A 57,671-nucleotide genomic window follows, 5' to 3' on the forward strand; every position below is an offset into this window, starting at 1 on the left:
GTCCTTAGCTCAGCTGGATAGAGTACCTGGCTACGAACCAGGCGGTCGGAGGTTCGAATCCTCCAGGACGCGCCACTCATTGAAACAGCCTCGCAATTGCGAGGCTTTTTTGTATCTAGACATCTGAAATATGGCGTAGGATCACTAGAGCCTATGTTCCTCTTTTTTAAAAGCGAATATGTGCGTATCTAAGCAATTTGCTATCAAGCTTCTGTCGCATCGTGTGAAATCATCCTGATTATCCCTCCTATACACTGACTTCCATTTTTCATTTCAATCACTCTCATGTAGTCACTTTGTTTGTTATTTGTTTATTTATTGTTAATCTTGTTCATCTTTTTGTTTTTGTTGGTTTTTACTGCGTGAGTCCCGATTTGATTTTGAAATCTAAATCGCAGTTTTTATTTATGTCCTCCTTTACTCTGTTCGTAAGGTGATAGCGATTTGAAGTGATTATTTTGTCATGAACTGTGATCTGGGTAGTGAATAAATAATCATTTATCAGGATTACTACAAACCTTCCTTAAACAAAATTGACAAAATTTAACCAATCGAGATAATCCATGGGTCGGGATTTGACACTATTAAAGTCCTGCACGTTGTCAGGATGACAAAGAAAGGAAGCAACATGACTAATATAGGAAGCCTGCTAGTAGATGCGGCCACCCTGATGCTAACGGGGATGGCGGTCGTATTTATTTTCCTCACTATTCTTGTTTATCTCGTTCGGTTAATGTCGAAATTGGTACCAGAAGAAGTACCAGAGCCGATCGCAGCACCAAAAACAAACACTAATATTCAATCAACCTCTTCAGCTGTTAGTCCACAAGTAGTGGCGGCGATCTCGGCTGCGATTCATAAACATCGCGCCTCATTCGCGAAGTAGCCGAACTAGGATTAAAAAGGAGTTTAAGAGCATGTCTAAACCACTAGCTATTACTGATGTGGTCCTTCGTGATGCCCATCAATCACTATTTGCTACGCGTATGCGTATTGAGGATATGCTGCCTATCGCAGCTGAGTTGGATAAGGTTGGTTACTGGTCTCTAGAGACTTGGGGGGGTGCAACATTTGATTCTTGTATTCGATTCTTAGGGGAAGACCCTTGGGAGCGTTTACGTGAACTAAAAAAAGCGATGCCTAATACACCAATGCAAATGCTACTGCGTGGTCAAAACCTTTTAGGATACCGCCATTATGCCGACGACGTAGTAGAGAAGTTTGTTGAACGCGCGCATGCTAACGGCATGGATGTATTCCGTATTTTTGATGCAATGAATGACGTGCGAAACTTCCAGAAAGCCGTTAAAGCAACGGTTGATGTTGGTGCGCATGCTCAAGGTACGTTGTCTTACACAACGAGCCCAGTGCATAACGCAGACACTTGGGTTGACTTGGCAAAACGCCTAGAGGATTTAGGTTGTCACTCGCTGTGTATTAAAGATATGTCTGGCTTACTTAAGCCTTATGAAGCGGAAGAGCTTATCACGCGTATCAAAGCGTCTTGTGATGTGCCATTGGCACTTCATTGTCATGCCACAACGGGGCTGTCTACAGCAACAGCGGTAAAAGCAGTAGAAGCCGGTATTGATATTCTCGATACTGCGATTTCTTCAATGAGTTGTACTTACGGTCATACACCGACTGAAACGGTAGTCGCTATGCTAGAAGGCACCGAGCGAGATACCAATTTGAAACTCGAGCAACTGGAACCTATCGCCGCATATTTCCGTGAGGTACGTAAGAAGTATGCGAAGTGGGAAGGCCAGTTAAAAGGAGTCGATTCACGCATCCTGATTGCTCAAGTGCCTGGTGGTATGCTGACCAATATGGAAGGCCAGTTGAAAGAGCAGGGCGCTGCGGATCGCATTGATGAAGTATTAGAAGAGATCCCTCGTGTACGTGAAGATCTTGGTTTCATTCCATTGGTGACTCCAACTTCACAGATCGTCGGTACGCAAGCGGTGATTAACGTTCTTACTGGCGAGCGCTATAAGAGTATTACCAAGGAAACCGCTGGTCTATTGAAAGGTGAGTACGGTCAAGCGCCAGCCGAGTTAAATGCAGAACTGCAAGCGAAAGTGCTTGATGGTAAAGAGCCAATTACCTGTCGTCCTGCCGATTTACTTGAGCCTGAAATGGAGACGCTTACGGTTGATCTGATGGAGAAAGCGAAATCAGAAGGCATTAAGCTAGCAAGTGAGCGTGTTGATGACGTACTCACTTATGCACTTTTCCCTCAAGTTGGGCTTAAGTTCCTTAAGAATCGTGAAAACCCAGAAGCATTTGAGCCTGCACCAACGCTAGAAGCTGCAAAGCCTGCTGTACCTGCGGCTCAACCAGCAACTGGCGGTGTAGAAACTTATAGTGTACGTGTTGACGGGCAGGTGTATGAGGTGGAAGTTGGTCCTAAAGGTGAACTGACATCTGTTGCTCCTTCTAATGCACCGGCAAAATCGGCTACACCTAGCACACCTTCTAATGCTTCAGCTGAAGCGGTGCCTGCTCCTCTTGCAGGTAACATCTTCAAAGTGAATGTTCAGCCTGGTGCTGAGGTAGCTGAAGGCGATGTATTGCTCATCCTTGAAGCGATGAAAATGGAAACTGAAGTACGAGCGGCGCGTGGTGGTGTGGTTCAAGAGCTGAACGTTAAAGAAGGCGATGCTGTCACAGTAGGTGCGCCTCTGTTGAGCCTGGCGTAAGGGAGTATCATGGACGGATTGTTAACCCTTTGGGCAGAAACAGGGATCGCTAACTTCGAGTTCGGCCAAATCTGTATGATGCTGGTTGGTTGTACCTTGCTGTTTTTGGCAATTAAAAAAGGATTTGAACCTTTACTGTTATTGCCGATTGGTTTCGGTGCTATTTTGGCGAATATTCCAAATGCTGGCTTTACTGAGCCTGGTGGCTTGCTCTACTACGTTTACTACATTGGGATTGAATCGGGTGTGTTCCCGCTATTGATCTTCATGGGTGTGGGCGCGATGACTGACTTTGGTGCTTTGATCGCAAACCCAAAAACGTTGTGGTTAGGTGCGGCTGCGCAGTTTGGTATTTTTGCAACACTGTTTGGCGCTATTTTGCTCAACTATGTACCTGGCATGGAGTTCTCCATGGCAGATGCTTCGTCTATCGCGATCATCGGTGGTGCTGATGGGCCAACAGCGATTTTCTTAGCGAGTAAGCTCTCTCCAGATCTGCTAGGTGCGATTGCAGTCGCGGCATACAGCTATATGGCATTGGTGCCGATCATCCAGCCACCAATCATGAAAGCACTGACAACCAAGGAAGAGCGTCAAATCAAGATGGCTCAGCTTCGTCATGTTGGTAAATGGGAGAAAGTCATCTTCCCGCTTGCTGTATTACTGATGACGATTCTGTTCTTACCTTCAGCTACGCCATTGGTTGGTATGTTCTGTTTGGGTAACTTGATGCGTGAAGCTGGTGTGGTCGATCGTTTATCGAAAACTGCTCAAAATGAATTGATCAACATAGTGACTATCTTTTTAGGTCTTGGTGTTGGTTCTAAGCTGCAAGCTGAGCAGTTCTTGAACCTAGAAACGTTAGGTATCTTGGGGTTAGGCGCAGTTGCATTTAGTATCGGTACTGGTGCGGGCGTCCTGATGGCGAAACTGCTTAACAAGTTCTCGAAAGAAGACATCAACCCACTTATTGGTGCGGCTGGTGTTTCTGCGGTACCAATGGCCGCGCGAGTCGTAAACAAAGTTGGTTTACAAGCTAACCCGCAAAACTTTTTGTTAATGCATGCGATGGGACCAAACGTTGCTGGTGTGCTGGGTTCAGCCGTTGCGGCTGGTATATTGTTAGCACTTGTTGGTTAGACATTATTGAAAATGGAATGATCAACCAATTTACAAAATCACGATTAACTTAGGTTAACAAAATGGTTTATAGTCAAAGGGATGCTTTCGCATCCCTTTTTGTTTTCTTGCAGGGAATGGTTTATGGAACACAAACAGATCGTTATCACTGAGTTTGGTGATGCCAACGTACTCGCGATTCAACATGCTTCTACACCATCACCACAGCCTGGTGAAGTCTTAGTAAAAGTCGCTTTTTCAGGCGTAAATCCTATTGATGTCAAAACTCGAGCTGGGCTCAGTTGGGCAGCAGCGCAGAATAAGGATAATTTACCTTGGGTGCCAGGTTACGACATCTCAGGAAAAGTGATGTCTTGTGGAGAGGGGGCATCACGTTTTAATGAAGGTGATGAGGTGGCTGGATTTATTGGTTTCCCAGTTCGAGGCGGTGGTTACAGTCAATACATATGTGTTCCAGAAACTGAGTTAAGTCATGTTCCTAGCTCTGTCACTTTAGAGGCAGCTGCTGCATTACCGTTGGCGGGACAAACTGCGGCACAAGCTCTCAGTAAGGCTAATGTGACGGAAAACGATCGCGTACTTATCCTCGCTGGAGCCGGTGGTGTTGGACACCTCGCGGTACAAATTGCGATCGCGACGAAAGCGGAAGTCTTTACAACCTGCAGTGAACGAAATTTAGATTACCTTGCGACGCTCGGTGCTCATGCAGTGAACTATCAATTTGCACCAGTGTCAGAACGTGTTGAAGATGTTGATGTTTTGATTGATTTAGTAGGCGGAGATGCTGCGTTAGATGCGCTTAAATGCCTGAAAGATAATGCGAGAGTCATCACCGTTCCAACCATAACTGCTGAGCTGATTTGTGAAAAAGCCAAACTCCTAGGCTTTGAGGCTAGTGGCATGTTGGTTGAACCAGACCCTGCGCAGTTAGATACCTTGTTGTACATGGTCGGCGTTGGCTTACTGAAGACTGAAATTCAACAGGTTTATCCTATGAGTGATGTCATTGGTGCTCACCAGCAGGTCGAATCAGGAAGAACCAGAGGCAAGGTGTTGCTTGATATGACATGCTAGAAGCATTTAACACGAGTTTTGAAAGTTTAGCGCTTTGGTTTTCAGATTCAGCATTATGGGTGCTTTTCATGACCGGTTTTCTCAGTGCCACGTTGTTGCCTGGTGGTTCTGAAGCGGGCTTAGTTGCCACTCTCTCATTAAATCAATACTCCGTTTCTTCAATTGTTATGGTCGCTACTATCGGTAATACGCTTGGTGGCTTAACAAATTATTGGCTTGGCTTGTGGATTCCCAACAAAGCACAAGAGGAAAAGCACGGTCATACCGCATTAAAGTGGCTCTCTAAGTATGGCTATTGGGGGTTATTTTTTAGCTGGTTACCTGTAATAGGAGACCCGCTGTGTTTAGCCGCAGGGTGGCTAAGAATGAAGTTTCTGCCTTGCGTGATTTTAATATTTTTAGGAAAGGCTGCTAGGTATAGCTTACTTGCGGCCATCTATCTCGGATTATTTTAAGGAAAGTACATGAAGATGTTTTGGGTTGGCGCGTGTTCACTGTTGGTGATCACGGGCTGTGCATCAAATACGCCAGTTTCATCACTGCCGAAAGGGGTAACTTTCGTTGAGTCATCGAAAGCTGAAGAAGGCAAAGTTAAGATTCCATACCAAAAGTATAAACTCGATAATGGTTTAACGGTGATCTTAGCTCCTGAAGATTCTGACCCATTGGTCCATGTGGATGTGACTTACCATGTTGGTTCGGCTCGTGAAGAAGTGGGTAAGTCTGGTTTTGCGCATTTCTTTGAGCACATGATGTTCCAAGGTTCAGAGAACGTTGGTGACCAAGAGCACTTCAAAATCATCACGGAGGCTGGCGGCACATTAAATGGTACTACAAACCGCGATCGTACTAACTACTTTGAAACTGTCCCTGCTAACCAGCTCGAGAAAATGCTGTGGTTAGAGTCTGACCGTATGGGCTTTTTGTTGGATGCGGTTTCTCAACGCAAATTTGAAATTCAGCGTTCGACTGTAAAAAATGAGCGAGCTCAGCGTTACGATAATCGTCCTTATGGCTTAATTTGGGAGCGCATGTCCGAAGCGCTATATCCTGAAGGTCATCCGTATTCGTGGCAAACCATTGGTTATGTTGAAGATCTTGATCGTGTTGATGTGAACGACCTCAAAGCGTTTTTCTTGCGTTGGTATGGCCCAAACAATGCGACTATCACGATCGGTGGTGACTTAGACGTTGAACAAACTCTAGAGTGGGTAAATAAGTACTTCGGTTCGATTCCTCGTGGTCCTGAGGTTGAAAATGCGCCGAAACAACCTGCAAAACTGCAAGAAGATAAATACATCACTCTAGAAGATCGTATTCAACAACCTATGGTGATGATCGCGTGGCCAACAACCTACAATGGCGAAGAAAGCCAAGCGTCTCTCGATACATTATCAGAAGTATTGGGTGGCGGTACCAACAGCGTGCTCTATCAAGACCTAGTGAAGACTCAAAAAGCGGTCGATGCTGGTTCATTCCATGATTGTGCTGAACTGGCGTGTAACTTTTACGTTTACGCAATGGGTGATTCTGGAGACAAAGGCGACCTATCAAAACTGTACGACGAGCTTTTACAATCACTGAATCAGTTTGCGGAAAAAGGCGTGACAAAAGATCGCCTTGAGCAGTTGAAGGGTAAAGCGGAAGCGGATGCTATTTTTGCGCTAGAAAGCGTTAAAGGTAAAGTGACTCAGTTGGCTTCCAACGAGACATTTTTCGGCGATCCTGATCGTCTTGAGCAACAGCTTGAACAAATCCGTGCAGTTACGCCGACTTCGGTAGAAAAAGCGTATACGGACTTTATCCAAGGTAAGAACAAAGTGACCCTAAGCGTGGTCCCAAAAGGAAAAACAGACCTTGTCGTAAAACCTGCGACCTTTGTGACACCAAAGCGTACGCTGCCAGAATATGAGAAGATTTCCGATGACCAATTGGCGTATCGTCGTGCGACCGATAACTTCGATCGCTCAGTGCAACCGCCAGTAGGAGAACCAGTGAAAGCGACGATGCCAGAGCTGTACGAGTTACATTTCAAGAATGGCTCAGAGCTGCTTGGTGCAGTTAGCGATGAAACGCCGACGGTGATGATGCAATTTAGTTTACCTGCAGGGACACGTTTTGTTGAAAAGGGTAAAGAAGGTCTTGCCCAATTGACCGCTGCGATGTTGCAAGAAGGTACAACGAAACGCAGTGTCGAAGAGATTCAAGCTGAGCTTGATAAACTAGGTAGTGTTATCTCTGTTAATGCCACAGGTTATACAACAAACATCAGTGTTTCTGCTCTAGAAAAGAACTTAGAGCCGACGTTAAAAATTGTCGAAGAGATGTTGCTGTCTCCTGCATTTAATCAAGATGATTTCGAGCGTGTAAAAATGCAAGCGCTAGAAGGCCTGGTATATGAGCACCAAAATCCAAGTTGGATGGCGTCACAAGCGAGTCGTCAGGTGCTCTATGGGGATTCGGTTTTTGCTCGACCAAAAGACGGCACGCAAGCAGGTGTCAGTGCATTAACGTTGGATGATGTCCGTGAATTCTATTCGAAGCATTACACGCCACAAAGTGCGCAAATCGTCGTTGTTGGTGACATCAATAAACAGGAAATTGAGCAGCAACTGACGTTCTGGAAAAACTGGCAAGATGAAGCTGCGCCATTGTATGCACCGCAAAGCATTGCTGCATTAGGTGAGCAAAAGATCCATCTTGTTGATAAACCAGGAGCGCCGCAAAGTGTGGTCATGATGGTTCGTCAAGGTATGCCTTACGACGCAACGGGCGATTTTTACCTAAGCCAACTGGCAAACTTCAACTTAGCTGGGAACTTCAATAGCCGCATTAACCAAAATCTACGTGAAGACAAGGGTTACACATACGGTGCTTACGGCTACTTCTCTGGTAATCCAGAAACAGGCTCGGTGGTTTTCACCGCGCAAGTACGAGCGGATGCAACGGTTGCTTCGATCATTGAGATGGAAAATGAGCTAAATGAATACTCGCAGTCAGGTATTACTGATGAAGAGATGAAATTTATGCGTCAAGCGGTCGGTCAAAAAGATGCACTGAAATATGAAACGCCAACACAAAAAGCGGAGCTCATCAGTGATATTCTTAAGTACAACCTCGATCATGATTACTTGCAGCAAAGAAACGCTATCGTAGAAAAAGTCGATAAGCAGACGTTGAATGCGCTGGCTCAGAAATGGTTTGATCCAAATGACTATCAAATTATCGTCGTTGGTGATGCTAAATCGTTGCGTCCTCAATTAGAAAAGTTGGGGAAAGACGTAGAAGAGCTTGAAATCATTCGATAGAGTACACATTTAATAGCGGAGAAACGTTTCTCCGCTATTCATCTAGATAAGCAACTTTTCGTGGGTTATTTATCTAGATGCATTAACTATCAATAACTTAGCTTACACTTGTGTTATGTAACAAGTGTCCTGCTCCCAATATAAGCGAACCTCATTTTGACTGATTTTGCTGCGCGACTAAAAAAAGTTGCATCAAACCCCGAAGTATTTAAGCAGTTTGGACGCGGTGTTGAGCGAGAAACTTTGCGCTATCGTCAGGATGGACATCTAGCTACAACTCCTCATCCTGAAGGGTTAGGCTCTGCGTTCACAAATCAATGGATCACAACGGATTTTTCGGAATCATTGTTAGAGTTCATTACGCCTGTGTCACATGAAATTCCAGAACTGATGGCACAGCTGAAAGATATCCATCATTTCACTCAAACCAAAATGGGTGAAGAGAAAATGTGGCCACTATCAATGCCTTGCTACGTGGGCTCAGAGGATGATATTCAGTTAGCCCAGTATGGCTCTTCGAATGCAGCGAAAATGAAAACGCTGTACCGAGAAGGCCTAAAGCGTCGCTATGGCAGCCTGATGCAAATTATTTCAGGTGTCCATTTTAACTTCTCGTTTCCTGAAACATTTTGGGATGCGCTCTATGGCGAGCAAGATGAACAAGCCCGCCAAGATGCTAAGTCTGATGCGTACTTTGCGTTGATCCGTAATTACTACCGCTTTGGCTGGATGATTCCCTACTTCTTTGGTGCATCACCAGCGTTATGTGGCTCTTTTATTCAAGGTCGTGAAACCGATCTGCCATTCGAGAAGATTGGCGGGACATTATATTTGCCGAAGTCGACGTCTTTGCGTTTGAGCGATCTTGGCTATACCAATAGTGCGCAAAGTGTGCTGAAAATTGGTTTTAACAGCATTGACCAATACCTCGATGGTTTGAGTGATGCGATTCGCCACCCATCAGAAGAGTTTGCGAAAATTGGGGTAAAAGTGGATGGTGAATACCGCCAGCTTAATTCCAATATCTTACAAATTGAGAATGAACTGTACGCTCCGATTCGTCCAAAACGTGTATCGAAAAGTGGTGAGAAGCCTTCAGATGCGTTACGACGCGGTGGTGTCGAATACATTGAAGTTCGTTCTCTAGATGTTAACCCATTCAGCGCAGTGGGCTTAAATGAAGAGCAAGTACGATTCTTGGATCTCTTCCTTACCTGGGCGGCCTTGTCAGACTCAGACCCTATGGATAACTGTGAATTAGAGTGTTGGCGCGATAACTGGAATAAAGTCATTGTTTCTGGCCGTGAACAAGGTCTAATGCTGCAAATTGGTTGTCAAGGTGAACGTCTATCTCTACAAGATTGGGCACACCGAGTTTTCGTCGAGTTACGTCAAATAGCACAGCAAATGGATATGACCGCTGGTGGCAGTGCATACCAAGATGTGTGTAATCAACTCGAGACATGGATTGATAACCCAGAACTAACGATCTCTGGTCAACTATTAGAGCTAACGAAAGAGCTGGGTGGGCTAGGTAAAGTTGGTTGTACTCTTGGTATGAAGTACCGTGATGAAAACCTAGCTCACGGTTATCAGTACTACTCACAAGATACGATGGAAACGGAAGTAGCGTCGTCCGTGGAAAAACAAAAGCAAGCAGAGCAGAGTGACACGCTTTCTTTTGATGATTTTTTGGAAGATTACTTTGCTTACCTGAAGCAGTAATGACTAACTAAGGATTGGTGCGGTTGAACATTAAGTCGTCAGTAGTAGCGGTACTTGGAAGCGTGCTACTTGCAGGTTGTGCTACGGCACCGCCAAAGCAGCAGAATAACTTATGCGAGATATTCCGAGAGAAATCCGGTTGGTACGATGATGCCAAAGATATGGAAGATGAATGGGGGACCCCTATTCATGTCGCTATGGCCATCATTAAACAAGAAAGCAGCTTTCGGCACGATGCAAAACCACCTAAAGATTATTTGCTAGGGTTTATTCCTTGGGGACGAGTTAGCAGTGCGTATGGTTACGCTCAAGCTCAAGACCCTGCTTGGGAAGACTTCCAAGATGCCACAGGTCAGGGTGGCTCTCGTACCAACTTCGATGATTCTATGATGTTTGTCGGTTGGTATACTCATGAAACACGGCGTCAGCTAGGGATTTCATTATGGGATCCCTATAACCAGTATCTGGCTTATCATGAAGGGCGAGGTGGGTATAAGCGAGGTACTTATAATCGAAAGCCTAGTTTAATCAAAGTCGCTCGACGTGTTGAACAAACAGCGAAAACTTATGGCTGGCAGCTGAAGCGATGTCGTCAGGAATTAGAAGACAACAGCAGCTGGTTCTTTTAGCCCACAGTCAGTTCATGTGCTGTAGGGATGAATGACATTTATCCATTACCGAAAGGTACTGGAGTTACAATCAGGAGAGATGTAATGCCTTTACTCGATAGTTTTACCGTGGACCACACTCGTATGAATGCACCCGCTGTACGAGTGGCGAAAACCATGCAGACCCCAAAAGGGGATACGATTACTGTTTTCGACTTACGCTTTACTGCGCCAAACAAAGACATTCTTTCTGAAAAAGGTATTCACACCCTAGAGCACCTTTATGCAGGCTTTATGCGTAATCACCTAAACGATGATTCTGTTGAGATCATCGATATTTCGCCTATGGGTTGCCGCACAGGTTTTTACATGAGCCTGATTGGCACACCATCAGAGCAGCAAGTCGCAGATGCTTGGATTGCAGCAATGGAAGATGTGCTGAAGGTAGAAAGTCAGAATAAGATCCCTGAACTTAACGAATACCAATGCGGCACGGCAGCAATGCACTCTTTAAAAGAAGCACAACAGATCGCAAAGAACATTTTGGATGCTGGTGTTTCGGTGAACAAAAATGATGAACTTGCTTTGCCTGAGTCGATGTTAAAAGAGTTGCGCATCGACTAGGTGCTCATTAAGAAGCATATTGCCCCAATAAGTAAAAAGCCTGACATGAGTCAGGCTTTTCTTTTGGTTATTTGGATGTCGATTTTTTCTTCTTCGGATAAACACGAACGAGCTTGATTCGGTTCTCTTCAATCTCAACAAGTTCCATTGGGTGACCCGCTACTCTCACGCTTAAATGGCTCTCTGGAATATCTTCCAGGTGCTCCAAAATAAGACCGTTTAACGTTCTTGGGCCATCCGTTGGTAAATCCCATTTCAGGCCTTTGTTAATATCTCGAATATTGGTGCTGCCTTCAATAAGAAAGCTTCCGTCACCTTGAGGACTGATTTCATCAGAGAGGCTTGGAGAAATTGACGTCGTGAACTCACCAATGATCTCTTCCAGAATATCTTCAAGAGTGATTAGACCGATGATATCACCGTACTCATCCACGATCAGACCGATACGTTGCTTGTTGCGTTGGAATTTCAACATTTGCACGTTCAGTGGTGTGCCTTCTGGGATGTAATAGACCTCATCAGCAGCACGTAATAGCGTTTCTTTGTTGAATTCGTTCTTTTCCAACATCAGACGATAAGCTTCACGCAAGCGCAGCATGCCAACCACTTCATCAATTTGGTCACGATAGAAAACTATGCGTCCATGTGGTGAGTGTGTTAGCTGGCGAACAATGGATTTCCAGTCGTCGTTAATATCAATACCGGTAATTTCATTGCGTGGGACCATAATGTCGTTCACGGTGACGTGCTCAAGATCTAAAATAGACACTAGCATGTCTTGGTGTCGGCGAGGGATCAAACCGCCAGCTTCATTTACCACCGTACGCAGCTCATCGGAGCTAAGATGATCTTCTGCTGAGTGATCCGCTCTTACACCAAGTAAGCGGATAAAGCCATTCGTAATAAAGTTAACAAGCATCACTAAAGGCGACAGTAACTTCATCAGTATGGTCAATAATATACTGCTCGCGTAGGACACACGTTCAGGGTAAAGCGCTGCAATTGTTTTAGGGGTAACCTCGGCAAAAACCAATACAACCATAGTTAGTGCACCGGTTGCGATAGCGACACCTAAATCACCATACAAACGCATACCAATAATGGTCGCGATCGCGGACGCGAGAATATTAACGAGGTTGTTGCCGATAAGAATAAGACCAATCAAACGATCTGGACGGTCTAATAGTCTTTCGACTCGCTTAGCACCCTTATGCCCGTTTTTGGCTAAGTGTTTTAAGCGATAACGATTCAGAGACATCATCCCTGTTTCTGAACCGGAAAAGTAACCTGATATGACGATAAGACACGCGAGTAGCGCAAACAAGATACCCGTAGAGATGTCGTCCAAAACGTTGCTGTTCCTTGTAAGTATTGGGTTATATAACGGTTGAGTAAGTCCGTTAAGTCAAAGAGTTAAGGCGTACTGTATTTTATCTAGCCTAAAATATAAAGGATAGGAGCCCTAGAGCTCCTTAATTCAAGATGATTTCTTTTACAAAGCGACTGCCAAAATATGCCAGAGTTAACAGTGTTGCTCCTGCAACAGCGAACCATGTGACTTTTCTACCACGCCAGCCTTTTTGATAGTGACCCCAAAGTAGTATTGAGTACACCACCCAAGCGATGAAAGAAAGAATGCCCTTATGCGCCTTACCTTGGGCAAACATATCCTGCACAAAGACAAAGCCAGTAATGAGCGTGGCAGTTAACAATAAGTTACCGATCAAAATAATTTTGAAGAGTTGACGCTCCACCATTAATAGAGGCGGCAGGTTTGGGTTAATCGCCAAAGATTTTTTTGCTTTCAGTTTGTGATCCAGCCAAGCCAACTGAAGCGCATAGAGTGCCCCGATAGTTAAAGTCGCGTATGAGAAGAGCGCAAATGAAATATGAATGAGTAGCTTAGGGTCATTCTCTAGGTGCTTTATAAACGTGCTTGGCAAAAATGTGGCAGCAGATAAATTGATGGCAGCAAAGCTATAAACGACTGGCAATAAAAACCACAGTCGGTTTTTCAACATAGCAAGGCTCATGACCAGAGAAATAATAAAACTGATCAAAGAAGCCACGTTGAGAATACTCAGGTTTTGACCTGAACCATCAAAGATCAGATCACTCAAAATCCACGCATGAAAAACAAGCGCACAGGCAGCACTAGCAAACACTGTTTTTGCTTTGATTCCTGACTGTTGTGAGAGTCCGGGTATGATGGTCGCAATCGCCAAGACATAAAGTATGGCGGCCGCGATGGCTATTAAGCTATCCATGAATCCTAAATATTATTGTGCACGATGGAGAAATTATACCTTGCATTACACTTTGGGGCTACGTTATATCCGACATCAATCGTGAGAGATGAGATATTGAAATTAATAAGTTACCGCACCATATATAAATAGAGACAAGAATAGGACAGCGGTACGGGTATGACTCAGACCTTGGCTAATGTATACTCACACTAATTAATCGCCATTTTAGCGAAGAGACAAAGATGTTTGAGAATTTAACGGATCGATTATCCAAAACGCTGAAAAATATCAGCGGTAAAGGTCGTCTGACCGAAGACAACATTAAAGAAACCCTACGTGAAGTCCGAATGGCTCTACTTGAAGCTGACGTTGCGCTTCCGGTCGTTCGTGAATTTGTGAACCGCGTTAAAGAAAAAGCGGTGGGCGTAGAAGTTTCTAAATCTCTGACTCCAGGTCAGGAATTTATCAAGATCGTTCAAACAGAACTTGAAGCCGTAATGGGTGAGTCGAATGAGGCGCTAAACCTTGCTGCTCAACCACCTGCTGTGCTTCTTATGGCAGGTCTACAAGGTGCGGGTAAAACCACATCGGTAGGTAAGTTATCTAAGCTTCTAAAAGAACGTGACAAGAAGAAAGTTTTGGTTGTGTCTGCCGACGTTTACCGTCCTGCGGCAATCAAGCAGCTTGAAACACTGGCATCAGACATCGGTGTTGACTTCTTCCCATCATCACCAGACCAAAAGCCTATTGATATCGCCAATGCAGCGATTGACCATGCGAAGAAAAAATTCTACGACGTACTTATTGTCGATACCGCAGGTCGTTTGGCAATTGATGAAGAGATGATGGGGGAGATCAAAGATCTTCACTCAGCTATCAACCCAGTAGAAACGCTATTTGTTGTTGACGCCATGACGGGTCAAGACGCAGCAAATACAGCAAAAGCCTTTGGCGATGCGCTACCTCTTACCGGTGTAGTTCTAACTAAGGTTGATGGTGATGCTCGTGGTGGTGCGGCACTTTCAGTACGCCATGTCACGGGCAAACCAATCAAATTCTTGGGTGTCGGTGAAAAAACTGACGCGCTAGAACCGTTCCACCCAGATCGTGTTGCTTCACGTATTCTTGGCATGGGTGACGTTCTGTCTTTGATTGAAGACCTACAACGCAACGTTGACCAAGAAAAGGCAGAAAAGTTAGCGAAGAAGTTCAAAGAGAAGAAAGGTTTCGACCTTGAAGATTTCCGTGAACAGCTAGGCCAGATGCAAAACATGGGCGGCATGATGGGGATGATGGATAAGCTTCCAGGAATGTCCCAGCTACCAGACAATGTGAAAGATAAAGTCGATGACAAGATGTTCAAACAGATGGAAGCGATCATCAGCTCCATGACAATGAAAGAACGTCAACGCCCAGAAATTATCAAGGGCTCGCGCAAGAAGCGTATCGCGGCTGGTTCTGGTGTGCAGGTTCAAGATGTAAACCGCTTACTAAAACAGTTCACCCAAATGCAGAAAATGATGAAAAAGATGCAAAAAGGTGGCATGAAAGGCATGATGCGCAACATGCAAGGCATGATGGGCGGCATGGGTGGTGGCGGTGGCTTCAACCCATTTGGTCGTTAATTAATCGATCACGCATAGATTCAGGGTGTTAGGTACGTCACAAACTTTAAATTCAATTTATGTTGGTGAAAAAGTAACTAAACTCCTTGCATTGCTCCGGGAGAAGAGTAAAATTCCGGAGCTTTATTTTGGCACGAGACCCCAAACTGTTTAATTTCTTGAATGGTTTTTGGGGTTAATTTTATTTTTGAGAAAGCAAAGAGGACGACATGGTAACCATTCGTTTGGCACGTCACGGCGCTAAAAAGCGTCCATTTTATCAAATCGTAGTAGCGGACAGCCGCAACGCTGCAACTGGCCGTTTCATCGAGAAAGTTGGTTTCTTCAACCCAACTGCTAAAGGTCAAGAAGAAGGTCTACGTCTAGACCTAGACCGCGTTAACCACTGGGTTGGTCAAGGCGCGTCAGTATCTGACCGTGTTGCTAAGCTAGTTAAAGACGCTCAAAAAGCGGCTTAATTTTTTACTTGAAAAGTAGAAACTAGTTTATGTCGATGAAAGGTAAAGAAACAATGAGCAACGAAAAGATTGTTGTAGGCAAGTTTGGTGCTACTTACGGCATTCGTGGTTGGCTTAAGGTTTTTTCCTACACAGACAATGCTGAAAGCATTTTCGATTACAGCCCTTGGTACATTAACCAAAAGGGCAAGTGGGTTGAGTACAAAGTAGAAAGCTGGAAGCGCCATAACAAAGGTATGGTGGCTAAGCTGGAAGGCATGGATGTTCGTGAAGACGCGCATCTAATGACGAACTTTGAAATTGCTATTGACCCTGCGGTACTTCCTGAATTGTCAGAAGATGAGTTCTACTGGCGCGAATTGTTTGGGATGCAAGTTGTAACCACTAAAGGTTACGATCTAGGTGTCGTTACTGACATGCTAGAAACTGGCTCAAACGATGTTCTGGTTGTTAAAGCAAATCTTAAAGATGCTTTCGGGCAGAAGGAACGATTAATCCCGTTCCTTGAAGAGCAAGTGATCATTAATGTTGATCGCGAAGCTCAACGGATCGAAGTTGACTGGGATCCTGGATTCTAATCTCCAAAATTACAGAGCGAGATAAACATGTGGGTTGGCGTTATTAGCCTTTTTCCAGAAATGTTCCGTTCTGTTACTGATTTTGGAGTAACAGGTCAAGCGGTTAAAAAAGGTCTTTTGTCGATTGAGACTTGGAATCCTAGAGATTTCACTCACGACAAACATCGCACAGTCGATGACCGACCTTACGGTGGTGGCCCTGGTATGTTAATGATGGTTCAGCCTTTGCGCGATGCCATTCATACCGCGAAAGCAGCCTCACCGGGCAAGACGAAAGTCATCTACCTTTCTCCTCAAGGTCGCAAGCTCGACCAGAAAGGAGTGGAAGAACTGGCAACGAATGAGAACTTGCTTCTGATTTGTGGTCGTTATGAAGGGGTAGATGAGCGCATCATTCAATCTGAAGTCGACGAAGAATGGTCGATTGGTGATTTTGTGATGACGGGTGGTGAGATACCAGCCATGACGTTAATCGACTCTGTTTCTCGGTTTGTTCCGGGTGTACTAGGGGATTTCGCGTCAGCAGAAGAAGACTCTTTTGCAAATGGCTTGTTAGATTGCCCTCACTATACGCGTCCAGAAGTATTGGATGACAAAGAGGTACCAGCTGTACTGATGTCAGGCAATCACAAGGACATTCGTCAATGGCGACTCAAGCAGTCGTTGGGCCGTACTTGGCTAAGAAGACCAGAGCTCCTGGAAAACCTAGCTCTGACTGACGAACAGGAACAATTACTTGCTGAGTTTGTTAATGAGCATAAAGCCATTAAAGAACATAACGCAAAGTAACCTAATTTATTTAGTATCAGTTTATTCTAGGAATTTAAAAAATGAGTAACATCATCAAAGCTCTTGAAGAAGAGCAAATGAAATCAGACCTACCTAAATTTGCACCAGGTGACACTGTTGTAGTTCAAGTTAAGGTAAAAGAAGGTGACCGTGAGCGTCTACAGGCTTTCGAAGGCGTTGTAATCGCAATCCGTAACCGTGGTCTACACTCTGCTTTCACTGTACGTAAGATCTCTAACGGTGAAGGTGTTGAGCGTACGTTCCAAACACACTCTCCAATCGTTGATAGCATCGAAGTTAAACGCCGTGGTGCAGTACGTCGTGCCAAGTTGTACTACCTACGTGAGCGTTCTGGTAAGTCTGCTCGTATCAAAGAGAAACTTGCTAAGAAGTAATGCTATAACTAGCGTTCTCATCTTAAACGGAGTCCTTTTAGGGCTCCGTTTTTTTATTTGTGTAATTAGCTTGCTCGTTTCTTTTCACCCGACCTGAACTGTCGATGCTCATGCACTGATGTACACTCCACGCCTCTGCCTTGCTGTGAATAGATTCCTGATGTCGCTATGGCTCCTCGGAATGACGGGAAATGATGATCAAATATTACTGGGTACTGTGGTTAAAATTCGTCATTCTGGATAGCGACGAAGGACCGTGATTCAGAATCTACTAGTTGAGAATGTAAGTGTTTAAGTTGTTAGCTTCATCCTTATGTCGCTATGGCTCCTCGGAATGACGGGAAATGATGGCCAAAGATTACAGGGTACCGCGGTTAAAATTCGTCATTCTGGATAGCGACGAAGGAGCGTGATTCAGAATCTACTAGTTGAGAATGTAAGTGTTTAAGTTGTTAGCTTCATCCTTACTGTGAATAGATTCCTGATGTCGCTATGGCTCCTCGGAATGACGGGAAATGATGGCCAAAGATTACAGGGTACCGCGGTTAAAATTCGTCATTTTGAATAGCGACGGAGGAGCGTGATTCAGAATCTACTAGTCGAGCATGCAAGTGTTTACGTTGTTAGCTTCATCCTTGCTATGAGTAGATTCCTGATGCCGTTATGGCTCCTCGGAATGACAGGAAATGATGGTCAAAGATTATAGAGTACCGTGGTTAAAAGTCGTCATTCTGGATAGCGACGAAGGAGCGTGGTTAAAAATCTACTCGCTGAGAATGCTAGTGTTTCAGTTGTCTAACAGTATTCTTGCTATGAGTAGGTTCTTGATTTCGCTATGGCTCCTCTGAATGACGGGAATTGATAACCAAAGATTACAGGGTACCGTGGTTAAAATTCGTCTTTCTGGACAGCGACGAAGGAGCGTGATTCAGATTCCCCAAGAAGGAACCTAGGGTATTCCTTTACCCTAGGTCTCAATTTAATACTGGTCTTCAGACCAGCCATCACTATCGGACATATCGGGTGCGCCTGGGATGGTGTTTTCTTCATCTGCCCATTCACCAAAATCAATCATTTGACATTGTTTACTGCAGAAAGGGCGATGAGGACTTTGTTCTCCCCATTCTACGTCGGCGCCACATTGTGGACATTGAACGATGGTAACTTTAGACATAGTTGAGCGTCCCATTACTAATTGGTGTTAAAGGGTAGTATACCTAAACGAATTAAAGATGGCTTATTCAACGCGCTATTGCTGCTACGAAATTTTATCAAATATAAGCGCAATAAAGCGTTGAATTTTAGATTATGGAGGCGAGGCGTAGTGTCGTCTTAGCTGCACACAGCAAGTTCAAACTCAATATCTTGTGTGCACGCTTGGCCGTTTTCAAACGACATAAACTTGATCGCAAAGCGATTTTTATGGCCTGAAATCATAGGATACACGCCATATTCCATTGGGATGTGAAGTCTTAGAATGTTGGCTTCATCAGCGTCACTTTGGAAGAAACCTGCACGACCGATTTGAGCTTTGAAATGTCCGGTCTCTCTAGTGAGCTTTAACCATAACGAAAGCGCATCAGATAAGGGCTTTAAGCTTGCTTGCCACTGTTGTGCATCACGCTTTTTACGTTCAATAGGTAGATGAAGCCAGTAGTGTAATGCTGGCAGATCAAAACAGCATGAACCACCCGGTAGATTAAAGCGTTGGCGGATAGAGCTTAAGAAGCGATCTTCTTTTAGTGCTTGACCAAAACGCTCTGCACCCATCAGTTGGCTATGAACGACATCTATCTCTTGTAGTAGGGTATTTAATGCGTCTTGATCGACGCCATCAACATTGAGCCAATGGCGGTACGACAGCCGTTGCTTCTCTAAATCTTTGGCCAGTTCACTTTTCAGCTGGATCTGTTCGAAGATCTCAACCATATCGAATAACGCACGGAAAAACAGTTGGTACTGGTGATTTTCGCTAAACCCAGAGGCCAAGTGAGCCTGACGCAGCAGAGACTCCACTCTTAGATAAATACGAGTTTTCTCATTTAACGGATGTTCAAATTTGTGCGTGGTCATCGACATAAGCCTTTGTGAGTTTCGTTCCTATTTTCGCAGATTTTTCTTACACATGGCTAGGTACTTTTCGTGCAAATCTGTGATTTGAAGCAAAAGATCAGGGTCACTTGGATTATTCTTAACCACATCGTCTGCAAGCGCGAGCCTTTGCTCTCTTGATGCTTGAGAGGCAAGGATGGCGCGAACTTGATCTTCACTCACATTGTCTCGTTTCATCGTGCGAGATATCTGTGTATTCGGTTCAACATCGACGACAAGAACGCGATCACACAAACTATCTAGCTTGTTTTCTACGAGCAACGGCACCACAAGTAACGCATACTCTGAAGTGACTTGCTGCAAATCTTCGATCATCTTTTCACGAATTATCGGGTGCAACAGTGCGTTGAGCCATGCTTTTTCATCTGAATTCGAAAAGATTTTTTCTCTCAGCTTTGCGCGATCTAAAGTTTGGTCTTCACGAACGATATCGTGACCAAAGTGTTCAATAATCGCGTTTAGGCCGGGAGTACCTGGCTCGACAACTTCTCTTGCTACAATGTCGGCATCGACGATATCGATTTTAAATTGTTGTTTGAACAGATTCGCGACGGTTGTTTTTCCACTAGCGATACCACCTGTTAAACCAATAACCAAAGCCATTTACACTCCTAGAACTGAAGTAAAGTACCAGTTTAAAATCTGCTCGCCCCAAATTAAGCTTATCCAACCAGCAATTGCTAAGTAAGGACCGAAAGGGAAAGCTTTTTCAATTCCCTTCTTTTGCAAGCGTAGTTGAATGATGCCAAATACGATGCCAACCACAGAGGAAAGTAGAATGATCATCGGCAGTGACTGCCAACCTAGCCAAGCCCCTAGTGCTGCTAGTAGTTTAAAATCACCATATCCCATTCCTTCTTTACCAGTAAGTAGCTTAAAGCCCCAGTAAACGGACCAGAGACATAGGTAACCAGCAATAGCACCAATGACAGAATCTTGTAGAGTAACAGGACTTATTTCGACTAATGCTAAGGCAATGCCAGCCCAAGTTAATGGTAATGTTAATTGGTCAGGTAACAACATAGTATCGAGATCGATAAATGTTGCGGCGATTAAGATAAAAGTAAAAAAGAGTAGGGCAACGGTAAAGTAACTAAAACCAAAGTAATAAGCTATAAAGCCTGAACAGAACGCGGTGAGCAGTTCAATCAGTGGATAGCGTGCACTAATGGTTGCCTGACAGTTGTGACATTTGCCTTTTAAAAGCAGCCAGCTAATCACAGGAATGTTGTCGCGAATACGTATCGGTGTTGCGCATTTCTGGCAGGAGGAGCGTGGGACGCTCAAGGTCAGCACTTCTTTAGGAGGTTCTATTTTGTATTCAGGAAATGACTCGGCACATTCGCGTCGCCATTCTAGTTCCATGATTTTAGGTAGTCGATAAATAACCACATTGAGGAAGCTACCCACGATAAGACCGAAGATGGTGGCAAACACAACGAATAGCCAAGGGTAGTACTGGAATACTTCCATATTTGTCTCTTGAGCGATGAGTGAAATCAGCAAGATGCTGTTTTAAAGGAGTTAACAGCTCATTCTAGCCCAATACACTCATTAAGTTAAAGATTGGCAAGTACATTGCTGTCACTAATCCGCCAACAACGATACCTAAAAAAACGATAATTAGTGGCTCTAGAATTTTACTAAGGTTGTCGACGGTGTTGTCGACTTCAAACTCGTAGATTGTTGCAACTTTATTGAGCATATCGTCAAGTCGACCAGACTCTTCACCGATCATAACCATTTGTAACACCAATTCAGGGAACACATTACAGTTGCGCATGGCTACATACATTGGCATACCTGCGGCGGTATCACGGTAAACTTCTTCTATGGCGAGTTGATAGTGCAAGTTTCCTGATGTTTTTGATGTAGTTTTTAAACTGGTTAGAATTGGAATGCCCGCTGTAAAGCTTGTGGCGAGTGTTCGACTAAATTTGGCGATAGCGGCTTTTGATAATACAGGGCCCAGGACAGGAAATTTAAGCACAGAGCGGTTGAGCATTAAGCGAAAAGAATCTGAACGCTTAGAGAGGATTCTCGCCGAAATGAATAAACTAATGGAGCCTAGTGCGATAAACGGACTCCAGTTTTGTGTCCAGGCGGAAAGATCTAATACTTGCCTGGTAAACCACGGTAAGTCAGCACCAAAACCAACAAACATTTTTTCAAACTCGGGAATGACTTTGGTGAGCATGATAAACGACACGCCTAACGCTACTAGCACTACCATCGCTGGGTAAATCAGTGCTTTGATCACTTTCGCACGGAGTTGTTCATTTTTTTCTCGGTAGGTGGCTAAGCGCTCGAACACTTCTGCTAAGTTACCGGATTGCTCACCTGTGGCGATAAGATCGGTATAGAGTGGGTCAAAGTGTTCACTTGCAGTGCGCATGGCTTTTGACATGGGCGTCCCCGCTTCAACGGCGCGTGTCACGCTCATCAAAATGGATTTCATCTCTGCTTTTTTATGATTTTCTGAGACCAATTTTAAAGCCTGAACTAAGGGTACACCGGTTATCAACATCGTCGAAATCTGACGGGTAAACACCGTGATGTCTCTGCCTTTCACGCGATGGCTGAGTTTAGTGAGAAACGAGATACTGCTTTTCTTTAACTTCTTGATCTTGATGTGCTGTGCGTCTAGACGCTCGCGTACTTCAATTTCTGTCATCGCGAGGGTTTGTCCAGACGTCTTTTTGCCTGAACTGTTGATGCCTTTCCAGCGGAAGTTTTTAAGTTGTGGTGTAGTGCTTTTCATAGAGGTGACTGCTGATTAAAGGATTAAAAATAAAGTACGCGCTGTAGTTCACTAAAACTTGTGATCCCTTGTTTGAGTTTTTCTATGCCCGACATTTGTAACGTGCTCATACCATTTGCGATGGCGAGTTTTTCTAGTTCATGTACTGAGGCGCCTTTAATAAGCGCTTCGGAAAGAAATTCATCAAAGCGCATCACTTCATAAATCCCCGTTCGGCCGGAATAACCATGGGTACACTCATTGCATCCATCGGGATTGGCTTTAAAAATGTTGTCGCTTGCTTGAATTCCAAGATGTTGTAGCTGAACGGTAAGTTCTTGTGATTGTTTACAGTGCGAGCACAGTTTACGGGCCAAGCGCTGGGCAATAATCAAACTAAGGGATGAGGCCAAGTTAAAGCTTTCTACGCCCATGTTTGATAAACGAATAACCGTTTCAGCCGCAGAATTGGTATGTAAGGTTGAAAGTACTAAGTGACCGGTTTGCGAGGCTTTGATGGCTATTTCCGCAGTGTCTAAGTCACGAATCTCACCGACCATTACCACATCGGGGTCTTGACGTAAGAAAGAACGCAGTGCTTCGGCAAAACCAAAACCAATCTTAGGCTGAACTTGAACTTGGTTAATGCCCGATAAGTTAATTTCTACTGGGTCTTCTGCCGTGGAAATGTTGATTTCTGGCTTATTGAGGATACTCAGCCCAGTGTACAGAGATACGGTTTTTCCGCTCCCGGTTGGGCCTGTCATCAGAATCATGCCTTGTGGGCGACGCAGCGCATCCAAGTACAATTGTTTTTGTTGTTCGCTATAACCAAGCTTGTCGATATCCAATGACGCAGAGCTGCTGTCGAGCAGTCGTAGTACAATTTTCTCTCCGAATAGAGTCGGTAGCGTGGATACACGCATATCAATTGCGGTGTCTTGATTCAACTTGAGCTTAATACGCCCATCTTGTGGTAAACGTCGCTCTGCAATATCAAGTTTAGAGAGGATTTTGATACGAGCGGATAAGCGGCGACTTAAGTGGCTTGGTGGCTGCTGTGTTTCAATTAAGATGCCATCACAGCGTAGGCGCACGCGGTACATCTTTTCATAAGGTTCAAAGTGGATATCGGATGCGCCTTTGCGCACAGCGTCCAGCAGAATTTGGTTGATATAACGACTAACAGGAGATTCGTCTTGGCTCAAGTCTTCAATGTTGTCGATTTCATCTGCGCCCACGTCAACCAGACTGGCTAACTCTTCTTGGTTGATCTCTTTTAATCCGGACTTCTCATGACTCAATGAACGACCATATAAGCGTCGAATTGCCGCGCTGAGTTGACGAAAATCCGCCAAGACCAGTTCAACTTGTAACCCAGTGGCAAAGCGGAAATCATCTTCTGCTTGTTGGTTGGTGGGGTCGGCAACCGCTAATAATAACGTTGAAGTCGTACGGTGGAGTGGGAGTGCGTTATGCCGTGTGATTAATTCACGTAGACCGAGTTGTTGACAAAGTGAGGCGTACTCATACTGAGATAACTCGGGCTGATTTAAACCAAAGAGAGAACTTAAGTGATCAGCGAGTTCGCTTGATGTAAATAATCCAGAACTGAGTAAAGCTTCCGGCATCGAAATGCCAGAAGCTTTGACTTGCTCAAGTAACGATTCTTCTTGGGAAAAGGTGAGTAATCCGACCTGACGAAGAATTGTTGAGAGGTTGGTGTGCATTAGTTACAGTTTTCTAAAACCGTAGTGCCATCAGTACATGTCCAACCAGAACTTGTTTTGGTTAGTGTGATAGCATCACCACTTAATGAGCCTGTATTAAACGTGAAGGTTAGAGTAGCAGCGCTTATGTTAGCACCAGATGTTGTAATAGCACCTAATGCATGTGATGCAGAACCACCTAAGTCAGCTACTACACCAGATAGCTCTCCATCTTGTTGAAGTTTAAGTTCAGCAGGAGTGACTAATGCTCTCAAACTTCCTAATGCCGTTGCCGCTTCACTTTTAGCGACATAATTTTGATAAGCAGGTACTGCAATTGCTGACAACACCCCAATAATCGCCACCACAATCATTAATTCGATCAGAGTAAAACCCTGTTGTTTTTTTTGTTTACTGTTTTTCATTTTTAACCCTTTCCTAAAAATTAATAATGCTCTTGCATTAGCGAAAGATTATGGAGAGTTAAGGTGGGTTGAAAATGGGGAAGGGATGGGCTCTCGAGTGAGGTAAAACTCTTTGGTGAAAAGTTGCATATCGTATGCAGAGTTTTGCGAGTAGCACTATTTTTTTAGTGGATAAAAAGAAAGGGCCAATTGGCCCTTTTAAATGATGAGTTACTCACAACTCACTGAGTTAGTTGAAGTAATTGAGATTGTGTTGCTTTTATTATTTGAAGCGCATCGAAAGATCCATCGCTTTTAGATGCTTAGTCAACGCGCCTACCGAAATGTAATCGACACCGGTTTCTGCGTATTCTGCGATGGTCTCTAGCGTAATGTTGCCGGAGTTCTCTAAAGCGGCACGACCTGCGTTAATCGCTACGGCTTCACGCATCATTTCTTTTGTGAAGTTATCGAGCATGATGATGTCGGCACCAGCCTCTATCGCTTGTTTCAACTCTTCTAAGCTTTCCGTTTCGACTTCTACCGGTTTGCCTGGGTTAAGCTCTTTCGCTTTTTGGATAGCTTGAGTGATGCCACCACAAGCAATAATGTGGTTTTCTTTAATGAGGTAAGCGTCGAACACACCGATGCGATGGTTAAAGCCACCACCACACGTCACGGCGTATTTTAGTGCGCTACGCAGACCAGGAATGGTTTTGCGTGTGTCGAGTAGACGACACTCAGTATGCGCGATTTTTTCAGCGTACTCTGCGGTAACTGTTGCGCAGCCAGACAGCGTTTGGATGAAGTTCATTGCGTTACGCTCACCAGTCAACAAGTCACGAGCAGGGCCTGTCAGCGTGCAAAGGGTTTGGTTAGGCTCGACTTTATCGCCGTCCTTTACGTGCCATTCAATGCTGACCTTGCCACCGAGCTGTTTAAAAACTTCATCAGCCCATGCTTGACCACAGAACACACCATGCTCACGAGTAATAATCGTTGCGGTATTGACCGCATCGGCAGGGATCAAAGATGCAGTAATGTCATTATCTGCGTCGACACTGCCACCTAGATCTTCTTTTAAGGTATCAGCGACAGAGCGAGTGATCTCTAAAGGGAGTTGTTGTTTAAGGTATTCTAGGCGTTCTTGAATGTTGTGTGTGTTCTTCATCGCAAATCTTGTCTTGAAAGGGAGATGGCAACGAATGATACTCTCCGGTGTCAATAATTTCAGCAGTTAATTTGCAAAGTAGAGAGGTTGATATGCGCCCAATTATCGAGAATGGCTGGCTGACACAAGCAAAGCATGTTCCGTCACCATTTTTTGATGCCCGCTCTGATATAAACGACATCTCTCTGCTGGTGGTACACAATATCAGTTTGCCTCCTGGGCAGTTTGGTGGACCATATATAGAGGACTTCTTCACTGGCAAGCTAGACCCAAATGAACATCCATTTTTTGAAGTCATTCACAAAATGGGCGTTTCTGCACATTGCTTGATTAAAAGAAACGGCGAGGTTGTTCAATTTGTTTCTTTTCTTGATAGAGCATGGCATGCCGGTCAATCCAGTTTCGCGGGCAGGGAGCGTTGTAATGACTATTCCATTGGTATCGAGCTTGAAGGGACAGAATTTACTGCCTACACAGAAGCGCAATATCAATCACTTGCAGAGAGCACTGAGGTGATTATGCAATCTTATCCTCAAATCACCCCGCCACGAATTACCGGTCATCAATATATTGCGCCCTTGAGAAAAAGCGATCCTGGTCTAAGCTTTGATTGGGTGAAATATAGACTGCTTATACAGCGTTGATTTGTAGCGAAAGTGTAAATTCAAAAAAGCGAAATAAATAAGGCATACGATCAGGTATGCCTTTTTTTGATACCAGAAATATTAATGATTGTTAAAAGTTAACTACATTTTTACGCTCGTACATGCCGTTTTGGTGAATAAATAGACTGATAATTTTGTCATTTTCTGTATTTCTTTTCCAAAACTGCTAGCACGTCGACTTCCCATTTGTATGCTTTATGTAATTGGTCATACCAATTCTATTGCTGTTTTAACAGTCGATTGTTATCAGAGTGTTGGAAGTAAGCTCGTTCTATGATTTAGGTCAATTTTCGGCTGGACAGTGGCGTTTTAATTATGTTAATTTCTGCACCAACTTAAAATTGGTATTACCAATTACCTGCAAGAGTAGAAGAACAATAAATTATGGCTTATCAAAGGATTCGTCAGCCAAAACTCTCTGATGTTATAGAACAAGAGTTAGAAAGGTTGATAGTGGAAGGAACATTGTCTCCGGGGCAACAACTGCCTCCAGAGCGTGAACTGGCAAAACAGTTCGATGTGTCTCGTCCTTCAGTCCGAGAAGCCATTCAACGCTTGGAAGCGAAGCGTTTGTTGACTCGTCGCCAAGGTGGCGGAACATTCGTAAGTGAGAATATCTGGAAGAGCTTTTCAGATCCCTTGTTGAATTTGTTGTCTAGTCATTCTGAAACCCAGCTTGATGTGCTTGAGTCTCGTCATGCGATGGAAGGAATTTCAGCCTACTTTGCAGCTTTACGTGGTACCGAAGAAGATTTTGCGCGTATTCAAGGTTGCCTTGAGCGCATTAGCCAAGAGCAAGCAAACAACGATATCGAAGCTGAATCTGCGGAAGTAATGCAATTTTTGATCGCTTTGACAGAAGCCGCGCACAACGTGGTTTTGTTGCACATTGTTCGAAGCTTAGCACCTTTGCTTGAGCAAAATATTCTACAAAATTTTAAATTACTACGTCGCCGCCCAGAAGCGGTCGAGAAAGTCAGTAAACACCGAGCCAATATCGTGGATGCGATTGTTTCTGGTCAGCCTGAAAAGGCGCGAGAAATGTCCCACTCGCACTTGGCTTACATCGAAGAAACATTGTTGGATTTGACTCGAGAAGAGTCTCGACGAGAGCGTTCTCTACGTCGAATTCAGCAGGGTAATGACTCGTAAGAGCGTTACTTAAATAAGTAGATCCAACCAACAGAAGGATAGATCGCCATGTCTGATATGAAGCATGACGTAGATGCACTGGAAACTCAAGAATGGCTACAAGCGCTTGAGTCAGTTGTACGTGAAGAAGGTCTAGAGCGTGCTCAATTCCTATTAGAGCAAGTTCTAGATAAAGCACGTCTAGACGGTGTTGATATGCCAACAGGTATCACAACTAACTACATCAACACGATTCCTGCAGACCAAGAACCAGCATACCCAGGTGACACAACACTTGAGCGTCGTATTCGCTCAATTATTCGTTGGAACGCTATCATGATCGTTCTACGTGCATCTAAGAAAGACCTAGAGCTAGGCGGCCACATGGCGTCTTTCCAGTCTTCTGCTGCGTTCTACGAGACATGTTTCAACCACTTCTTCCGTGCACCAAACGAGAAGGATGGTGGCGACCTAGTTTACTACCAAGGTCACATTTCACCAGGTATCTACTCACGTGCATTCGTTGAAGGTCGTCTAACTGAAGAGCAGCTAGACAACTTCCGTCAAGAAGTAGACGGCAAAGGTATTCCTTCATACCCGCACCCTAAACTGATGCCTGAATTCTGGCAGTTCCCGACAGTATCGATGGGCCTAGGTCCAATCGCTTCTATCTACCAAGCTCGTTTCCTTAAGTACCTAGAAGGCCGTGGTCTTAAAGATACTTCAGAGCAGCGCGTTTACGCGTTCCTAGGTGACGGTGAGATGGATGAGCCAGAATCACGTGGTGCTATCTCTTTCGCTGCGCGTGAGAAACTAGACAACCTATGTTTCCTAATCAACTGTAACCTACAGCGTCTAGATGGCCCTGTAATGGGTAACGGTAAGATCATTCAAGAACTTGAAGGTCTGTTCAAAGGTGCTGGTTGGAACGTAGTGAAGGTAATCTGGGGTAACAACTGGGATTCACTACTAGCTAAAGATACGACTGGTAAGCTTCTACAGCTTATGAATGAAACGATCGACGGCGACTACCAAACATTCAAATCAAAAGATGGCGCGTACGTACGTGAGCACTTCTTTGGTAAGTACCCAGAGACAGCTGCACTTGTTGCTGACATGACTGATGACGAAATCTTCGCACTTAAGCGTGGTGGTCACGAGTCTTCTAAGCTATACGCGGCATACAAAAACGCGGCAGAAACTAAAGGTCGTCCAACAGTAATCCTAGCTAAGACTGTTAAAGGTTACGGCATGGGTGAAGCGGCTGAAGGTAAGAACATCGCGCACCAAGTTAAGAAGATGGACATGACTCACGTACTACACCTACGTGACCGTCTAGGTCTTCAAGACATCCTAACTGACGAAGCAGTGAAAGAACTTCCGTACCTGAAACTTGAAGAAGGTTCAAAAGAGTACGAATACCTACACGCTCGTCGTAAAGCGCTACACGGCTACACGCCACAGCGTCTACCAAAATTCACTCAAGAATTCATCGTTCCTGAGCTAGAAGAATTCAAGCCACTACTAGAAGAACAGAAGCGTGATATCTCTTCTACTATGGCATTCGTACGTGCGCTAAACGTTCTACTTAAGAACAAGAACATTGGTAAGAACATCGTTCCTATCATTGCTGACGAAGCACGTACATTCGGTATGGAAGGTCTGTTCCGTCAAATCGGTATCTACAACCCGCACGGCCAAACTTACACACCAGAAGACCGTGGCGTTGTTTCTTACTACAAAGAAGCGACTTCAGGTCAGGTTCTACAAGAAGGTATCAACGAGCTAGGTGCTATGTCTTCATGGGTTGCTGCTGCGACTTCATACTCGACAAACGACCTACCAATGATCCCGTTCTACATCTACTACTCAATGTTCGGCTTCCAACGTGTTGGCGACATGGCGTGGATGGCTGGTGACCAACAAGCACGTGGTTTCCTACTAGGTGCAACTGCGGGTCGTACAACGTTGAACGGTGAAGGTCTACAGCACGAAGACGGCCACTCGCACATTTTGGCGGGTACGGTTCCTAACTGTATTTCTTACGACCCAACATTCGCGTACGAAGTAGCAGTAATCATGCAAGACGGTATCCGTCGCATGTACGGTCCAGAACAAGAAAACGTGTTCTACTACCTAACGCTAATGAACGAAAACTACGCAATGCCAGCAATGCCAGAAGGCGCTGAAGAAGGCATCCGTAAAGGTATCTACAAGCTAGAAACTTACACGGGCGACAAAGCGAAAGTTCAGCTAATGAGCTCTGGTACTATCATGAATGAAGTACGTAAAGCAGCTCAAATCCTAAGCGAAGATTACGGTGTTGCTTCTGATGTTTACTCTGTAACGTCATTCAACGAACTAACTCGCGATGGCCAAGATGCAGAGCGTTTCAACATGCTTCACCCAGAAGCGGAAGCGAAAGTACCTTACATCCAAACAGTAATGGGTACTGAACCTGCTATCGCAGCAACTGACTACATGAAGAACTACGCAGAGCAGGTTCGTGCATACATTCCTGCTGAGTCTTTCAAAGTTCTTGGTACTGATGGCTTCGGTCGTTCAGACAGCCGTGAAAACCTACGTCGTCACTTCGAAGTGAACGCAGGTTACGTAGTAGTAGCAGCGCTAACTGAACTAGCGAAACGTGGCGAAGTTGAGAAATCTGTAGTTGCAGAAGCAATTAAGAAATTCGACATCGACACAGAGAAAACAAACCCGCTATACGCTTAATTAAGAAGGTAGATAAGAAATGGCAATCGAAATTAATGTACCAGACATCGGTGCGGATGAGGTTGAAGTTACTGAGATTCTTGTAAGCGTTGGCGACAAGGTTGAAGAAGAGCAATCTCTGATCACAGTTGAAGGCGATAAAGCTTCTATGGAAGTTCCTGCTTCTCAAGCGGGTATCGTTAAAGAAATCAAAGTTGCAGAAGGCGACAAGGTTTCTACTGGTTCTCTAATCATGATTTTCGAAGCCGAGGGTGCAGCTGACGCTGCACCTGCTCCTGCGGCAGAAGCAGCTCCAGCAGCAGCTCCAGCTCCAGCAGCAGCGGCAGAACTAAAAGAAGTTCACGTACCAGACATCGGTGGTGATGAAGTAGAAGTTACTGAAATCATGGTTGCCGTTGGCGACAGCATCGAAGAAGAGCAATCTCTTCTAACTGTTGAAGGCGACAAAGCTTCTATGGAAGTTCCAGCGCCATTCGCAGGTACTCTAAAAGAGATCAAAGTTGCAACAGGCGATAAAGTATCGACTGGCTCACTTATCATGGTATTCGAAACAGCAGGTTCAGGCGCTCCAGCAGCACCAGCACCAGCGGCAGCTGAAGCTCCTGCGGCAGCAGCTACAGCAGCGTCTGCGGCAAAAGAAGTGAACGTTCCAGATATCGGCGGCGACGAAGTTGAAGTTACTGAGATCATGGTTGCTGTTGGCGACACAGTGGAAGAAGAGCAATCTCTAATCACTGTTGAAGGTGACAAAGCTTCTATGGAAGTTCCTGCACCATTCGCTGGCACAGTTAAAGAAATCAAGATTGCAGCTGGCGACAAAGTGTCTACTGGCTCACTAATCATGGTATTCGAAGTAGCGGGCGCAGCACCTGCTCCTGCAGCAGCTCCAGCTCAAGCGGCAGCACCTGCAGCTCCAGCTCCTAAAGCAGAAGCTCCAGCGGCAGCAGCTCCAGCAGCGACTGGCGATTTCAAAGAAAACGATGAGTACGCTCACGCGTCTCCAGTTGTTCGTCGTCTAGCGCGTGAATTTGGCGTTAATCTTTCTAAGGTTAAAGGTTCTGGTCGTAAGAGCCGTATCCTAAAAGAAGACGTTCAAGCTTACGTGAAAGATGCACTTAAGCGTCTTGAGTCTGGCGCAGGTGCAGCAGCATCTGGCAAAGGCGACGGCGCGGCTCTTGGTCTACTACCATGGCCAAAAGTGGACTTCAGCAAGTTTGGTGAGACAGAAGTTCAACCGCTATCTCGCATTAAGAAGATCTCTGGCGCAAACCTACACCGTAACTGGGTAATGATCCCGCACGTTACACAGTGGGATAACGCAGACATCACGGCTCTTGAAGCATTCCGTAAAGAGCAAAACGCGATTGAAGCGAAGAAAGACACTGGCATGAAGATCACACCACTTGTGTTCATCATGAAAGCAGTAGCTAAAGCGCTTGAAGCGTTCCCAGCGTTCAACTCTTCTCTATCAGAAGACGGTGAGAGCCTAATCCTGAAGAAATACGTGAATGTTGGTATCGCGGTAGATACACCAAACGGTCTAGTTGTTCCTGTATTTAAAGACGTGAACAAGAAAGGCATCTACGAGCTATCTGAAGAGCTAATGGCGGTTTCTAAGAAAGCACGTGCAGGCAAGCTAACAGCGGCTGACATGCAAGGTGGCTGTTTCACTATCTCTAGCCTAGGCGGTATCGGCGGTACGGCGTTTACTCCAATCGTAAACGCGCCAGAAGTTGGTATCCTAGGTGTGTCTAAGTCAGAAATGAAACCGGTATGGAACGGTAAAGAGTTCGAACCGCGTCTACAACTTCCACTGTCTCTATCATACGACCACCGTGTGATCGATGGTGCTGAAGGTGCGCGCTTCATCACTTACCTAAACTCATGTCTATCTGACATTCGTCGTCTAGTTCTGTAATAGAAATTAGATGAATGAGAGGCGGCAACTTAGCCGCCTCTGCTAATCATAATTACCGACAATTTGGTTATCAGCCTTGCTTCGTTCAGGGTTTTCACAATCGAATTGTTGTCTAGCTCACAGGCTAAATTGATTTACTTTTCACACCATTAACATCTCTGTAAACTGTTAGCGGTCTGAAAATAACTGTTTAAAACAAATCTCTCTTAAACATAAAAAATCGATACCCACTCAGCCTGTTAGGGATAATGACTACAAGAGGTCAAAATGAGCAAAGAAATTAAAGCCCAAGTTGTTGTACTTGGTTCTGGTCCTGCTGGTTACTCCGCTGCATTCCGTTGTGCGGACTTAGGTCTTGAAACTGTACTAGTTGAACGTTACAGCACGCTTGGCGGTGTATGTCTGAACGTGGGTTGTATCCCATCTAAAGCACTGCTTCACGTTTCTAAAGTAATTGAAGAAGCGAAAGCGATGGCTGACCACGGCGTTGTGTTCGGTGAGCCTCAAACAGACATCAGCAAAATCCGCATCTGGAAAGAAAAAGTTGTTAACCAACTAACTGGCGGCCTAAGCGGTATGGCTAAGATGCGTAACGTAACAGTAGTTAACGGTTACGGTAAGTTCACTGGCCCTAACTCTATCCTTGTAGAAGGCGAAGGTGAGCCAACAGTTGTTAACTTTGACAACGCAATCGTTGCGGCTGGTTCTCGTCCAATCAAACTGCCATTTATCCCGCATGAAGACCCACGTATTTGGGACTCTACTGACGCTCTTGAACTAAAAGAAGTGCCAGAAAAACTGCTTATCATGGGCGGTGGTATCATCGGTCTAGAAATGGGTACGGTTTACCACTCTCTAGGTTCTAAAGTTGAAGTTGTTGAAATGTTTGACCAGGTAATTCCTGCAGCAGACAAAGATATCGTGAAAGTATTTACTAAGCGTATCAAAGACAAGTTCAAGCTAATGCTAGAAACGAAAGTAACAGCAGTTGAAGCAAAAGAAGACGGTATCTACGTTTCAATGGAAGGCAAGAAAGCGCCAGCTGAAGCTGAGCGTTACGATGCGGTTCTAGTTGCTATCGGTCGTGTACCAAATGGTAAGCTAATCGACGGTGAAAAAGCGGGTCTAGAAATTGACGAGCGCGGCTTCATCAACGTTGATAAGCAAATGCGTACTAACGTTCCTCACATCTTCGCGATCGGTGATATCGTTGGTCAACCAATGCTTGCTCACAAAGGTGTGCATGAAGGTCACGTAGCTGCTGAAGTTATCTCTGGTAAGAAGCACTACTTCGACCCTAAAGTTATCCCTTCAATTGCGTACACTGAGCCAGAAGTGGCTTGGGTTGGTAAGACTGAAAAAGAAGCGAAAGAAGAAGGCATCAAGTACGAAGTAGCAACATTCCCATGGGCAGCATCAGGTCGTGCAATCGCATCTGACTGTGCAGACGGTATGACTAAGCTAATCTTCGACAAAGAAACTCACCGCGTAATCGGTGGTGCTATCGTTGGTACTAACGGTGGTGAACTACTTGGTGAAATCGGCCTTGCAATTGAGATGGGCTGTGATGCAGAAGATATCGCTCTGACTATCCACGCTCACCCAACTCTACACGAGTCTGTAGGTCTAGCTGCTGAAGTATTTGAAGGTTCAATCACTGACCTGCCAAACAAAAAAGCAGTTAAGAAGAAGTAAGCTTTTTCTGACTGAATGATAGAAGCCGCTGCATTGCAGCGGTTTTTTATGCTTGTTATATAGGAATATAAATGTGTGCTTAGCAGACAATAAAAAGCCCACCAAACGGTGGGCTGACATATATTACGAGCTAAGCTTTAGTGTTCACGGTTGTAAATGCAAAGCATATCTAAGTATGAATTCACTAGATGTTTCAGCTCCGCTTCACCTTTAGCGCGGTTCGCTTGGACAAACAGTGAGTAACAAATACCGTGGAACAGGTTTGCCAAGTGTTCTGAATCGTGCTGGTCACACACCTCACCGCGTTCAATTGCTTTAATGAACATGTTTTGTACCAGCAACTGGTTAGTACGGTTAGTTGAAACAAACAATGGCCATACTTCATCACGTGTTGAAGCACTCCACTCGAACCATACTTTTAGCCAGTGACAGTCTTGGCTGACAAGCTCGATCATCGCATTAGTAATATTGGCGATGTTTTCACGTGCATGTAAGTCTAGGTCTATGTTATCCGATAGGAAGTTTGAGAACTGACGTACGACGTGATTGAGAACTTCATCCACCAAGTCTTCGCGTGTAGGGAAGTAGTTAAAAACAGTCGCCACAGAAACTTGAGCAATTTCTGCGATATCTGCGTGACCACCACGACCGATGCCGCGGCGCGCAAATACCTCCAATGCGATTTCCATTAGCTGTTGCTTACGCTTAATTGGAGAAAGCCTAGTTCTAGGTCTCTTTGCTATTGAGTCCATATCCATTTTCCTTGCCATTTGAGTTGATATTGGGGGTAACCCCCTAATTGATTATTTTAATAGTTGCTTAAAGCAGTGATGAGTGTAATGGTGCATATGCACAAGGTCAACATCTGTAGAACAATTTATATACAGTAATGTCATTATTATTGATAAATTTAGCTATGAACTTTATAAAACTAAGACCTTCTTCCAAGATTTTTTGGCAACAGGATGTGACTTTCAACCCAATGAACGTGGTGATACACTACACGCCGTAAGATTAGGTGATCGTTTGCGTGCGACTTACCTCAACCCACAAATTTAGATTGAGCACAGTATGAAACATACAATAGAAGTCATGATTTCTGAGCAAGAAGTTCAGGAGCGAGTTCGTGAATTAGGCAAACAAATTACAGAGCGTTATCAAGGTAGTGAAGATCTTGTGTTGGTAGGCTTATTGCGTGGCTCATTTGTATTTATGGCAGACTTGGCACGTGCTATCGAACTGACTCACCAAGTTGATTTTATGACTGCGTCAAGCTACGGCAATACGATGGAAAGCTCACGTGACGTTCGTATCTTGAAAGATTTGGATGATGACATCAAAGGTAAAGACATTCTGCTTGTTGAAGACATCATTGACACTGGTAACACACTAAATAAAATCCGTGAGATTCTTTCGCTACGTGAGCCGAAGTCTATCGCTATTTGTACGCTCCTAGATAAGCCATCTCGTCGTGAAGTGAATGTTCCTGTGGATTGGATTGGTTTCGAAATTCCAGATGAATTTGTCGTTGGGGTGGGTATTGATTACGCGCAGAAATACCGCCACTTACCATACATCGGTAAAGTTGTACCTCAAGAATAATCATTGAGTTCAGCATTAAAAATAAAAAAACGCCCAATCAAGATGGGCGTTTTTTGTTCAACTTTTAGATATGACTTAGCGACAAAGCAGCTTGTTGTCTGTATTTAGAATCGTCGAAAGAGCTTTCTGGTAAGACGCTTCTACGGTTTCCTTAGAGTTAGAACGAATGCCTAAGTACTCTAAGCGACCATCTTCAATTCCGTATACCACACCATGAATTTCAACATCTTGTCCACGCTCCCAAGCGTTTTGCAGGATGGTTGAGTTACCCAAGTTGTACACTTGCTCTGCAACATTAAGCTCGCCTAGTTTATCCGCTCGATCTTGTTGCGGCATTTGATCTAGGTAAGTGCGGTGTTTGAAATAGATATCTCTGATATGTAACAGCCAATTATTAATAAGACCTAGCTTAGGGTTATCAATGGCTGCATTTACGCCACCACATCCATAGTGTCCACAGACAATGATGTGTTTAACCTTAAGAACGTCTACGGCGTACTGGACGACGGATAGACAGTTGAGATCAGTATGGATAACTTGGTTTGCAACATTCCGATGAACAAAGAGTTCACCTGAGTATAGTCCGGTTAGTCGCTCGGCAGGGACGCGGCTATCAGAGCAGCCAATCCAAAGAAAATCAGGCTTTTGCCCCTCAGCGAGTTTTGCGAAGTATTCAGGTCGATCAGATTTGATCTCTTGAGACCATTTCGAATTGTTTTCAAATAACTGTTTTATTTCCGGCATTTTGCAAACTACTTCCCTTAAAAGACAAAATCGCTGCCGCTGTTTGTGTGCACATGCAAGCGATCAGTGTTGTAACTATACACAATGTTACAATTTCGATCTCGTTAAATATTCGTCAGATAGGACTCATCTGACTAGTTTTCATTAAGAAAAAAGTAAAATCTGGTGAAACTATTTGTGGTGTGAATTTAGCCTTAATCTATTTATGGTTTAAATTTTCGCCTAGCTCGTTAAAGTAGTGATATTTTACTTTTTAAAATTGAATGCAGGGAAAATCAGCAGTGTTCGGTAGTCGTTTTGAAGATATCAATTTCAAAGGGGATGTATTTGGCGGGGTAACCACGGCGATTATCTCTCTCCCTCTGGCGTTAGCGTTTGGTGTTGCATCCGGAGCCGGTGCTGAGGCCGGCCTTTGGGGAGCAATAATGGTCGGTTTGTTTGCCTCGTTATTTGGTGGTTCTAATACGTTAATATCAGAACCGACAGGGCCAATGACGGTAATCATGACCGCAGTATTAACCAGTATGATGGCGAAATACCCAGAAACGGGCATGGCTATGACTTTCACGGTTGTCATGATGGCTGGCGCGTTCCAAATCCTATTGGGGACGTTAAAACTGGGTAAATACGTTACCTTAATGCCTTATAGCGTTATTTCCGGGTTTATGTCTGGCATTGGTGTGATTCTTATCATTCTGCAGTTATCGCCTTTGATGGGGCATGCTGCGCCTTCAGGGGGAGTACTCGGAACGTTATCTGCTTTGCCGGAGACCATTTCTAACCTTAAGTTCAGTGAGTTGTTTTTGGGACTACTGACTTTGGGGATTCTTTTTTTCTTCCCTAAGCAATATCGTAAATACGTTCCTGCACAGCTCGTGGCATTGGTCGCGGTGACTTTATTGTCTGTGATTCTCTTTGATACAGAAGATATTCGTCGTATCGGTGAAATTCCTGCTGGGTTACCTTCTCTCGTCGCCCCTTATATTGACACAGATATGTTTGTCGAGATGGTCATTGATGCATTAGTGCTCGGCACATTAGGTTGTATTGATACTTTGTTAACGGCGGTTATCGGTGACTCATTAACTCGTAAAGAACACGACTCAGATAAAGAGCTGCGAGGTCAAGGGTTAGCTAACATGATCTCAGGCTTGTTTGGTGCGCTGCCGGGGGCGGGGGCTACCATGGGGACGGTAACGAATATCCAAGTTGGGGCTCGTTCGCCATTATCTGGTGTGATTCGTGCACTAATGTTGGCGTTGGTTGTACTGGTTGCTGGCGGGTTAACAGAGCCAATCCCGATGGCTGTGTTAGCAGGCATTGCGGTGTATGTTGGCTTTAACATCCTAGACTGGAGCTTTATTCAGAGGGCACATAAGGTAAGCTTTTCCGGAATGGCGGTGATGTATGGCGTTATGTTGCTTACAGTATTCGTTGATCTTATCGTTGCGGTGGGTTTAGGCGTCTTTATCTCGAACATTATCATCATCGAGCGTTTGAGCCGAGAGCAGGCGCGACAAGTAAAAGCGATCAGCGACGCGGATGAAGATGATGTGCCGCTGACTGACAGCGAGCGTGGCTTGTTGGATCGTGCGAATGGTAAAGTGCTGTTCTTTTATCTTTCCGGTCCGATGATCTTTAGTGTTTCTAAAGCCATTTCACGTCAGCACTCTAGTATTTCGGACTATGACGTGATGATTCTCGATCTTACGGATGTACCAATGATTGATGTGACCGTCGGTTTGGCGTTAGAGAATGCGATTAAGGATGCTCTCGATGCCAATTGTGCCGTGTATTTATTATGCCCGAATGAGCGAACACGAGAACAGCTAGAGAAATTCCATGTGATTGACCTTGTGCCTGATGAAAATATGTACCAATTCCGTTACGAAGCATTGAATGCGGCGGTGGCACATGTTGAGGCAGACCAGTATCAGCGCATAACGGCGTAATCATTCTGACAGTTAAAAACGCAACAGTGTCCTGTTGCGTTTTTTTATGCTCTATTTTGTCTTACTCAGAGATAACCTTTACGAGGTAAGGGTTATATTTCCAATATTATCGAAAGGTTTATTTGTAATCATCGTTATTCAACGATAAACTGATGGACCTCCAATACGATACCCAAGGCGATTTTGTAGTAAACCGCTGCTAAATATGAGTCGGTATTAGTAATCACAAACAAACGGCAATCAAGACCTTATGTACGCATTAGAAATTGAACAACTGCGCAAGACGTATGCAGGTGGCTTTGAGGCGTTAAAAGGTATAAGTCTCCAAGTGAAAAAGGGTGACTTCTACGCGCTTCTGGGTCCCAATGGTGCAGGAAAATCGACCACGATTGGCATCATTTCCTCCTTAGTGAATAAAACCTCCGGAACGACGAAAGTTTTCGGTTATGACATTGATACCGACCTCGAATTGGCCAAGCAGAATTTAGGCTTGGTGCCACAAGAGTTCAACTTCAACCAGTTTGAAACCGTTGAGCAAATTGTGATGCAGCAAGCTGGCTATTACGGTGTGTCTAAAGTGTTAGCCAAAGAAAGAGCAGAAAAATACCTGAAAAAATTGGATTTATGGGAAAAACGCCAAGAGCGTGCTCGTAACCTATCCGGTGGGATGAAGCGTCGTTTAATGATCGCAAGAGCTTTGATGCACGAGCCGCAATTACTCATTTTAGATGAACCAACGGCTGGAGTGGATATTGAACTACGCCGCTCAATGTGGGGGTTTCTGAAAGAGATCAACCAAGAGCAAGGAATTACGATTATTTTAACGACACACTACCTAGAAGAAGCGGAGATGCTGTGTCGAAATATCGGCATTATTAATCGTGGTGAGCTGATTGAAAATACCACCATGAAGGCGTTACTAGGTAAGCTAAGCGTCGAGACATTTATCTTGGATATTGAGTCAGAAGTCGAGGTGCCTGAGCTTGAAGGTGTTAATCGACAAAGTATTGTTGATGGCTCTTTAGAGATAGAACTAGATAAGAGCCAAGGATTGAATTCGGTATTCAGTCAGTTAACAGAGCATGGCATTAAAGTTCTCTCAATGCGTAACAAAGCCAACCGACTTGAAGAGTTGTTTGTCAGCATTGTAAGAGAGGGGAGTAATTAAATGTACGGTTTATATTGGACGGCATTTCGCAGCTTGCTGAGCAAAGAAGTCACTCGTTTTACACGTATTTGGGTGCAAACCTTAGTGCCGCCAGCCATTACGATGACGTTGTACTTCATCATTTTCGGTAATCTTATTGGCTCTCGAATTGGTGAGATGAGCGGCTTTAGTTACATGGAGTACATTGTTCCAGGTTTGATCATGATGTCGGTGATCACCAACTCATACTCGAATGTTGCGTCTTCATTCTTTAGTGCAAAGCTACAGAAGAATATTGAAGAACTGCTGGTGGCACCGGTACCAAACTATGTGATTATTGCTGGCTATGTGATGGGCGGCGTGACTCGAGGTTTGTTGGTCGGTGCAATTGTTACTTGTGTGTCACTTTTGTTCGTTGATTTGCAAGTGGAGCACTGGGGCATTATTGTCGCGACTGTCTTCATGACGTCGGTGGTATTTGCTCTCGGTGGCTTGATCAATGCGGTTTACGCAAAAACATTTGATGATATTTCGATCATCCCTACGTTTGTATTGACTCCTCTAACTTACTTGGGAGGTGTCTTTTATTCGATTAGTCTTCTGCCTGAATTTTGGCAAGGCGTTTCTAAGATCAACCCAATCGTCTACATGGTGAATGCGTTCCGTTACGGCTTTTTAGGTGTCTCGGATGTAGGCATTATCACTTCATTTAGTGTACTTGCAGTGTTTGTTGTTGCACTGTATGCCATTGCGCATTATCTAGTAACCAAAGGGATTGGTCTAAGAAGCTAAGCCATTCTCATAAAGCAAAGAGCGGCGATTCACGCTGCTCTTTCGCATGCATAACAATACATACCCATACAATTTTTCGGTTTTTATCATGGTAGGTTTCAATCATTTGTAATAAATGAGTGATCCTATGAATATTGTCCCGCCGCCGCCTTTCTCCTATCAGTTACTTAAGCCCAAATATTGGTCTGTATGGCTGGCATTTGGATCTTTAGCGATTCTTGTTAATGTACTGCCATACGTAGTATTGCGAATCTTAGGTAGAAGCATCGGCTGTATTGCGATGCATGTAATGAAGCGCCGACACAAGATCGCTCTGCGTAATCTCCAGCTGTGTTTCCCTGATTTTACGGATTGGCAATGTAAGGACGTAGTACGAAAAAACTTTCAATATACTGGAATGGCGATCATCGAAACCGGTATCGCTTGGTTTTGGCCAGATTGGCGGATACGTCGGATAACCTCTATTGTTGGAAAAGATCGTTTACTCGCTGAGGAAAAGAATGGACGTGGTGTGTTGGTGGTGTGCAGTCACCATTTAAACTTGGAGATAACCGCTCGTATTTTTAGCCAGTTTGCCCAAGGTTATGGCGTTTATCGCCCAAATTCGAATCCTGCTTATGAGTTTATTCAACATCGAGGTCGAACTCGTTTTGGACATCAAATGATTGATCGAAAAGACGTGAAATCAATGCTCAAAGTTCTGAAAAATGGTCATCGACTTTGGTATTTGCCCGACCATGATTATGGCGTTAGCCATTCTGTTTTTGCGCCGTTTTTTGCTGTTGAACAAGCGGCGAGTACCGTCGGGTCTAGTGTTCTCATTGATGCAACAAAGTGCGCGGTTATATCTGGCGTTACAGTGAGTAAAAATCACCATTACACGCTGTACATTGGAAAAGACATTAGCGAGCGTTTCGAGAGACGTAATGCGGTTAAAGCGGCAAGCATCTTGAATCAAGAGCTTGAGAAAATGATAAAACGTGATATTCCAGCGTGGATGTGGCTGCACAAGCGGTTTAAAACTCGCCCTGAAGGGTTAGATTGCGTCTATACGTAGAGTATAAAAAAGGTCGACTAAGAGTCGACCTTTTTACTTTTATGACTCAGAGCTTACTCTGCGTTCTCTGAGTTTGTATTGTTAGATTCAGCTTCTTCCTTCGCTTCGACAACCATATCTACCGTTTGGTTATCGATAAGACGAGCTTTGCCTAGGAACGCAGACATCAGAATGACAGCTTGTGTCGTTTCTGGTGTGATCACTTGTAATGTACGAGCATCACGAATGAAGATCTCATCAGGGTGCAGACCTGCAGCTCGAAGTTGGTCGCTTGCATCTTCGATGATCGATGCGTAGTCATCGCGGCCACCGCGAATGGCACTGCTGATCCAACGCATTGTACGAGCAAGTACAGGCGCACGTTGACGCTCGTCCAGCGTAAGCAAGCCATTGCGTGAACTCATTGCTAAACCGTCCATTTCACGTACGGTTGGTACACCGATGATTTCAATGTCCATTGCTAGGTCATCAACCATCTTGCGGATAACAGCAAGTTGTTGGAAGTCTTTCTCGCCGAAGCACGCGACATCCGGTTGTACGATGTTAAACAGCTTATTCACAATCGTCGTCACGCCACGGAAATGACCTGGTCGAGACGCGCCTTCGAGAATTGTTGATAGGCCAGGGACATCGACGAAGGTTTGCTTATCCAGACCTTCTGGGTAGATAACTTCTGGTGTTGGCGTAAATACCACATCGACCCCTTCAGAGGTTAACTTGCTTAAGTCTTCCTCTAGCGTGCGTGGGTAATTATTTAAATCGTCTGCACGATCAAACTGCATCGGATTAACAAAGATGCTTACGACAACGATATCAGCGTATTCGCGTGCTTTACGCACTAAAGTTAAGTGGCCTTCGTGAAGGTTGCCCATGGTAGGGACAAACGCCACTTTACGACCTTCACGTTTAAAGGTTTTAAGGTGTTCACGAACTGCTGAGATTTCCGCAAAAGTTTGCATGCATTTATCCTCTAGGCAATGGTATGAGCGTCGTCTGGGAATACACCGTTGGCTACATCTTCAATGTATTTAGTAACGGCTTTGCGCATATCACCTGTTTCAGCAAGAAAGTTTTTGGAGAATTTCGGCATGTAGTTGGCAGAAATACCAAACATATCATGCATTACGAGAATTTGACCATCTGTTACGTTACCTGCACCAATACCGATAACAGGAACGTCAAGCACTTGCGTAATACGTTCAGCAAGCTCAGCTGGTACGCATTCTAGTAAGACGATTTGAGCGCCTGCTTCTTGCAGCGCTAATGCGTCTTTTACCATGCGATCTGCTTTTTCTTGATCGCGACCTTGGATTTTGTAACCACCAAAAATATTAACAGCTTGAGGAGTTAAACCAAGATGAGCACAAACTGGAACTGATCGTTCAGTGAGCATTTTCACCGTGTCGACAAGCCAGTCACCACCTTCAATTTTTACCATATTGGCACCAGCACGCATCAGTTTAGCCGCATTTTCGCAAGCTTGCTCTGGCGTGGTGTAGCTCATGAATGGCATGTCTGCCATCAACAAACAATTTGGGCTACCAGCGCGTACGCAACGAGTATGGTAAGCGATATCATCGACCGTTACTGGCAGAGTATCGTTGTGACCTTGCAAAACCATACCTAGAGAATCACCAACAAGAAGTACTGGCATTTCTTGGCTTTCAAACAGTTGGGCAAAGCTCGCATCATAAGCGGTTGAAGTAGCAAATTTACGACCTTCTTGCTTCCACTTGATTAGGTCGTTGATGGTCATTTTTTTCATGGTTTTATCCTTACTAGGAGTTGGCTATGACTGCCAGATACTGAGGCCGTTTCTATCTACTTGTTCCAGTAGTTCAGAGACCTCGGTCCCATCAGGGAGTTGTAAACTTGGTGCAATTTCCGCAAGAGGGTAGAGTACGAATTCACGCTCTTTCATTCCATAATGAGGAACGATCAGCCTCTCGGAATTAATCACCTCATTGCCATAAAGCACAATGTCGAGGTCCAAGGTTCTTGGTCCCCAGCGTTCGTCTTTACGGACACGCCCTTGTTCTTGCTCTATAGCTTGTGTGCAATTGAGCAATTCAATAGGCGTCAAACTGGTGTTAATAGACACAACCGCATTGATGTAATCCGGTTGGTTTTGTGGCCCCATTGGCGTGCTGCTGTATAGCGAAGAAGCTTGAACAAACTCTGATTTAGGCAGCGTTTTTAATGCTTCAATCGCTTGCTTCGCTTGGCTGACAGGATCAGCCAAGTTACTGCCTACCGCAATGTACGCTGTAATCATGATTTGGGCTTACTCTTTTTCTTGCGATAAGTTTTACGGCGGCGCTGGCCTGTTTTCGGTGATTGACCGTCTAAGTCGGCAGCCATTGCTTGACGCATTTCTCGGCCTGCATTTTGAAAAGTTTCCCACCACTTGGCAAGCTTCTGAGTGTCACCACCTTCAATTTCACCGCGCATTTCAAGAAAATCAAAGCCAGCTCTAAATTTATTGAGCTCCATAAGACGGAATGCACGTTTACCGTTACGTCGTGGAAGACGAAGCTGTAACTGCCAAATCTCGCGAATGGTTGCAGTGTGGCGTCTTGGAATGGCAATTGTGCGAACTTGCTCGTCAAGAATGATGTTGCTCGCTTCCATAATGGCGTCGTAATGGCCTAAGTTGCGCTCTTCCATCAGTTCATCGGCTTTCGCACACAGTGGGTACCACAGCATTGCAGCAAACATAAATGCTGGATTGATGCGTTTCCCATCTTCGATGCGCATGTCGGTAGAATCTAGGACAAGATCCAACATCTGCTCAGTGTGAGAGGAGTAATCTTCTGTAAAGTGCGCTGCAATCGTCGGGAACAGTTGCTGGAATAGGTTGTACTCACGCAGTAGGTGGTAGGTTTCTAAGCCATGACCGGATTGCAATAATTTGAGTGACTCTTCAAAAAGACGCGCTGACGGAATGTCACCGAGCAACGGTGCCATGTGTTCGATTGGCGCTGCGGTGTCTTCTTCAATATCAAAGTCTAGTTTTACCGCAAAACGAACCGCACGCAGCATGCGCACAGGGTCTTCACGGTAGCGTGTTTCTGGATCACCAATCAGTCGAATTAGGCGATCTTCTAAATCTTCAATACCACGTGCGTAGTCGTGAATCGAGTAATCTGCGATGTTGTAGTACATCGAGTTAATCGTAAAATCACGGCGCTCAGCATCTTCATCGATGGTGCCGTAGACGTTGTCACGCAGCAGCATACCCTCTTTTGATTGCTGAGAAATGCTCTTATTCTTTTGCTCTTGGTGGTGACCACGGAATGTCGCAACCTCAATGATGTCTCGGCCAAACATAATATGAGCCAAGCGGAAGCGGCGACCAATCAAACGGCAGTTACGAAATAGCTGTTTGATCTGTTCCGGCGTTGCGTTGGTCGCAATGTCAAAATCTTTTGGTTTTTGTCCAAGCAGTAAGTCTCGAACCCCGCCACCCACAAGAAAAGCATCGAAACCAGCACCATTTAGGCGGTACAGTACCTTCAGCGCATTATCACTGATCTGCTTACGCGAAATGTTGTGCTCTTCACGAGTTATTACATTGAGAGCGAGCTCTGGAATTGTGGCAGGTTCGCTTGGTGTATAGTCGTTTGTATTCATGTGCATCTGGCAATAACTGGGTTTAATCCAATCTTGCTTTGGTTAGTTTTATACGCCTCTAGGGCCTAATTTGCGGCTAATGATAGCCTACACAATGCCATTTGAGAATCACGGTGTGATCTCGATCTCTGCTGGAAGCTGTTCCAACCGCCAGTTTTCGCAGCCCCAACGAAGAATATCTTCTATGTTGGCCGCCCTTACGGTTTCAGGTATCTCGAAACCTAAAAATGTCATGGCGCGCAATAGAGTAGGTTTTGGTGTATCTATATCAATAGCCGTCGCGTGATTTTGTTTCGACAATTTATTGCCGTTGTTGTCCATCGCCAATGGTAAATGCAAGTAGCTAACTTCAGGCTGACCAAGTATTTGGTACAGGCTAATTTGACGCCCTGTCGGCTCGATTAAGTCTGCACCTCGCACGACTTCTGTGACGCCTTGGTCGATGTCGTCCAATACTACCGCAAGATTATAAGCAAATAATCCATCTCGACGTTTAATAATGAAATCTTCATTAACGAGTTGCTCTGGAATAGTAATGGTTCCCCGCTTTTGGTCGAGGAAATGAGCGACAGGCTTGGTCATTTTTAGGCGAATCGCGCCGTCTTTCAAGTTTTTATCGCGGCAAGTGCCAGGATAAAAACCGCCATGCTCTTTAATTTGCTTACGAGTACATTGGCAATAATAGGCTTCTCCATTTTCGAGCCATTTGTTTATTTGAGCTTGGTAAAGGTCGTGACGTTCGCTCTGGTATACCACTTCTCCATCCCAATGCAGCTGATAGGCCTTGAGTGCCTCTAGGATAAGTTGCGCTGCACCTGGCATTTCTCTTGGTGGGTCTAAGTCCTCAATACGTACTAACCAAGCTCCGTTTTGTGCTTTCGCTTGAAAATAACTGCCAAGAGCGGCAATCAGTGAACCAAAATGCAGTGGACCAGAAGGAGATGGGGCGAATCGACCTACATAGCGTGTCATGCGTGTATCTCGAATTTAGTAAACAAATAGGGTGCGAAGATAGCCAAAACAAAAAGGGAGCCTGAGCTCCCTTCAACAATCATAATGCTGGGTGATTAACCTTGCATTTGCTTCTCTTTGATTTCTGCAAGTGTTTTACAGTCAATACAAAGGTCAGCGGTTGGACGTGCTTCAAGACGGCGAACGCCAATCTCTACGCCACAAGACTCACAGAAGCCAAAATCGTCTTCTTTGATTTTATCCAAAGTCTTTTCAATCTTCTTGATCAAACGGCGTTCGCGGTCACGGTTACGCAGTTCTAGGCTGAACTCTTCCTCTTGAGAGGCGCGGTCAACTGGATCTGGGAAGTTTGCTGCTTCGTCCTGCATGTGGTGAACAGTACGATCCACTTCAGCTCTTAGCTGGTCGCGCCAAGCTGTTAAGATTTTCGTAAAGTGTTCAACCTGCTCTGGTGACATGTACTCTTCACCAGGTTTTTCCTGATATGGCTCCACGCCGGCAATGGCTAGGATGCCTATCGTTTTCTTCTTTGATTCTGGCATACAGCATCTCCTACTTACACCTAGTCAACTGCTACGCAGTCAATTTAAGGCGGGTATCTATAGCAAAAAGAGGCGGTGCAAGCAAATACTGAATCGCAAAGTTATCGTCAATGTGAAGACGACATCATTTTTTCTCTTAATTGATAAAATCAATAGCGGAAATCAGCTTCATTCCAGTATCGCTCAGTTCAGCTTTGTAGCAGAGAACTTCCACTCCAGCGTCTTGTGCTTGTTTGAGTAATAGTGAATATTTCGCGTCTATATGGTGCGCCGCGGATACTTTTTCAATACCTGAATGTAAAACAGTGAATAAAAGTATGGCTCTACTTCCATTTTGTGCCATTTCTGTGAGCTCTCTCAGGTGTTTTTGTCCCCGAGTCGTGACCGCATCTGGGAAGTATCCTTGTCCAGTAGAGTCGGTCTCATCAAGAAGAGTGACGCTTTTCACTTCTATATAGCACTTTGGCTTGTCGTCTGCGCTGAGCAAGATATCAATTCGGCTATTTTCATTGCCGTATTTCACCTCAGTTTGAAGTGTGTCATAACCACAAAGCTCTGAAATGACATTATTTTCAATAGCCTCTACGGCTAATTGATTGGCACGCGCGGTGTTGATACAAATACGGTGGCCTTGTTCGGTCTCACTCAACTCCCAACTATTGGGGTATTTTCGTTTCGGGTTGTCGGAAGTAGAAAACCAAACCTTGTTTCCGGGCGTTGCACAACCCGTCATTGCACCTGTATTTGCGCAGTGGATTGTACGGATTTCACCAGTATCGAGCTCGATATCGGCAAGAAAGCGTTTATAACGTTTGAGTAGAGTGGCGGACTCTAAAGTGGGTGTGAAATGCATTTGCTTATTTAGACAAAAAATTTTTTATGTACAATGTTGCCACCATTACACCATAAGGTATTTCCTTTGTCACAATTGCCGATTGAAGCCGTGATGCCTGAGTTGCTGACGGCGGTCAAAAATCAACATCAAGTGATCTTAAAAGCGGCGCCTGGTGCCGGTAAGTCGACTTACTTCCCTTTGCAGTTACTCTTAAATCATTCGGTTGATGGAAAAATCATCATGCTTGAGCCAAGACGACTCGCGGCGCGTAACATTGCCCGTTATCTTGCTGAGCAATTGGGAGAGCAAGTAGGTCAACGCGTGGGTTATCGAGTCCGTGGTGAGGCAAAGGTAAGCTCAGCAACGCAGCTGGAGATCGTAACCGAAGGGATTATGACTCGGATGCTCCAAACAGACCCGGAGTTGGATGGGGTTGATCTACTGATCTTTGATGAGTTTCATGAACGCAGCATTCATGCCGATACCGCTTTGGCATTCAGTTTAGAAGTTCAAGAGGCATTGCGAGACGATCTCAAGCTGGTGGTAATGTCAGCAACGCTTGATCAACAAGCATTACAATCGCTGTTGCCAGAAGCCAGTTACATTGAATCTGAAGGGCGGATCTTTGATGTGGCAATGAGTTACCAGCCGTTAGGTGTGAACGAGCATTTACCTACGAGTATGGCAAAAACAATAGAAAGTCTTATGAACAAAGAGTCCGGATCTTTGTTGGCTTTCCTACCGGGTGTTGGTGCCATAAAACAAGTTGAAGAGCGGTTGTCTCATTTAGCGGATGATATCGACGTATGCCCACTTTATGGTCAACTGAGCTTTGCAGATCAACAAAAAGCGATTACGCCAGCAGAACAAGGTAAGCGTAAAGTCGTTCTAGCGACCAACATTGCAGAAACTTCACTAACGATTGAAGGCATTCGCCTCGTCGTTGATTCTGGGTTAGAGCGTATTGCCCGCTTTGATTTGAAAAACGGTTTAACACGCTTAGAGCAAACACGCATTGCACAGTCTTCAGCGATTCAGCGTGCAGGACGAGCGGGACGAATAGAAGAGGGCATTTGTGTTCGTCTTTATTCTGAAAGCCAGTTCAAGCAGCAACCGCTGGTTCCCCAACCCGAAATTTTGCATTCCGATTTAGCTAGTTTAGTTATGGAGCTTGCCTTTTGGGGAACGGGTGACATCCACGATCTAAAGTGGCTTGATGTTCCCGCTAATGCGTCATTGGAACAAGCGAAGCAGCTATTGGTGTCATTGGGACTACTGACGGAAAAAGGGCAATTAACGTCCGAAGGAAAACAGGCGCATGAACTAGGCGTTGAGCCTCGTGCGGCTGCGATGCTAATTAAAGCGCAATCTTACAGTGATAAGATGTTAAATGCTGCTTTGGCGGCGGTCGCACTGATTGAAGAGCCAGAGAGAAATGTTACCAATATCGCTTATAGCTTGCATCGTTGGCTTGTTGGTACTCATCCAAAAAAGTCGATGTTGTTCAAGCGTGCTCAATCTCTGGCGTACAAATTGGATACGGTATTTGACCTGAAAGGCGTGGATGAAGATGCATTACCGCTGGTGTTAAGTTTGGCATTTCCAGATCGCATTGCGCAGCAGCGCACAAATCAATTTGGGCGATTTACTTTGGCTAATGGTCATGGTGCAGAATGTCATCAGGAAGACATGCTAGGTGGCTGTGAGTATTTGGTTGCCGTTGACTTAATGCGTTCTCATTCTAATTCAAGTCAAATTCATTCGGCATGTGAATTGGATGTCAATATATTGCGAACGACCTTTGATACGCTATTTTCGTCTGAAGAAGTAGTGGACTGGGATGAAAAAAGAGGCCGTCTAATAGCTGAGCGACAAACAAAACTCGGTCTGCTGGTCGTTGAACGCGAGCCGTTGCCAAGCCCGGGCAAAGAAAAAATGACACAAGCTTTACTCACGTATGTCCGCCGCCAGGGCTTACAGAGTCTAAACTGGACACCGGCAGCGGAGAGCTTGTTGGCTCGGATTCGTTGTGCGGTGGAATGGTTACCTGAGCAGTCATGGCCAGTGTTTGATGAAGCCAGTTTGCTGGATTCATTAGAGGAGTGGTTAGAACCATACATGACGTCTGTCAGCTCGGTTAAAGACCTGAGCAAGATAAACTTGGTCGAAGCGCTTAATGCTCTATTAGGTTGGCCACTCAATCAACAACTGGATGAATGGTTACCTGAGCATTACCAACTACCCACAGGTTCAAAGAAGCGTATCCGTTACCAATATGGCCACGAGCCGATATTATCGGTGCGTATGCAAGAAGTATTTGGGGAGAGTGGTTCCCCAACGGTAGCTCTTGGCCGCAAGCGTTTGGTGCTTGAACTGCTTTCACCGGCACAACGTCCATTGCAAGTAACGTCGGACTTGGCGGCTTTCTGGAACGGAAGCTACAAAGACGTTCAAAAAGAGATGAAAGGGCGCTACCCAAAACACGTTTGGCCAGATGATCCTGCCAATCATGTAGCAACAACGAAAACAAAAAGACAATTGAATAATGACTGACAGCAAGAAGCCTAGCGCGAAAAAAGCGCCAGCGAAGAAAAGTACAACCAATAAAGGAACCGCAAAACAGACTCGACGTACGCCGAGTAAAAAGCCGACTAACGAGAAACGTTCGTGGTTGAAAGTTCTGTGGTCGTTTAGCTGGAAAGCTGGCGTTGCACTTGCCGCTGTTTTGCTGTTTGTTGGGATTTACTTAGATAGTGTGGTGAAAGAACGCTTTGAAGGTCAGCTGTTTGAGCTGCCAACGGTGGTTTATGCCCGTATCTTGAATCTAAGCCCTGGTGAGAATATCACCATCCAAGAACTGCGCAACGAGCTAGATGTGTTGAATTACCGTAAAGTGAGTCAACCTCGTTACCCAGGCGAATATTCCTCTTCTTCCACTCGGATTGAATTGATTCGTCGTCCATTCGAGTTTGCCGATGGTCCCGAGCCGGATCGTCACATTATGCTGCATTTCTCTGATTCCGGCTTGCAACGTATTCAGTCTTTAGAATCTCGAGGAGACCTTGGTTACTTGCGCCTAGAACCGAAGATGTTGGGCATGCTGGAGAAAGACCGTGATGAACAGCGCCTTTTCTTACGTCGTGATCAGTTCCCTGAAATTTTGGTGGATGCACTGCTTGCGACCGAAGACCGGGATTTTTATCAACATGACGGGGTGTCACCGCTCGCGATTGCACGTGCATTGGTTGCGAACATTAAGGCGGGTCGTACTGTTCAAGGTGGTAGTACGCTGACTCAGCAATTGGCAAAAAACCTGTTTTTGACTCGTGATAAAACACTGTGGCGTAAAGTTCGAGAAGCGTATATCGCGCTAATTTTGGATTACCGTTACAGCAAAGATCGTATCTTAGAAGCCTACCTAAACGAAGTGTACCTAGGTCAAAGTGGAGGTGAAGCGATCCACGGGTTTGGCTTGGCGTCGCGTTATTATTTTGGGCAGCCAATTCAGGAGTTGCGAATCGATCAATTGGCGATGTTAGTTGGGATGGTAAAAGGACCGTCTTACTACAACCCAATTCGTTACCCTGAGAGAACGAAAGAGCGTCGTGATCTCGTTCTGCGCCTGTTAATGCAGCAAAACATGTTGACTTCAGAGCAGTATGAACAAGCTGTAAGTCGTCCACTCGATACGCAAAGCAAGCCACGTATTGCGAGCCGTCAGCCAGCTTATTTCCAACAATTGAGTATTGAATTAAAAGAAAAAGTTGGGGAGCGATTTAAGGCAGAGACCGGACTGCGCGTATTTACGTCTCTGGACCCAGTATCGCAAAGCAAAATGGAACAAGCTATCGCGAAAAAGATCCCAGAACTAGCTAAACGGGGTGGTAAAGAGTTAGAAGCCGCAGCTGTGGCCGTTGATCGCCATAGTGGTGAAATCCGTGCGATGGTAGGTGGTAAACGTGTCGGTTATGAAGGCTTTAACCGCGCGCTCAATGCCAGTCGTCCAATTGGTTCTTTAGTGAAACCAGCGATTTACTTAACGGCTCTAGAACAACCGGATAAATACAACCTAGGCACGACGCTACACGACACGCCGTTAAGTCTGAAGAGCAGTAAAGGTAACGTGTGGACGCCGCGCAACTACGATAGAAAATATCGTGGTGATGTGCCACTTTACATTGCTTTAGCGAAATCACTTAACGTACCAACCGTGCGCTTAGGTATGGCACTTGGCATTCCTGAAGTCTCCAATACTTTAGAGCGTTTGGGCGTGAACAAAGACGAAATTCGCCCAGTGCCTTCGATGTTTTTGGGTTCGTTTTCTTTGACGCCATTCGAAGTCGCACAGATGTATCAGACTCTGACGAATTCAGGTAAGCGTGCAAAACTGACCGCTCTGCGCTCAGTCATGGATATGGAAGGTAATGTGCTGTATCAATCCTTGCCTCGTTCATCAAGAGCCGTGGATGAACAAGCTGCATGGCTAACGACCTACGCGATGAAACAAGGGGTTGCTCAAGGCACTGGCCGCTTCTTACAAAGCCAGTTTGGTTGGGCTGCATTGGCAGGAAAAACGGGTACCAGTAATGACAACCGCGATAGTTGGTTTGTCGGTGTTGATGGTCGTGAGGTGACGACAATTTGGCTAGGCCGCGACGATAATAAACCCGTGAATCTAACGGGGTCGAGTGGTGCATTACGAGTGTACGCAGAGTACTTGAAGCAGCGTATTCCTGAGCGCTTAGAGCTCCCATGGCCAAGAGAAATCACCACATTAGGGTTCAAGCCTACATCTGATGGAGGTTTAGAAATGAACTGCCGTAGTGATTACAAACTGCCGGTTTGGGATAAAACCGGTCAGATAAAGCAACAGTGTGAGAAGAAATCAAACTGGTTAAATAGCATATTTGATTGGTAGCATCGCCAAATCAACAACATTAGCTTGTTTATCTGATTAATTCTTAGTACATATTAGGGCGTGTTAGTACAGTACTGCTAGCACGCCCTACTTGATCAGATATTCAATAAAGGAAGAAGTGAATGTTCAAAAAGCTGTTATCAAGCCCATCGGTTCGCAACTTTGCGCTTTGGGTTAGTACCTTTTTGATGATCACTCCTTCTGTTTCCCTCGCAAACTCTCTAACAAAAACGGATGACTTGGAACCTCGACCAAAGGTGGCGGTTGTGCTCGCTGGTGGCGGAGCGAAAGGGGCGGCACACATTGGGGTTTTAAAAGCATTGGAAGAAATGCAGATCCCTGTCGATATTGTGACCGGTACCAGTATGGGCGCCTATGTGGGTGGGCTCTATGCCACGGGGATGAGTGCTGATGAAATTGAGAGTTTTATCTACACCGTCGATTGGGGCAGCGGTTATCGAGATCGTGTTGACCGTAGCCAACGTCGAGTTCGTGACAAAGAGTATGAAGACCGCTATCAAATTAATACCGATCTCGGCTTAAGGTTCGGTGAGGTACGAGCACCAACGGGTGTGGTGCAAGGCCAGAACATGTTGCGAGTATTGCGTGAGACTACAGGGAACTTAGGGCGATTCGATTCTTTTGATGATCTTGCCATTCCCTATCGTTCTGTTGCGACAGATATTCTTGCCCTAGAAGAAGTCGTACTGGGCAATGGTTACCTTGTGGACGCCATGATGGCTAGCATGTCTGTACCAGGAGCGCTTCCTCCCTATAAGCTCAATGGCCATATGCTTGTCGATGGCGGTGTCGTCAATAACATGCCTGTCGATGTGGCTCGCGCCATGGGGGCTGATGTCGTTATTGCCGTCGATATTAGCACCGACTACAAAACCGAAGATGAATTTACGGGGCTGTTTACTGTCGCGGATCAACTCTCTAACTATCTCGTTCGTCGTAGTACACAACAGCAAGTGGACGAGCTTGAACCTCAAGATATCTATATTCGTCCCAATGTGGGCACCATGGAAACCGTCGAGTTCGACAAAATGCCTTGGGCTTTTCAAGCTGGGTACGATATTACCAAGCAGTTAAAAGACAAGCTGAAAGAGTTACGCTTGTCCAACGCGGACTATCAAAAATACATCGATCGCAAACAAGAAGTTCGTAAAACTTTGATTTATGGCGATCAGCGTGTGGTTGATGACATTGTGATTGTAAATAACACGCACTACAGCGATGTGCTATTGACGAATCGTATTGAACTAGAAACCGGACGTCGTATTTCAACGGCCGAAATTGAGAAAGCCGTTGAAAACCTCTACGCGTTAGATAGGTTCGAGCTCATCACTTATCACTTTGAAGAGGTGGATGGTGAGACATTGTTGGTTTTTGATGTTAACGAGAAGTCGTGGGGGCCTAATTATCTCAACTTCCGATTTTTTCTTGAAGATGACTTCGATACAGATAGCCAGTACGGCATAGGGATATCAACCAACTTTACCAACTTGAACTCTCATGGCGCGGAGTTGGCGTTCAACGTAGAAATGGGCACGGATAAGCTGATTGAAGCTGAGTTGTATTCTCCTGTTTTATCTAGCCAAGAACTTTTTGTATCGGGGCGAATTTCCTATGGCAGTGAGAGCCGAAACTTACCTTTAACAGAGCCTCAAGCACCAGATTTAGAGTCAGTAAATGACTTTTTTCCGGTCACTTACGATGATTTTACAACAGAGTTAGCGATAGGTATCCAACCCACATTGTGGCAAGAACTTCGATTTGGCGCTCGCTACTCAACCGGAGATATTGAGCTTTCTACTTTGGCTTCTGCTGGTAAATTGGATTTTGAACGTCGTGGCCTGTTTGCCAATTATCGCCTAGATACACTTGATGATTTCGCATTTCCGACTCGTGGGCTTTTAGTCGATCTCGAATATTTAGTGTCTCATGATCAAAGTCCTCAAGGCGTTAGCCTTTTAGAAACTGACAAAATTATTGAAGATACCGTTTATGAAATCTCTGCACGATTTAAAGGTGCAGTGAGTCATCAGCGTCATACTTTAGTCGGACATGCTGAATATAGTTTTGTAGAGAGTAAAAACTCATCTTTACCGCTTGATCCCAGAGAGTTGGGCGGCTTTTTAAGCCTATCTGGAATCCCAAGAAATAGCCTGATCGGACAGAACTTATTTTTCAGCAGTTTGGTGTACCGATATAAGTGGTTTGATAATGATTTCGGATTGTTTGAAGCTCCAGTCTACCTGGGCGCATCGGTCGAATATGGCGGTGTTTGGTCTGATAATGATCTGAAACTAAACGAAGCGCCGCTTTACAATGCTGGCTCCATCTTCTTTGGTGTTGACTCACCAATAGGACCAATAATGTTGGCATACGGTCGTACCGAGCAAGATTTGGATGCTGTGTATTTGATCGTAGGAACATCGTTTAATTAATCGGGTATGAGAAAGCAAAAACTTGGCATATTTGGTCAAAATTAGCAGAACTTTAGTCGTAAGTTGCTATGTTGGTCAAAATGATAAGATTTTAATTTAAGGTTAAATTTGCTATTATTTTGCCCACAGTTTGGCCTCTACGGCGCTGTTTCTCAATCATAATTGAATGAAAACAAGGGCAATGGAGAGCCAAGTTTCCAAGGATGTTCACTCCTTTACTTTAACAATAGTAATAATAGAGGAGGAACCGCAATGAGAGGAAAAAGTCGTGCTTGAAGCCTACCGTAAACACGTCGAAGAGCGTGCTGCTGAAGGAGTTGTTCCTAAACCGCTAGACGCAGAACAAGTTGCTGGACTTGTAGAACTTCTGAAAAATCCCCCACAAGGTGAAGAAGAAGTCATTCTTGACCTACTTGAAAACCGTATCCCTCCAGGTGTTGATGAAGCTGCTTATGTAAAAGCGGGTTTCCTAACAGCAGTAGCAAAAGGTGAAGTTAAATCACCATTAGTGAGTCGTGAAAAAGCGGCTGAACTGCTAGGCACTATGCAAGGTGGTTACAACATCGAACCGCTAGTTGAGCTATTGGATGATGAAGCACTGGCAGAGATCGCAGTAAAAGCGCTGTCTCATACGCTGCTGATGTTTGATGCTTTCTATGACGTAGAAGAGAAAGCGAAAGCTGGCAATGCGCATGCACAGAAAGTACTTCAATCATGGGCTGATGCTGAGTGGTTCCTTTCTAAGCCTAAGCTTGAAGAAAAAGTCACTCTAACCGTATTTAAAGTAACAGGTGAAACGAACACGGATGACCTTTCACCTGCACCTGACGCTTGGTCTCGCCCTGATATTCCAGTACACGCACTGGCGATGCTTAAAAACGAGCGTGAAGGAATAAACCCTGATCAACCGGGTACTATTGGCCCGATCAAGCAAATTGAAGAGTTAAAAGACAAAGGTCATCAATTGGTTTACGTTGGTGATGTTGTTGGTACTGGCTCTTCACGTAAATCGGCAACAAACTCAGTGCTTTGGTTTATGGGTGATGATATCCCTTACGTTCCAAACAAACGAGCTGGTGGGTATGTGCTTGGTGGCAAAATTGCCCCTATCTTCTTTAACACAATGGAAGATGCTGGCGCACTACCAATCGAAGTTGACGTAACTAAGCTCAACATGGGCGATGTTATCGATGTTTACCCATATGAAGGTAAAGTTTGCAACCACGAAACTGGTGAGGTTCTAGCTGAGTTCTCGCTAAAAACAGAAGTACTGATTGATGAAGTTCGTGCTGGTGGTCGTATCCCATTGATCATCGGTCGTGGTTTGACAGACAAAGCGCGTCAATCGCTAGGTCTTGAGCCTTCGGATGTATTCCGTAAACCTGGTGAAATCGCAGATTCTGGCAAGGGTTACACGCTTGCACAGAAAATGGTTGGTAAAGCATGTGGCGTAGAAGGCATCCGTCCTGGAACCTACTGTGAGCCGAAGATGACGACAGTAGGCTCGCAAGATACTACTGGCCCTATGACTCGTGATGAACTTAAAGACTTGGCGTGTCTCGGCTTCTCTGCTGATCTTGTCATGCAGTCTTTCTGTCACACATCGGCTTATCCAAAACCAGTAGACGTTAACACTCACCATACACTTCCGGACTTTATTATGAACCGCGGTGGTGTATCTCTTCGTCCTGGTGACGGTATTATCCACTCATGGCTGAACCGTATGCTACTACCGGATACTGTCGGTACGGGTGGTGACTCACATACTCGTTTCCCTCTGGGTATTTCATTCCCAGCTGGCTCGGGCTTGGTTGCCTTTGCAGCTGCGACAGGCGTTATGCCGCTAGACATGCCAGAGTCAATCTTGGTTCGTTTTAAAGGTGAAATGCAACCGGGTATTACACTGCGTGATCTTGTTCATGCCATCCCTTACTACGCGATTCAGCAAGGGCTACTAACGGTAGAAAAAGCGGGCAAGATCAACGAATTTTCTGGCCGTATCCTTGAGATTGAAGGCTTAGAAACGCTAACGGTTGAGCAAGCATTTGAGCTTTCTGATGCATCTGCAGAGCGTTCGGCGGCAGGTTGTACTGTGAAATTGTCTCAAGAGTCGATCGAAGAGTACTTAAACTCTAACATCGTGATGCTGAAGTGGATGATCTCTGAAGGTTACGGTGATCGCCGTACTATCGAGCGCCGCATTACTGCAATGCAAGAGTGGCTAGCAAACCCTGAGCTGATGCAAGCAGATAAAGACGCTGAATACGCACATGTGATTGAAATCGATATGGCTGAAATCAATGAGCCAGTACTATGTGCACCGAATGATCCAGATGACGCTCGTTTGTTGTCTGAAGTACAAGGCACAGCGATTGATGAAGTGTTCATCGGTTCTTGTATGACGAACATCGGTCACTTCCGCGCAGCAGGTAAATTGCTTGATAAGTTCAATGGCCAGTTAGCAACGCGCCTTTGGGTAGCGCCACCAACAAAAATGGATAAAGACCAACTGATTGAAGAAGGCTACTACGGTATCTTCGGACGTGCAGGGGTGCGTATTGAAACGCCAGGGTGTTCACTTTGTATGGGTAACCAAGCGCGTGTTGCAGATAAATCAACAGTAATGTCGACTTCAACGCGTAACTTCCCGAACCGTCTGGGTACTGGTGCGAATGTTTACCTGTCGTCAGCTGAGCTAGCTGCAGTAGGTGCAATTCTAGGTAAGATTCCAACCAAAGAAGAATACCTAGAATACGCGAAGCAAATCGACGCTACGGCAACGGATACGTACCGCTACTTGAACTTCCATAAAATGGATCAATACACCAAGAAAGCGGACGAAGTGATCTTCCAAGAACCGGCATAATCAGAAATGCACAATTCAAAAGCACCTCACATGAGGTGCTTTTTTTATGGGAGCAATTCGCTATACTCGCACCAAATTGATACGAAAGAGGCAATCTCGGTGGAATTTGAATTCATTCGTAACACGTTGATGGGCGAGTACTACGTAAAATGTAGCATGGGACATGAGATTGTAGGGCGCTGGTTGCAAGAAGAAATTGGCAAAGATCCGATGAAGATTGCACAGGTTGAAAAGCTAATTGAGCGGTCATTTTTAGCGCCTTCTCAGGAGCATAACCTAACAGGCACGGAAATTAGCTTGATGATTCAGGGCGACGAAGTTCTTGTACAAGAAAACGCATTAGCCCATGAATATGATGTCGAGATGGAAAGTGAGTTCGACTTCTACAATGCAGAAAGTACAGCAAGTTGTGGGATAGAGGATTTCATGGCACTTATCGAACAGTGGAAAGACTTTTTGAACATTTAATGCACAGTTTTGGGTAACTTCTCTGCCGTTGCTTTAAATTTGTGAAAAGGGCGCACCGATATGGTGCGCCCTTTTTGTTTATAGATATGTAAATTGAGGTTAGTTTTTATTATTCAATAACTTAAAAACTTGGCACG

At 44.9% G+C, this 57,671-nt stretch carries 48 protein-coding genes; 29 read left to right on the forward strand and 19 right to left on the reverse strand.

What is annotated here, in order from left to right:
* Positions 1–628: 628 nt before the first annotated feature.
* The 9 genes from R7E38_RS04475 (at position 629) to luxS (ending at position 11,181) form a co-directional block, all read left to right on the forward strand.
* A complete protein-coding gene (locus R7E38_RS04475) occupies positions 629–886 on the forward strand; it encodes an oxaloacetate decarboxylase subunit gamma (protein WP_005379932.1) in 258 nt (85 codons plus the stop codon).
* A 31-nt stretch (positions 887–917) separates the two neighbouring features.
* Positions 918–2,702, forward strand: a complete 1,785-nt coding sequence (oadA, locus tag R7E38_RS04480; protein WP_225474072.1) for a sodium-extruding oxaloacetate decarboxylase subunit alpha — start codon at positions 918–920, stop codon at positions 2,700–2,702.
* 9 nt (positions 2,703–2,711) lie between these two features.
* Positions 2,712–3,842, forward strand: coding sequence for a sodium ion-translocating decarboxylase subunit beta (locus R7E38_RS04485; protein ID WP_005379935.1), 1,131 nt, complete (start codon positions 2,712–2,714; stop codon positions 3,840–3,842).
* Positions 3,843–3,965: 123 nt separating this feature from the next.
* Entirely contained in the window at positions 3,966–4,916 is a 951-nt protein-coding gene (locus R7E38_RS04490; protein ID WP_226083671.1) for an NADP-dependent oxidoreductase, read from the forward strand.
* On the forward strand, positions 4,910–5,371 hold the full coding sequence (locus tag R7E38_RS04495) for a YqaA family protein (RefSeq protein ID WP_005379938.1): 462 nt from the start codon (positions 4,910–4,912) through the stop codon (positions 5,369–5,371). The genes R7E38_RS04490 and R7E38_RS04495 overlap by 7 nt, the downstream gene beginning before the upstream one ends.
* Positions 5,372–5,380: 9 nt before the next feature.
* Positions 5,381–8,224 carry a M16 family metallopeptidase gene (locus R7E38_RS04500; protein ID WP_054579071.1) on the forward strand — a complete coding sequence of 948 codons (2,844 nt, stop codon included), beginning with the start codon at positions 5,381–5,383 and terminating at the stop codon, positions 8,222–8,224.
* A gap of 156 nt (positions 8,225–8,380) precedes the next feature.
* Complete coding sequence (gene gshA / locus R7E38_RS04505; RefSeq protein ID WP_182038259.1) at positions 8,381–9,949, forward strand: glutamate--cysteine ligase; 1,569 nt, start codon at positions 8,381–8,383, stop codon at positions 9,947–9,949.
* A gap of 23 nt (positions 9,950–9,972) precedes the next feature.
* Positions 9,973–10,578, forward strand: coding sequence for a hypothetical protein (locus R7E38_RS04510; protein WP_318081685.1), 606 nt, complete (start codon positions 9,973–9,975; stop codon positions 10,576–10,578).
* An 84-nt stretch (positions 10,579–10,662) separates the two neighbouring features.
* Positions 10,663–11,181 carry an S-ribosylhomocysteine lyase gene (gene luxS, locus R7E38_RS04515; RefSeq protein WP_005379945.1) on the forward strand — a complete coding sequence of 173 codons (519 nt, stop codon included), beginning with the start codon at positions 10,663–10,665 and terminating at the stop codon, positions 11,179–11,181.
* Between the two features lie 67 nt (positions 11,182–11,248).
* Here luxS and R7E38_RS04520 read toward each other — a convergent pair whose 3' ends face one another.
* Together R7E38_RS04520 and R7E38_RS04525 are read right to left on the reverse strand one after the other, a co-directional pair.
* The gene (locus tag R7E38_RS04520) at positions 11,249–12,529 is read right to left on the reverse strand and encodes an HlyC/CorC family transporter (RefSeq protein WP_005379948.1); all 1,281 of its coding nucleotides are present in this window, start codon (positions 12,527–12,529) and stop codon (positions 11,249–11,251) included.
* A 124-nt stretch (positions 12,530–12,653) separates the two neighbouring features.
* Complete coding sequence (locus tag R7E38_RS04525; RefSeq protein WP_005379950.1) at positions 12,654–13,448, reverse strand: inner membrane protein YpjD; 795 nt, start codon at positions 13,446–13,448, stop codon at positions 12,654–12,656.
* A 224-nt stretch (positions 13,449–13,672) separates the two neighbouring features.
* Here R7E38_RS04525 and ffh point away from each other — a divergent pair, with 224 nt between their 5' ends.
* From ffh to rplS, 5 genes are all read left to right on the forward strand, one after another.
* Positions 13,673–15,055, forward strand: a complete 1,383-nt coding sequence (gene ffh / locus R7E38_RS04530; RefSeq protein WP_158174155.1) for a signal recognition particle protein — start codon at positions 13,673–13,675, stop codon at positions 15,053–15,055.
* Between the two features lie 209 nt (positions 15,056–15,264).
* Positions 15,265–15,513, forward strand: coding sequence for a 30S ribosomal protein S16 (gene rpsP, locus R7E38_RS04535; protein WP_005379962.1), 249 nt, complete (start codon positions 15,265–15,267; stop codon positions 15,511–15,513).
* Between the two features lie 29 nt (positions 15,514–15,542).
* Complete coding sequence (gene rimM, locus R7E38_RS04540) at positions 15,543–16,091, forward strand: ribosome maturation factor RimM (RefSeq protein ID WP_005379964.1); 549 nt, start codon at positions 15,543–15,545, stop codon at positions 16,089–16,091.
* A 27-nt stretch (positions 16,092–16,118) separates the two neighbouring features.
* Positions 16,119–16,880: a tRNA (guanosine(37)-N1)-methyltransferase TrmD gene (trmD, locus tag R7E38_RS04545; protein ID WP_005385420.1), complete on the forward strand. Its 762-nt coding sequence runs from the start codon at positions 16,119–16,121 to the stop codon at positions 16,878–16,880.
* Between the two features lie 41 nt (positions 16,881–16,921).
* Positions 16,922–17,275, forward strand: a complete 354-nt coding sequence (rplS, locus tag R7E38_RS04550; protein WP_005379971.1) for a 50S ribosomal protein L19 — start codon at positions 16,922–16,924, stop codon at positions 17,273–17,275.
* A 979-nt stretch (positions 17,276–18,254) separates the two neighbouring features.
* On the opposite strand, the gene yacG is transcribed toward rplS, so the two are convergent.
* From yacG to nadC, 8 genes are all read right to left on the reverse strand, one after another.
* A complete protein-coding gene (gene yacG, locus R7E38_RS04555; RefSeq protein WP_017635922.1) occupies positions 18,255–18,449 on the reverse strand; it encodes a DNA gyrase inhibitor YacG in 195 nt (64 codons plus the stop codon).
* Between the two features lie 158 nt (positions 18,450–18,607).
* Positions 18,608–19,348, reverse strand: a complete 741-nt coding sequence (zapD, locus tag R7E38_RS04560) for a cell division protein ZapD (protein WP_005373086.1) — start codon at positions 19,346–19,348, stop codon at positions 18,608–18,610.
* 27 nt (positions 19,349–19,375) lie between these two features.
* A complete protein-coding gene (coaE, locus tag R7E38_RS04565; protein ID WP_017635920.1) occupies positions 19,376–19,990 on the reverse strand; it encodes a dephospho-CoA kinase in 615 nt (204 codons plus the stop codon).
* Positions 19,991–20,860: a prepilin peptidase gene (locus R7E38_RS04570; protein WP_226083669.1), complete on the reverse strand. Its 870-nt coding sequence runs from the start codon at positions 20,858–20,860 to the stop codon at positions 19,991–19,993.
* Between the two features lie 64 nt (positions 20,861–20,924).
* Positions 20,925–22,148: a type II secretion system F family protein gene (locus tag R7E38_RS04575; RefSeq protein WP_017635918.1), complete on the reverse strand. Its 1,224-nt coding sequence runs from the start codon at positions 22,146–22,148 to the stop codon at positions 20,925–20,927.
* A 23-nt stretch (positions 22,149–22,171) separates the two neighbouring features.
* Positions 22,172–23,857 (reverse strand): type IV-A pilus assembly ATPase PilB, encoded by a 1,686-nt coding sequence (pilB, locus tag R7E38_RS04580; protein ID WP_226083667.1) that lies wholly within the window; start codon positions 23,855–23,857, stop codon positions 22,172–22,174.
* Positions 23,857–24,261, reverse strand: a complete 405-nt coding sequence (locus R7E38_RS04585) for a prepilin-type N-terminal cleavage/methylation domain-containing protein (protein ID WP_226083666.1) — start codon at positions 24,259–24,261, stop codon at positions 23,857–23,859. The genes pilB and R7E38_RS04585 overlap by 1 nt, the downstream gene beginning before the upstream one ends.
* Positions 24,262–24,523: 262 nt before the next feature.
* Complete coding sequence (nadC, locus tag R7E38_RS04590; RefSeq protein WP_005379983.1) at positions 24,524–25,411, reverse strand: carboxylating nicotinate-nucleotide diphosphorylase; 888 nt, start codon at positions 25,409–25,411, stop codon at positions 24,524–24,526.
* Positions 25,412–25,503: 92 nt separating this feature from the next.
* Between nadC and ampD the strand changes: the two genes are divergently transcribed.
* The 5 genes from ampD (at position 25,504) to lpdA (ending at position 33,553) form a co-directional block, all read left to right on the forward strand.
* Entirely contained in the window at positions 25,504–26,055 is a 552-nt protein-coding gene (ampD, locus tag R7E38_RS04595; protein ID WP_318081686.1) for a 1,6-anhydro-N-acetylmuramyl-L-alanine amidase AmpD, read from the forward strand.
* Positions 26,056–26,460: 405 nt separating this feature from the next.
* Positions 26,461–27,228, forward strand: a complete 768-nt coding sequence (pdhR, locus tag R7E38_RS04600) for a pyruvate dehydrogenase complex transcriptional repressor PdhR (RefSeq protein WP_005379989.1) — start codon at positions 26,461–26,463, stop codon at positions 27,226–27,228.
* Between the two features lie 48 nt (positions 27,229–27,276).
* Positions 27,277–29,940: a pyruvate dehydrogenase (acetyl-transferring), homodimeric type gene (gene aceE, locus R7E38_RS04605; RefSeq protein ID WP_005386612.1), complete on the forward strand. Its 2,664-nt coding sequence runs from the start codon at positions 27,277–27,279 to the stop codon at positions 29,938–29,940.
* 19 nt (positions 29,941–29,959) lie between these two features.
* On the forward strand, positions 29,960–31,858 hold the full coding sequence (gene aceF / locus R7E38_RS04610) for a pyruvate dehydrogenase complex dihydrolipoyllysine-residue acetyltransferase (RefSeq protein ID WP_226083665.1): 1,899 nt from the start codon (positions 29,960–29,962) through the stop codon (positions 31,856–31,858).
* Positions 31,859–32,125: 267 nt separating this feature from the next.
* On the forward strand, positions 32,126–33,553 hold the full coding sequence (gene lpdA, locus R7E38_RS04615; protein ID WP_005379993.1) for a dihydrolipoyl dehydrogenase: 1,428 nt from the start codon (positions 32,126–32,128) through the stop codon (positions 33,551–33,553).
* Between the two features lie 137 nt (positions 33,554–33,690).
* Here lpdA and opaR read toward each other — a convergent pair whose 3' ends face one another.
* Positions 33,691–34,305: a transcriptional regulator OpaR gene (gene opaR, locus R7E38_RS04620; RefSeq protein WP_005379994.1), complete on the reverse strand. Its 615-nt coding sequence runs from the start codon at positions 34,303–34,305 to the stop codon at positions 33,691–33,693.
* Positions 34,306–34,624: 319 nt separating this feature from the next.
* Between opaR and hpt the strand changes: the two genes are divergently transcribed.
* On the forward strand, positions 34,625–35,155 hold the full coding sequence (gene hpt / locus R7E38_RS04625) for a hypoxanthine phosphoribosyltransferase (RefSeq protein ID WP_005379995.1): 531 nt from the start codon (positions 34,625–34,627) through the stop codon (positions 35,153–35,155).
* Between the two features lie 75 nt (positions 35,156–35,230).
* On the opposite strand, the gene can is transcribed toward hpt, so the two are convergent.
* A complete protein-coding gene (gene can, locus R7E38_RS04630; RefSeq protein ID WP_005379996.1) occupies positions 35,231–35,899 on the reverse strand; it encodes a carbonate dehydratase in 669 nt (222 codons plus the stop codon).
* Between the two features lie 281 nt (positions 35,900–36,180).
* Here can and R7E38_RS04635 point away from each other — a divergent pair, with 281 nt between their 5' ends.
* The 4 genes from R7E38_RS04635 (at position 36,181) to R7E38_RS04650 (ending at position 40,847) form a co-directional block, all read left to right on the forward strand.
* On the forward strand, positions 36,181–37,851 hold the full coding sequence (locus R7E38_RS04635) for a SulP family inorganic anion transporter (protein WP_005379997.1): 1,671 nt from the start codon (positions 36,181–36,183) through the stop codon (positions 37,849–37,851).
* Between the two features lie 250 nt (positions 37,852–38,101).
* Positions 38,102–39,019, forward strand: a complete 918-nt coding sequence (locus R7E38_RS04640) for an ABC transporter ATP-binding protein (protein ID WP_005380000.1) — start codon at positions 38,102–38,104, stop codon at positions 39,017–39,019.
* On the forward strand, positions 39,020–39,790 hold the full coding sequence (locus R7E38_RS04645; RefSeq protein ID WP_005380002.1) for an ABC transporter permease: 771 nt from the start codon (positions 39,020–39,022) through the stop codon (positions 39,788–39,790).
* Between the two features lie 127 nt (positions 39,791–39,917).
* Positions 39,918–40,847: a Kdo(2)-lipid IV(A) acyltransferase gene (locus R7E38_RS04650; RefSeq protein WP_053304122.1), complete on the forward strand. Its 930-nt coding sequence runs from the start codon at positions 39,918–39,920 to the stop codon at positions 40,845–40,847.
* Positions 40,848–40,900: 53 nt separating this feature from the next.
* On the opposite strand, the gene panC is transcribed toward R7E38_RS04650, so the two are convergent.
* The 7 genes from panC to sfsA all read right to left on the reverse strand — a co-directional run bounded on the left by panC (position 40,901) and on the right by sfsA (position 46,847).
* Positions 40,901–41,806, reverse strand: coding sequence for a pantoate--beta-alanine ligase (gene panC / locus R7E38_RS04655; protein ID WP_161440654.1), 906 nt, complete (start codon positions 41,804–41,806; stop codon positions 40,901–40,903).
* Between the two features lie 11 nt (positions 41,807–41,817).
* On the reverse strand, positions 41,818–42,612 hold the full coding sequence (gene panB / locus R7E38_RS04660; protein WP_005386592.1) for a 3-methyl-2-oxobutanoate hydroxymethyltransferase: 795 nt from the start codon (positions 42,610–42,612) through the stop codon (positions 41,818–41,820).
* A gap of 24 nt (positions 42,613–42,636) precedes the next feature.
* Positions 42,637–43,122, reverse strand: coding sequence for a 2-amino-4-hydroxy-6-hydroxymethyldihydropteridine diphosphokinase (gene folK / locus R7E38_RS04665; protein WP_017635910.1), 486 nt, complete (start codon positions 43,120–43,122; stop codon positions 42,637–42,639).
* Positions 43,119–44,486 carry a polynucleotide adenylyltransferase PcnB gene (gene pcnB, locus R7E38_RS04670; protein WP_005386589.1) on the reverse strand — a complete coding sequence of 456 codons (1,368 nt, stop codon included), beginning with the start codon at positions 44,484–44,486 and terminating at the stop codon, positions 43,119–43,121. Before pcnB ends, folK begins: the two co-directional genes overlap by 4 nt.
* 102 nt (positions 44,487–44,588) lie before the next feature.
* Positions 44,589–45,452 carry a tRNA glutamyl-Q(34) synthetase GluQRS gene (gluQRS, locus tag R7E38_RS04675; RefSeq protein WP_005386586.1) on the reverse strand — a complete coding sequence of 288 codons (864 nt, stop codon included), beginning with the start codon at positions 45,450–45,452 and terminating at the stop codon, positions 44,589–44,591.
* Between the two features lie 95 nt (positions 45,453–45,547).
* Positions 45,548–45,994, reverse strand: coding sequence for an RNA polymerase-binding protein DksA (dksA, locus tag R7E38_RS04680; RefSeq protein ID WP_005386584.1), 447 nt, complete (start codon positions 45,992–45,994; stop codon positions 45,548–45,550).
* A gap of 136 nt (positions 45,995–46,130) precedes the next feature.
* Entirely contained in the window at positions 46,131–46,847 is a 717-nt protein-coding gene (gene sfsA / locus R7E38_RS04685) for a DNA/RNA nuclease SfsA (protein ID WP_158174151.1), read from the reverse strand.
* Positions 46,848–46,913: 66 nt separating this feature from the next.
* Here sfsA and hrpB point away from each other — a divergent pair, with 66 nt between their 5' ends.
* The 5 genes from hrpB (at position 46,914) to R7E38_RS04710 (ending at position 57,534) form a co-directional block, all read left to right on the forward strand.
* Positions 46,914–49,382, forward strand: a complete 2,469-nt coding sequence (hrpB, locus tag R7E38_RS04690; RefSeq protein ID WP_226083663.1) for an ATP-dependent helicase HrpB — start codon at positions 46,914–46,916, stop codon at positions 49,380–49,382.
* Positions 49,375–51,747: a penicillin-binding protein 1B gene (gene mrcB, locus R7E38_RS04695; protein WP_005380020.1), complete on the forward strand. Its 2,373-nt coding sequence runs from the start codon at positions 49,375–49,377 to the stop codon at positions 51,745–51,747. The genes hrpB and mrcB overlap by 8 nt, the downstream gene beginning before the upstream one ends.
* A 122-nt stretch (positions 51,748–51,869) precedes the next feature.
* Positions 51,870–54,200, forward strand: a complete 2,331-nt coding sequence (locus R7E38_RS04700; protein ID WP_047102650.1) for a patatin-like phospholipase family protein — start codon at positions 51,870–51,872, stop codon at positions 54,198–54,200.
* Positions 54,201–54,468: 268 nt separating this feature from the next.
* Positions 54,469–57,066, forward strand: coding sequence for a bifunctional aconitate hydratase 2/2-methylisocitrate dehydratase (gene acnB / locus R7E38_RS04705; protein ID WP_005380009.1), 2,598 nt, complete (start codon positions 54,469–54,471; stop codon positions 57,064–57,066).
* Between the two features lie 99 nt (positions 57,067–57,165).
* Positions 57,166–57,534, forward strand: coding sequence for a YacL family protein (locus tag R7E38_RS04710; protein WP_054579081.1), 369 nt, complete (start codon positions 57,166–57,168; stop codon positions 57,532–57,534).
* Positions 57,535–57,671 lie beyond the last annotated feature (137 nt).

This window comes from Vibrio sp. Vb2131, assembly GCF_033338535.1.
In the GTDB taxonomy this organism is placed as follows: domain Bacteria; phylum Pseudomonadota; class Gammaproteobacteria; order Enterobacterales; family Vibrionaceae; genus Vibrio; species Vibrio alginolyticus.

Excerpts from the sequence above, each read along its gene's own strand:
- R7E38_RS04475 (WP_005379932.1), top strand. The coding sequence starts at position 629 with ATGACTAATATAGGAAGCCTGCTAGTAGATGCGGCCACCCTGATGCTA.
- oadA (WP_225474072.1), top strand. The coding sequence starts at position 918 with ATGTCTAAACCACTAGCTATTACTGATGTGGTCCTTCGTGATGCCCAT.
- R7E38_RS04485 (WP_005379935.1), top strand. The coding sequence starts at position 2,712 with ATGGACGGATTGTTAACCCTTTGGGCAGAAACAGGGATCGCTAACTTC.
- R7E38_RS04490 (WP_226083671.1), top strand. The coding sequence starts at position 3,966 with ATGGAACACAAACAGATCGTTATCACTGAGTTTGGTGATGCCAACGTA.
- R7E38_RS04495 (WP_005379938.1), top strand. The coding sequence starts at position 4,910 with ATGCTAGAAGCATTTAACACGAGTTTTGAAAGTTTAGCGCTTTGGTTT.
- R7E38_RS04500 (WP_054579071.1), top strand. The coding sequence starts at position 5,381 with ATGAAGATGTTTTGGGTTGGCGCGTGTTCACTGTTGGTGATCACGGGC.
- luxS (WP_005379945.1), top strand. The coding sequence starts at position 10,663 with ATGCCTTTACTCGATAGTTTTACCGTGGACCACACTCGTATGAATGCA.
- R7E38_RS04525 (WP_005379950.1), bottom strand. The coding sequence starts at position 13,448 with ATGGATAGCTTAATAGCCATCGCGGCCGCCATACTTTATGTCTTGGCG.
- ffh (WP_158174155.1), top strand. The coding sequence starts at position 13,673 with ATGTTTGAGAATTTAACGGATCGATTATCCAAAACGCTGAAAAATATC.
- rpsP (WP_005379962.1), top strand. The coding sequence starts at position 15,265 with ATGGTAACCATTCGTTTGGCACGTCACGGCGCTAAAAAGCGTCCATTT.
- rimM (WP_005379964.1), top strand. The coding sequence starts at position 15,543 with ATGTCGATGAAAGGTAAAGAAACAATGAGCAACGAAAAGATTGTTGTA.
- trmD (WP_005385420.1), top strand. The coding sequence starts at position 16,119 with ATGTGGGTTGGCGTTATTAGCCTTTTTCCAGAAATGTTCCGTTCTGTT.
- rplS (WP_005379971.1), top strand. The coding sequence starts at position 16,922 with ATGAGTAACATCATCAAAGCTCTTGAAGAAGAGCAAATGAAATCAGAC.
- yacG (WP_017635922.1), bottom strand. The coding sequence starts at position 18,449 with ATGTCTAAAGTTACCATCGTTCAATGTCCACAATGTGGCGCCGACGTA.
- zapD (WP_005373086.1), bottom strand. The coding sequence starts at position 19,348 with ATGACCACGCACAAATTTGAACATCCGTTAAATGAGAAAACTCGTATT.
- coaE (WP_017635920.1), bottom strand. The coding sequence starts at position 19,990 with ATGGCTTTGGTTATTGGTTTAACAGGTGGTATCGCTAGTGGAAAAACA.
- R7E38_RS04570 (WP_226083669.1), bottom strand. The coding sequence starts at position 20,860 with ATGGAAGTATTCCAGTACTACCCTTGGCTATTCGTTGTGTTTGCCACC.
- R7E38_RS04575 (WP_017635918.1), bottom strand. The coding sequence starts at position 22,148 with ATGAAAAGCACTACACCACAACTTAAAAACTTCCGCTGGAAAGGCATC.
- pilB (WP_226083667.1), bottom strand. The coding sequence starts at position 23,857 with ATGCACACCAACCTCTCAACAATTCTTCGTCAGGTCGGATTACTCACC.
- R7E38_RS04585 (WP_226083666.1), bottom strand. The coding sequence starts at position 24,261 with ATGAAAAACAGTAAACAAAAAAAACAACAGGGTTTTACTCTGATCGAA.
- nadC (WP_005379983.1), bottom strand. The coding sequence starts at position 25,411 with ATGAAGAACACACACAACATTCAAGAACGCCTAGAATACCTTAAACAA.
- ampD (WP_318081686.1), top strand. The coding sequence starts at position 25,504 with ATGCGCCCAATTATCGAGAATGGCTGGCTGACACAAGCAAAGCATGTT.
- pdhR (WP_005379989.1), top strand. The coding sequence starts at position 26,461 with ATGGCTTATCAAAGGATTCGTCAGCCAAAACTCTCTGATGTTATAGAA.
- aceE (WP_005386612.1), top strand. The coding sequence starts at position 27,277 with ATGTCTGATATGAAGCATGACGTAGATGCACTGGAAACTCAAGAATGG.
- aceF (WP_226083665.1), top strand. The coding sequence starts at position 29,960 with ATGGCAATCGAAATTAATGTACCAGACATCGGTGCGGATGAGGTTGAA.
- lpdA (WP_005379993.1), top strand. The coding sequence starts at position 32,126 with ATGAGCAAAGAAATTAAAGCCCAAGTTGTTGTACTTGGTTCTGGTCCT.
- opaR (WP_005379994.1), bottom strand. The coding sequence starts at position 34,305 with ATGGACTCAATAGCAAAGAGACCTAGAACTAGGCTTTCTCCAATTAAG.
- hpt (WP_005379995.1), top strand. The coding sequence starts at position 34,625 with ATGAAACATACAATAGAAGTCATGATTTCTGAGCAAGAAGTTCAGGAG.
- can (WP_005379996.1), bottom strand. The coding sequence starts at position 35,899 with ATGCCGGAAATAAAACAGTTATTTGAAAACAATTCGAAATGGTCTCAA.
- R7E38_RS04640 (WP_005380000.1), top strand. The coding sequence starts at position 38,102 with ATGTACGCATTAGAAATTGAACAACTGCGCAAGACGTATGCAGGTGGC.
- R7E38_RS04645 (WP_005380002.1), top strand. The coding sequence starts at position 39,020 with ATGTACGGTTTATATTGGACGGCATTTCGCAGCTTGCTGAGCAAAGAA.
- R7E38_RS04650 (WP_053304122.1), top strand. The coding sequence starts at position 39,918 with ATGAATATTGTCCCGCCGCCGCCTTTCTCCTATCAGTTACTTAAGCCC.
- panC (WP_161440654.1), bottom strand. The coding sequence starts at position 41,806 with ATGCAAACTTTTGCGGAAATCTCAGCAGTTCGTGAACACCTTAAAACC.
- panB (WP_005386592.1), bottom strand. The coding sequence starts at position 42,612 with ATGAAAAAAATGACCATCAACGACCTAATCAAGTGGAAGCAAGAAGGT.
- folK (WP_017635910.1), bottom strand. The coding sequence starts at position 43,122 with ATGATTACAGCGTACATTGCGGTAGGCAGTAACTTGGCTGATCCTGTC.
- pcnB (WP_005386589.1), bottom strand. The coding sequence starts at position 44,486 with ATGCACATGAATACAAACGACTATACACCAAGCGAACCTGCCACAATT.
- gluQRS (WP_005386586.1), bottom strand. The coding sequence starts at position 45,452 with ATGACACGCTATGTAGGTCGATTCGCCCCATCTCCTTCTGGTCCACTG.
- dksA (WP_005386584.1), bottom strand. The coding sequence starts at position 45,994 with ATGCCAGAATCAAAGAAGAAAACGATAGGCATCCTAGCCATTGCCGGC.
- sfsA (WP_158174151.1), bottom strand. The coding sequence starts at position 46,847 with ATGCATTTCACACCCACTTTAGAGTCCGCCACTCTACTCAAACGTTAT.
- mrcB (WP_005380020.1), top strand. The coding sequence starts at position 49,375 with ATGACTGACAGCAAGAAGCCTAGCGCGAAAAAAGCGCCAGCGAAGAAA.
- R7E38_RS04700 (WP_047102650.1), top strand. The coding sequence starts at position 51,870 with ATGTTCAAAAAGCTGTTATCAAGCCCATCGGTTCGCAACTTTGCGCTT.